Origin of the sequence: Streptomyces sp. NPDC058662 (assembly GCF_042716255.1) — a bacterium.
GTDB lineage: Bacteria > Actinomycetota > Actinomycetes > Streptomycetales > Streptomycetaceae > Streptomyces.
In genome coordinates, this window is record NZ_JBHXRU010000008.1 from 1 (window position 1) to 43,925 (window position 43,925).

Annotated in this window: 35 protein-coding genes and 2 pseudogenes; 20 read left to right on the plus strand and 17 right to left on the minus strand. The window is 72.9% G+C overall.

From position 1 onward, the window contains the following. Positions 1–49 precede the first annotated feature (49 nt). Positions 50–589 (minus strand): DUF6328 family protein, encoded by a 540-nt coding sequence (locus tag ACFWUQ_RS05390; protein WP_384533088.1) that lies wholly within the window; start codon positions 587–589, stop codon positions 50–52. Between the two features lie 166 nt (positions 590–755). On the opposite strand from ACFWUQ_RS05390, the gene ACFWUQ_RS05395 reads away from it, so the two are divergent. Continuing rightward, complete coding sequence (locus tag ACFWUQ_RS05395) at positions 756–1,325, plus strand: TetR/AcrR family transcriptional regulator (protein WP_384533091.1); 570 nt, start codon at positions 756–758, stop codon at positions 1,323–1,325. 41 nt (positions 1,326–1,366) lie between these two features. Next, a complete protein-coding gene (locus ACFWUQ_RS05400) occupies positions 1,367–2,890 on the plus strand; it encodes an MFS transporter (RefSeq protein WP_384533094.1) in 1,524 nt (507 codons plus the stop codon). On the opposite strand, the gene ACFWUQ_RS05405 is transcribed toward ACFWUQ_RS05400, so the two are convergent. Further along, a complete protein-coding gene (locus tag ACFWUQ_RS05405) occupies positions 2,853–4,223 on the minus strand; it encodes a tetratricopeptide repeat protein (protein WP_384533097.1) in 1,371 nt (456 codons plus the stop codon). The genes ACFWUQ_RS05400 and ACFWUQ_RS05405 overlap by 38 nt on opposite strands. Before the next feature lie 152 nt (positions 4,224–4,375). Here ACFWUQ_RS05405 and ACFWUQ_RS05410 point away from each other — a divergent pair, with 152 nt between their 5' ends. Next, positions 4,376–5,764 carry a M64 family metallopeptidase gene (locus tag ACFWUQ_RS05410; RefSeq protein ID WP_384533100.1) on the plus strand — a complete coding sequence of 463 codons (1,389 nt, stop codon included), beginning with the start codon at positions 4,376–4,378 and terminating at the stop codon, positions 5,762–5,764. Between the two features lie 79 nt (positions 5,765–5,843). Here the strand turns inward: ACFWUQ_RS05410 and ACFWUQ_RS05415 are convergent, their stop codons facing one another. Continuing rightward, positions 5,844–6,431, minus strand: a complete 588-nt coding sequence (locus ACFWUQ_RS05415) for a pyridoxamine 5'-phosphate oxidase family protein (protein WP_384533103.1) — start codon at positions 6,429–6,431, stop codon at positions 5,844–5,846. Between the two features lie 190 nt (positions 6,432–6,621). After that, positions 6,622–8,400, minus strand: a complete 1,779-nt coding sequence (locus ACFWUQ_RS05420; protein WP_384533106.1) for an NlpC/P60 family protein — start codon at positions 8,398–8,400, stop codon at positions 6,622–6,624. 299 nt (positions 8,401–8,699) lie between these two features. Between ACFWUQ_RS05420 and ACFWUQ_RS05425 the strand changes: the two genes are divergently transcribed. From ACFWUQ_RS05425 to ACFWUQ_RS05450, 6 genes and pseudogenes are all read left to right on the plus strand, one after another. Then, positions 8,700–9,896: a hypothetical protein gene (locus tag ACFWUQ_RS05425; RefSeq protein ID WP_384533109.1), complete on the plus strand. Its 1,197-nt coding sequence runs from the start codon at positions 8,700–8,702 to the stop codon at positions 9,894–9,896. Positions 9,897–9,984: 88 nt separating this feature from the next. Further along, positions 9,985–10,566 (plus strand): annotated as a pseudogene (locus ACFWUQ_RS05430) (hemerythrin domain-containing protein); the annotation flags it as partial. A 406-nt stretch (positions 10,567–10,972) separates the two neighbouring features. Continuing rightward, complete coding sequence (locus tag ACFWUQ_RS05435; protein WP_384533342.1) at positions 10,973–11,398, plus strand: DUF1360 domain-containing protein; 426 nt, start codon at positions 10,973–10,975, stop codon at positions 11,396–11,398. A gap of 145 nt (positions 11,399–11,543) precedes the next feature. Further along, positions 11,544–13,880 (plus strand): catalase, encoded by a 2,337-nt coding sequence (locus tag ACFWUQ_RS05440; protein WP_384533112.1) that lies wholly within the window; start codon positions 11,544–11,546, stop codon positions 13,878–13,880. A gap of 231 nt (positions 13,881–14,111) precedes the next feature. Next, complete coding sequence (locus tag ACFWUQ_RS05445; protein ID WP_384533115.1) at positions 14,112–14,684, plus strand: DUF2243 domain-containing protein; 573 nt, start codon at positions 14,112–14,114, stop codon at positions 14,682–14,684. Next, positions 14,681–15,568 (plus strand): cytochrome c oxidase assembly protein, encoded by an 888-nt coding sequence (locus tag ACFWUQ_RS05450; protein ID WP_384533118.1) that lies wholly within the window; start codon positions 14,681–14,683, stop codon positions 15,566–15,568. The genes ACFWUQ_RS05445 and ACFWUQ_RS05450 overlap by 4 nt, the downstream gene beginning before the upstream one ends. Here the strand turns inward: ACFWUQ_RS05450 and ACFWUQ_RS05455 are convergent, their stop codons facing one another. Further along, a complete protein-coding gene (locus ACFWUQ_RS05455; protein ID WP_384533121.1) occupies positions 15,569–16,147 on the minus strand; it encodes a maleylpyruvate isomerase N-terminal domain-containing protein in 579 nt (192 codons plus the stop codon). It abuts the gene before it with no gap. A gap of 202 nt (positions 16,148–16,349) precedes the next feature. Further along, positions 16,350–17,222: a haloalkane dehalogenase gene (locus ACFWUQ_RS05460; protein WP_384533124.1), complete on the minus strand. Its 873-nt coding sequence runs from the start codon at positions 17,220–17,222 to the stop codon at positions 16,350–16,352. On the opposite strand from ACFWUQ_RS05460, the gene ACFWUQ_RS05465 reads away from it, so the two are divergent. Continuing rightward, positions 17,221–17,790, plus strand: a complete 570-nt coding sequence (locus ACFWUQ_RS05465; RefSeq protein ID WP_384533127.1) for a MarR family winged helix-turn-helix transcriptional regulator — start codon at positions 17,221–17,223, stop codon at positions 17,788–17,790. The two genes, ACFWUQ_RS05460 and ACFWUQ_RS05465, sit on opposite strands and share 2 nt — an antisense overlap. Positions 17,791–17,995: 205 nt before the next feature. Here the strand turns inward: ACFWUQ_RS05465 and ACFWUQ_RS05470 are convergent, their stop codons facing one another. Next, the gene (locus ACFWUQ_RS05470) at positions 17,996–18,562 is read right to left on the minus strand and encodes a hypothetical protein (protein WP_384533130.1); all 567 of its coding nucleotides are present in this window, start codon (positions 18,560–18,562) and stop codon (positions 17,996–17,998) included. Positions 18,563–19,190: 628 nt separating this feature from the next. Continuing rightward, complete coding sequence (locus ACFWUQ_RS05475) at positions 19,191–20,549, minus strand: hypothetical protein (protein ID WP_384533133.1); 1,359 nt, start codon at positions 20,547–20,549, stop codon at positions 19,191–19,193. Between the two features lie 99 nt (positions 20,550–20,648). On the opposite strand from ACFWUQ_RS05475, the gene ACFWUQ_RS05480 reads away from it, so the two are divergent. Further along, positions 20,649–21,092 (plus strand): hypothetical protein, encoded by a 444-nt coding sequence (locus ACFWUQ_RS05480; protein ID WP_384533136.1) that lies wholly within the window; start codon positions 20,649–20,651, stop codon positions 21,090–21,092. Further along, positions 21,089–24,010, plus strand: coding sequence for a hypothetical protein (locus ACFWUQ_RS05485; RefSeq protein ID WP_384533139.1), 2,922 nt, complete (start codon positions 21,089–21,091; stop codon positions 24,008–24,010). The genes ACFWUQ_RS05480 and ACFWUQ_RS05485 overlap by 4 nt, the downstream gene beginning before the upstream one ends. Positions 24,011–24,141: 131 nt before the next feature. Here ACFWUQ_RS05485 and ACFWUQ_RS05490 read toward each other — a convergent pair whose 3' ends face one another. Continuing rightward, entirely contained in the window at positions 24,142–25,632 is a 1,491-nt protein-coding gene (locus tag ACFWUQ_RS05490; RefSeq protein ID WP_384533142.1) for a SpoIIE family protein phosphatase, read from the minus strand. A gap of 309 nt (positions 25,633–25,941) precedes the next feature. Continuing rightward, positions 25,942–26,856, minus strand: a complete 915-nt coding sequence (locus tag ACFWUQ_RS05495) for a slipin family protein (protein WP_384533145.1) — start codon at positions 26,854–26,856, stop codon at positions 25,942–25,944. Positions 26,857–27,286: 430 nt separating this feature from the next. On the opposite strand from ACFWUQ_RS05495, the gene ACFWUQ_RS05500 reads away from it, so the two are divergent. Then, the gene (locus ACFWUQ_RS05500) at positions 27,287–27,469 is read left to right on the plus strand and encodes a hypothetical protein (RefSeq protein ID WP_384533148.1); all 183 of its coding nucleotides are present in this window, start codon (positions 27,287–27,289) and stop codon (positions 27,467–27,469) included. A gap of 94 nt (positions 27,470–27,563) precedes the next feature. Here the strand turns inward: ACFWUQ_RS05500 and ACFWUQ_RS05505 are convergent, their stop codons facing one another. Continuing rightward, complete coding sequence (locus ACFWUQ_RS05505; RefSeq protein ID WP_384533151.1) at positions 27,564–28,571, minus strand: NAD(P)/FAD-dependent oxidoreductase; 1,008 nt, start codon at positions 28,569–28,571, stop codon at positions 27,564–27,566. 95 nt (positions 28,572–28,666) lie between these two features. Here ACFWUQ_RS05505 and ACFWUQ_RS05510 point away from each other — a divergent pair, with 95 nt between their 5' ends. Together ACFWUQ_RS05510 and ACFWUQ_RS05515 are read left to right on the plus strand one after the other, a co-directional pair. Then, positions 28,667–29,260 carry a helix-turn-helix domain-containing protein gene (locus ACFWUQ_RS05510; protein WP_384533154.1) on the plus strand — a complete coding sequence of 198 codons (594 nt, stop codon included), beginning with the start codon at positions 28,667–28,669 and terminating at the stop codon, positions 29,258–29,260. A 128-nt stretch (positions 29,261–29,388) separates the two neighbouring features. Continuing rightward, complete coding sequence (locus tag ACFWUQ_RS05515; RefSeq protein ID WP_384533157.1) at positions 29,389–30,297, plus strand: class I SAM-dependent methyltransferase; 909 nt, start codon at positions 29,389–29,391, stop codon at positions 30,295–30,297. Between the two features lie 135 nt (positions 30,298–30,432). Here ACFWUQ_RS05515 and ACFWUQ_RS05520 read toward each other — a convergent pair whose 3' ends face one another. Both ACFWUQ_RS05520 and ACFWUQ_RS05525 read right to left on the minus strand, forming a co-directional pair. Continuing rightward, entirely contained in the window at positions 30,433–31,269 is an 837-nt protein-coding gene (locus ACFWUQ_RS05520; RefSeq protein WP_384533160.1) for a DUF1206 domain-containing protein, read from the minus strand. 223 nt (positions 31,270–31,492) lie between these two features. Further along, on the minus strand, positions 31,493–31,684 hold the full coding sequence (locus ACFWUQ_RS05525; RefSeq protein ID WP_384533162.1) for a DUF6381 family protein: 192 nt from the start codon (positions 31,682–31,684) through the stop codon (positions 31,493–31,495). A 239-nt stretch (positions 31,685–31,923) separates the two neighbouring features. Here ACFWUQ_RS05525 and ACFWUQ_RS05530 point away from each other — a divergent pair, with 239 nt between their 5' ends. Then, positions 31,924–32,769 carry a class II glutamine amidotransferase gene (locus tag ACFWUQ_RS05530; protein ID WP_384533165.1) on the plus strand — a complete coding sequence of 282 codons (846 nt, stop codon included), beginning with the start codon at positions 31,924–31,926 and terminating at the stop codon, positions 32,767–32,769. A gap of 6 nt (positions 32,770–32,775) precedes the next feature. Here the strand turns inward: ACFWUQ_RS05530 and ACFWUQ_RS05535 are convergent, their stop codons facing one another. Together ACFWUQ_RS05535 and ACFWUQ_RS05540 are read right to left on the minus strand one after the other, a co-directional pair. Continuing rightward, positions 32,776–33,585 carry a VOC family protein gene (locus ACFWUQ_RS05535; protein WP_384533345.1) on the minus strand — a complete coding sequence of 270 codons (810 nt, stop codon included), beginning with the start codon at positions 33,583–33,585 and terminating at the stop codon, positions 32,776–32,778. 199 nt (positions 33,586–33,784) lie between these two features. After that, complete coding sequence (locus ACFWUQ_RS05540) at positions 33,785–35,068, minus strand: sulfite oxidase (RefSeq protein WP_384533168.1); 1,284 nt, start codon at positions 35,066–35,068, stop codon at positions 33,785–33,787. A gap of 152 nt (positions 35,069–35,220) precedes the next feature. On the opposite strand from ACFWUQ_RS05540, the gene ACFWUQ_RS05545 reads away from it, so the two are divergent. Further along, positions 35,221–35,754 carry a GNAT family N-acetyltransferase gene (locus tag ACFWUQ_RS05545; RefSeq protein ID WP_384533171.1) on the plus strand — a complete coding sequence of 178 codons (534 nt, stop codon included), beginning with the start codon at positions 35,221–35,223 and terminating at the stop codon, positions 35,752–35,754. A 339-nt stretch (positions 35,755–36,093) separates the two neighbouring features. Further along, a pseudogene (locus ACFWUQ_RS05550) lies at positions 36,094–36,585 on the plus strand (YncE family protein); the annotation flags it as partial. Positions 36,586–36,778: 193 nt separating this feature from the next. Here the strand turns inward: ACFWUQ_RS05550 and ACFWUQ_RS05555 are convergent. Both ACFWUQ_RS05555 and ACFWUQ_RS05560 read right to left on the minus strand, forming a co-directional pair. Then, on the minus strand, positions 36,779–37,078 hold the full coding sequence (locus tag ACFWUQ_RS05555) for a hypothetical protein (RefSeq protein WP_384533348.1): 300 nt from the start codon (positions 37,076–37,078) through the stop codon (positions 36,779–36,781). Continuing rightward, positions 37,075–37,815 (minus strand): HNH endonuclease family protein, encoded by a 741-nt coding sequence (locus tag ACFWUQ_RS05560; RefSeq protein WP_384533174.1) that lies wholly within the window; start codon positions 37,813–37,815, stop codon positions 37,075–37,077. Before ACFWUQ_RS05560 ends, ACFWUQ_RS05555 begins: the two co-directional genes overlap by 4 nt. Before the next feature lie 193 nt (positions 37,816–38,008). Here ACFWUQ_RS05560 and ACFWUQ_RS05565 point away from each other — a divergent pair, with 193 nt between their 5' ends. Then, on the plus strand, positions 38,009–38,875 hold the full coding sequence (locus ACFWUQ_RS05565; protein WP_384533177.1) for a DUF4132 domain-containing protein: 867 nt from the start codon (positions 38,009–38,011) through the stop codon (positions 38,873–38,875). Continuing rightward, positions 38,872–43,866, plus strand: a complete 4,995-nt coding sequence (locus ACFWUQ_RS05570) for a DNA-binding protein (RefSeq protein ID WP_384533180.1) — start codon at positions 38,872–38,874, stop codon at positions 43,864–43,866. Before ACFWUQ_RS05565 ends, ACFWUQ_RS05570 begins: the two co-directional genes overlap by 4 nt. Positions 43,867–43,925 lie beyond the last annotated feature (59 nt).

Sequence of the window (43,925 nt, forward strand, 5' to 3'; positions counted from 1 at the left end):
GGGTGAGGATCCTCAGTGAAGGATCCTCACCCGGTCGCCGGCTCCGCCCCTACTTCTCCTTGCCGTCCTCGGTGTCCTCGGTGGTGTAACGCGTCCGCGCCCACAGCGGGAGGATGAACCAGCACAGGAGGTACCAGGTCAGCACCCCGGCCACCAGCCAGGGGACCAGCTCGTTGTGCGTGGCCACCCGCAGGATCAGGAACAGGGCCGACGTGAGGGTGGCCAGCAGCAGGACGATGCCCACGAAGGTGAGCCGCGAGGCCCAGGCCACCGCCTGCGGCTTGATCCGGCGGCCCGACACTATGCGGTGGAAGGAGACCGGCCCTATCAGGGCCCCGGTGGCCAGGGAGCCGAGTATCACGGTCACGATGTAGAGCGTCTTGTCCGTCTGGGAGAGCCCCTGGAAATGCGGGGTGAAGACGACGGTCAGGAGGAAGCCGAAGAGGATCTGCACACCGGTCTGCGCGACACGGATCTCCTGCACCAGCTCCTGCCACTGCCTGTCCGCGCGCTCGACCTGCGTCTCGTTGCGTCCGTCCTTCGGGCCGGTCGTTCCGTCCCGCTCGTCGTTCTCGTACTCGTCCCGCATTACGCCTCCCGTGCCGGGTGTGAACTGCGCCTGGGCGTCTACCCAGACACCGCGTACCCATGCCGCGCCGAGGCGTCCGGCGGGAGCCGCACCTGGCTGCTCCCGTGAGGCTGTTTTGCTTCGAGTGAGACAAATCTGTATCGTTCGAGGCGAAGGAGGCTCACCCATGGTGCACGAACACGAACTGCTGGACGGCGCGGCCCGCGTCCTGGCCGGGGACCACAGCGCGTCGATGGTGCAGATCGCCGCCGGTGTCGGCACCAGCCGCGCCACGCTGAGCCGCCGCTACGCCACTCGCGAAGCCCTGCTCAAAGCCGTCGCCGTCCGGGCGATCCAGGTGGTCGACGGCTGCCTGGCCCCCCTGGACCTGGCGGACACCGCCGACGGGGCGGAGTTCGACTCCGCGCTGGAGGACCTGGTCGTCGCCCTCATGCCCGCCGCGCACCTCTACGGATTCACCTCGCGTGACGCCACCGTCCTCGCGGACCCCGAGTTCCGGGCCGGTGTGGACCGCCAGGACCAGCGGGCCCTGGCCTTCCTCGCCCTCGGGCAGCGGCTCGGACGCCTGCGCGCCGACCTGCCGCCGTACTGGATCTGGTACTCGCTCTGGGGCCTGCTCGACGCCGCCGCCGAAGGCGTACGGGACGGCCATCTCGCCCCCCGCCAGATCGGCGGCCTGGTCCTGACGTCCTTCCTCGGCGGCGCCCGGCCCCTCGCCACGCCGCCGGCACCCTGACCGCTCCGCCACAGCCCGTGCGCACGCCCGAACGGAACCTCATGCACACCCCCGCGCAGGACCCCCGCCGATGGATCGTCCTCGCAATCCTCTCCGGCAGCCTCCTGCTCATCTCCATGGACACCACGATCCTCAACGTGGCCTTCCCCTCCCTCGTGGGCGACCTGCGGCCCGGGGCGGTGCAGCAGCTGTGGATCATCGACATCTACGCGCTCGCCCTGTCCGGCCTGCTGGTCACCGCCGGCGCGCTCGGTGACCGCTGGGGCCGCAAACGACTCCTCATGGCGGGCTTCGGCATCTTCTCGCTGGCCTCCCTCATCGCCGTGTTCTCCACCGAGGCCTGGCATGTGATCGCGGCCCGCGCCCTCCTCGGTATCGGCGGCGCGGCGATCATGCCGTCCACCCTGTCGATCCTGCGCGGCGTCTTCACCGACGCCAAGGAACGCGCCTTCGCCCTCGCCGTCTGGGCCGCCGTCTTCGGCGGCGGCATGGCCTTCGGCCCCGTCGTCGGCGGCCTCCTCGTGCAGGACTACGGCTGGCACTCCGCCTTCCTCCTCAACCTCCCCGTCGCCGCCGTGATCGTCGCCGCGGGCCTGCGCTACCTCCCCGAATCACGCTCCCCGCACAGCACCGGCCGGTGGGACTGGTGGGGCGTCGGCCAGTCCGTCGTCGGCATGCTCGCCCTCGCCGGCGGCATCAAGCAGCTCGGCAAGAGCGGTGTCGCCGACCCGCTGCCGTGGGCCCTGCTCCTCGTCGCCGCCGTCGCGCTGACCGTCTTCGTACGCCGCCAACTGCGCGTGGAGCACCCGCTGCTCCAGGTACGGCTGTTCGCCTCGCCCGCATTCAGCGTCGCGGCCACCGCGATCTTCCTGCCCATGGTCGGCATGGGCGCGATCCTGTTCCTGGTCACCCAGTGGTTCCAGTACGGCCAGGGCTACACCCCGCTGGAGGCCGGGCTGCGCCTGCTGCCCGCCCCGCTCGCGCTGATCTGCGCCTCGATGGTCGCGCCCGCTCTGATGCAGCGGTTCGCGATCCGGCACGTGCTGGGCGCGGGACTGGTCGTACTGGCAGCCGGTATGGCCCTGCCCTGGACCTTCCAGCAGTTCACCGATCTCGGCTATCCCGCCTTCGCCGCCGCCCTCACCGTCATGGGCCTGGGCGCCGGCCTCGCGACCACCGTAGCCTCGGTCACCCTGATCTCCGCCGCGCCCGCGTCCCAGGTCTCCAGCGCCGCCGCCATCGAGGAGACCTGCTACGAACTCGGCTCGGCCATGGGCGTCGCCGTCCTCGGCTCGACCGCGGCCGTGCTCTACCGGGGCAACCTCCCCGCCCTCGGCCTCGACGGCCCGACCACCGCCTCCGTACGCGATTCCGTGGGCGAGGCGGCCCACGCCGCCGAGCGGCTGGGCGGCGCGGTCGGCCAGGCGCTGATCGACACCGCCGCACACGCCTTCACCCTGGCGATCACTCCCGCGTTCCTCATGGCCGGAGGCCTCGCGGTCACCGCCGCCGCCACCACCTGGGCCCTCATCCCGCGCGACCTGCGGCCCACCGAGAACCACTGACCCGGAGCGCGGGCGACACCGGAGCCGGACCCAGAGTCGTGGTGCCCGGGGCCGCGCGGTGGCCGAGACCGGTGCGGTAGGCGTCCAGAGCCGCCTCCGTCCGGCCCGTACGCCGCAACAGGTCGCCCAGCAACCGGCACAGATCGGCCAGATCGCCCGTCGCCCCACTGCGCTCCAGCAGCGCCAGCGCCTGTACGTAGTGCTCCTCCGCGGCCTCGGCGTCGCCGCGCTCCTCCGCCATCAGGCCGAGGAGCCGGTGCGCCCCTCCCGCGTGCACGGCCCCGTGCCGGTCACCGAGCTCCAGCAGGGCCGCCAGCAGCCCCGCCGCCTCCTCGTGACGGCCGACCCGCCGCAGTACGTCGGCCAGTTCCACCTCCACCTGCGCCGTGTACAGGGCCGCGCGGCGCGCCGACAGCATGTCCCGTGCCGTACGCAGCTCGCGCTCGGCCGAGACGAGGTCGTCGTTCTGCGCGTGCACATAGCCGCGCATCCAGTGGCAGTGCGCCAGGTCGGTCCGCAGCCGCAACTGACCGTAGATCGACTGCGCCTTGGCGAGCGAGGCGTCCGCGTCGGCGACGCGTCCGTCGGCGAGGAAGGTGCGCGCCACCTGCCGGTGCATGCCCGCGACCAGCGCCGGATCGCTGACCTGCGGTGCCAGCGCCAGCGCGAGCTCGGCGGCGTGGGCGGCGCGACCGTGGGCACCCATGTCCATGTACGGGCCGATCACCGCCGCGTACAGCATCACCAGGGCCTCGGGATCCGCCAGCCCGCTCGCGCCCAGCTCGTCGATGGCCGATTCGAGCAGGTAGCACGCGTAGCGCAGCTCCCCGGCCAGCAGGTGCGCGACGGCGCGGCCGCGGATCGGACGGACCCGGCGGGGGAGCGGCTCATCGGCCAGCAGCCGCTCGGCCGCCTCGAAGTGCGCCGTCGCGTCGGTCAGTTCACCGCATTCCAGGGCGCAGTCGCCGAGACCGAGCAGCGCCTCGGCCCGCTCGGGCAGCAGCTCCAGCCGCTCCGCGTCGGCGAGCAGGCTCCGGTAGTGGACGGCCGCCTCGTCGGCGGCGCCCGTGGCCAGGGTCCGCTGGGCATCGGTGAGCGCGAGCCGCAGTTCCGTCGCCACCCGGGCCGGGCGGCCGGTGGCGAGTTCCTCGTACGAGACGCCGAGACGGTCGGCGAGGAAGCGCAGCGCGGTCTCGGAGGGGCGGACCCGGCCCGACTCCAGGGTCGAGATGTAGGCGGGGGTGTAGGCCGGCTCGGCCAACTGCCTCTGCGTCATCCCGCGTTCGGTGCGCAGCCGTTGAACCCTGCCGCCGATCTGCACCGGTTCGTCCATGCGTTACCCCCTGGATGCTCGAACTCCCCAGTATTCAGGGGGAGCGGGCCATTGCGCACGTCCCGCGCTCCCCCTAATTTAAGCACCCGATTCACTTCACTTAACTCGCTGCTTAACTGCTCTTCCAGGGGGATGACTTCATGGACTCGGCCATGCCTTCGGCCACGGATCCGGTCGGCAGGACCGGCAGGGGCTCCGCCACCCGCACCCTTCTGCGCGCCGCCGTCGCGGCGTCCTGCGCGCTCGCCGCGGTACTGCCGGCCGGCCCGGCGGGGGCGGCGGTCCCGGCGGACGGGCCCGCGACCGCCCGGCTGGAAGTGGAGATACCGGGTCCGGAGCACGGCGCCGTCGCCGGCTCCGGCCATATCCGCGTACCGGCCGCCGCCGGGCCCGGCCGGGGCGCGGCCCGGCTCTCCGCCGCCGAACAGGCGGCCGACGGACAGGTCGCAAAAATCGTCGACAGCGGCCCCGCGGCCGACCGCCTCGACGTCGTCGTCATCGGCGACGGCTACACCGCCGCCGAGCTGACCCGGTTCCACGAGGACGCCCGGCAGAAGTGGGCCGAGGTGACCGCGGTCGAGCCGTACAGCACCTACCGCAACCTCTTCAACGTCTGGACCGTCGACGCGGTCTCGCACGACTCCGGGGTGAGCGGCGACCCCGACCCGGCCACCGTCCGCGACACGGCCCTCGGCTCGTACTTCTGGTGCGAGGGTATCGAGCGGCTGCTCTGCGTCGACCAGCCCAAGGTCGACTCGTACGTGGCGAAGGCGCCCGAGGCCGACCTCGTCGTCGTGCTGGCCAACAGCGCCAAGTACGGGGGAGCGGGCTACAACGAGCCGAGCGCCACCCTCGGCTACGAGGGCATATCGACCGCCTCGGCGGGCCACGCGAAGTCCGGGCAGGTCGCCATCCACGAAACCGGCCACTCGCTGGGCAAGCTCGCCGACGAGTACTTCTACCCGGGCCTGCCGGAGTACGAGAAGTACACCGGTCCCGAGCCCGCCGAGTCCAACAGCTCCACCCTCCCCGCGGACCGGATGGCCGCGCGGCGGGCCAAGTGGCACCGCTGGCTCGGCGAGGAGTCGCCCGACGGCGGCACCGTCGGCGCGTACGAGGGCGGCGGCTACTTCACCACCGGGCTGTACCGACCCACCGACAACTCCCTCATGCGGGTGCTCGGCAAGCCGTTCAACCTCCCGGGCGTCGAGGCGATGATCGCCGGGTTCTACCAGCACGCGAAGCCCGTGACCGCGCTCACGCCGACCGACCGCACCCTGCGGTCGCGGCAGACGGCCCGCGCCGCGGTACCGGCGCTCACCGGCGCCGACGGGCGCCGGCTTGTGGTCCGCTGGTACCTGGACGGCAGGGAGCTGAAGCGGTTCGCGGGCCGCAGCGAGGTGCGGGTCGCGGACCTGTGGCTCTTCGACCTCAGGACCCACCGGCTGTCGGTCACGGTCGAGGACCGCACACCCGCGGTACGCGACCCCGAAATCGCCCGCACCCTGCGGTCGACGGTCGATTGGACCGTGCGCCTGTAGGCGGGCCCGCCGTGCCTCCCGCCGCGTCTCCCGCTGCCCGGTCGGCCCTACCGTCCGCCCGGTCCTCGCGCCCGGTCGTTCAGAAGGTGCTGGGCGGCAGCGGGAGCGGCAGTCCGGGGAGGCCGTCGATGCTCTGCGCGATGTGGTCCTTCTTGGCGAAGTACGCGCTCAGCGAGGCGTCGTCCTCCCGCGAGAAGCGCTTGCCGTGCAGGTCGCGGTCCTCGTCGTACGACATGTAGGGCACGCCGTATCCGCAGGAGTCGCGGACGAGTTCGGCCGTCACCACGATGATCGCGCGCAGCCCGTGCAGGGCCGGGTCGATGTCGGGGAAGTGCGTGAGCAGTTCCTGGAAGCGCGGGTCGTCGCGGAAGACGGGCTCGCCCCAGCCGTGCACCCGGACGATGTTGGGCGGTCCCTGGAAGGCGCACCACATCACCGTGATCCGGCCGTTCTCCCGCAGGTGGGCGACGGTCTCGGCGGTGCTCCCGGCGAAGTCGAGGTAGGCGATCCGCTGCTCGTCGAGCACCACGAAGGAGCCCTTGAGGCCCTTGGGGGAGAGGTTGACCGTGCCGTCGCCGGCCAGCGGGGCGGTCGCGGTGAAAAACACCGGCTGCTGCTCTATGAAAGTGCGCAGCCGGCCGTCGATGCGTTCGTAAGTCTTTCCCATGTCTAAGGATTATGTGCGGAAACTCTTCGCCTGTCTAACGAATTCGTCCCTCCTGTTCCGGCCGTGGCGCCCGCATCCGCCAACAAGTCTGCCGTGCGCGGAAGTTGACCGGATAGTGCACTGAGCGGGCCCGGACCGCCCAGGCCAGTGCGCCGGCGCTGGTCCGTCCGGCGCCGGCGTACCGGTGGTCTCAGATGCGGTGGACCGTGTGGAGCTTCTTCGCATAGGTGCCCGTGCCGTCCAGGAGTGAGGCGCCCCCGAGGTCGGCCATGGTGGGACCGTGGCCGGTCTTGCGGCTGGAGAGGAAACGCCGCTTCCCGGCGGTGTCCACGCCGAGGTAGATCCCTACGTGGTCGACGGTGGCGGTCACCGTGTCGTCACCGGAGTCGGCGTTGAAGAAGAGCAGGTCGCCGGGCTGGAGCTGCTGCGCGGCGGGTGGATTGGTCCCGTCCGTGCGGTCGATCCGGGCGCCGGGGCTGTAGTCGACCATGTGCCGAGACTTGCGCGGGATCCGGGTCTTGGACGTGTCCTCGCCCGCCGCCAGGGGGATGCCCATGTGGTAGCCGTAGACCATACGCGTGTAGCCCGAGCAGTCCAGGTTGCCGACCTGCTTGCTGGACAGGCCCGTGTGGGCGCCGTCGGGGAAGGTCCAGCCCAGGTTCATGTACTCGTGGAAGTCCGCGCCCTCGTACCGGTAGCCCTGCGGGTCCAGGTAGCCGTACCCGGCCTTGCCCATGACCTGCTTTCCCGACGCCGGGGTGGCGGCGGTGGTCACGGCGGGAGCACCCGCGAGGAACGCCGCGGCGTGGGCCAGGACATCGGGGGACGGGGAACCGGCCCAGCCCCGTACGGTTTGTTCCAGCTCCGGGGTCCAGGCCCCGTCGAAGGGCGTCGCCAGGACGCGCACCCAGTTGTCGTGGGTGACGGTCGGGGGCTGCTGCCAGGTCGCGGCGTCCACCTGGAAGCGGCTCACCACCAGCTTGACGGGCAGGTTCGTACAACCCTGGTTGGCCAGTGCCCTCAGGCCCACCCGCCCTTTGGTGAAGGTGGCGTCCGTGACGTCAGCGGCCCAGCCGGCGGGCTCGGCGGCTTCGGTGCGCCATGCCTTGACCTGGATCCGGGAGCCCTCGCGGCGGACCCGGATCGTCCAGTTGGTGCCGGCCGGAACGCCGGTGGCGAGGGTGGTCGCGGCCGTCAACTGGGTGACGGTGTCCGCGACTTCCTTCTCCACCCGCAGCTCGACCGCCCCCGAGGTCAGGAAGGACAGCCGGGCCCGGTAGTTGTTGTGCGTGTCCTGGTAGCCGAAGGACAGGGCGTACGAACACGCCTGCCCCGTGGGCACCTTGTCGAACTTCGCGACCGAGCGGACGTCGACGTCGGTGATCTCGTCGTCCCGGAGGGTCGCGTGGCGGCTCGCGTAGTCGGTGGTGAGCGTGATGACGCCGCTGCCCGGTGCCACCGCGTAGTCGGTGTCGACGGGGCCGAGGGTGGACCAGCTGCCGCCGGCGGGGGAGGTGCCCCAGTACTTCCGGTCCGCCACCGGGAGCGCCGGGTCCGGGAGCGTGCGCTGGAAGTCGTCCACGAAGGACTGCTTGTTCTCGGTGAACGTGCGCGGCGGGCCGGTCAGGACGACGGTACGCGCACCCCTGGTGAGGACGGCGACGCGCTGCGAGCCGGAGGCGACCACCAGGCGCTCCGGTGTGCCGGGCAGCACGCTGGTGGTGAAGGAGGCGAGCGCGACCTGCGTGTAGTAGGCCGGGTCGAGCGGGCCGATCGTGACGGAGGACCGGGGCGAGGTGAGGGACGCGGGAGCCGCGGGCGCCGATGTGGCCGCAAGGGGTGTCGCGCGTGCGGGAGCGGCCGTCAGCGGGGATCTGGGCGAGGCCGCGGCGCTCAGGGTGCTGAGGGGAACGGAGGCCGCCGTGGTGGCGAAGAGGGCGAGGAGTGTGCGTCGAGGCGTCTGTGACATACAGCCATGATCCGCAAGGCGCAGACATCGACAAGACCCACGCCCCCGTGGTTTTGATCGGGGTCGGCGCCCTGCCGCCTGCGAGGGGGCGTTCGACTGACCTGTTGGGGTGAGTTGGCAAGAGGGCAAGGCGGATCCGCTGCCCGCGCCGTCCTCCTGCTGAGACCGTAAGGGGCCTGGCTCGCTCTGTCTGGATTTGACGGTTTCGCCCGATCGTCCGGTGGCATGCGCGGCCCAGATCTGCCGCGTGCTCCCGTCCGGGGGTCGCGGGACAACTGCGTGGGAAGTCGGTGACCGTCATGGCCTTCAATCCGCTGGAACAGCGCGGTATCCCTCTGGACCGTCAGCTGCGCAGCTGGCGTGAGCTGAACGTCTCCCCGATCGACCCTGACGCGAGCGACCCCTACACCCGGTGCCGCATCATCACGATGAACGGCATCGAAGTCGAGTCGATCCTCTTCAGCCACACCCTCGCCCGCAACACGGTCGATCCCGAGGTGAAGCGGCAGCTGGCGCGGACCCGCTACATCGAGGCGCAGCAGCAGAAGGTGGTGAACTGGCTGCTGCCGGGGGTGTCGTCGGTGCTGGAGACGACGATCGCCTACGAGCAGGTCGCGGTCGATCTGACGTCGTGGGTGGCGCGCATGGAACCGGACCCGTATCTGCAGCAGGCGTACCAGTTCGGGGTGCTGGAGGACTTCGACCACCTGTACCGGTACGCGAACCTGTACGAGATGATCGAACACCGCAAGGCGGAGTCGATTGTCGACGGCCTGACCGAGGTGATGCCGGGTCGCCCGACCCGGATGCACCACCGCAGCCCGGTCGACAACGTGCGCGACCCCTACGACAAGACGCGTACCGACCCGCTGTCGAAGCTGCACGCCCTGACGATCCTCTCGGCTGAGCAGCAGACGATGAACTTCTACATGAACACCGGCCCCACCTACATGGAGCCCATCGCCCGCCAGCTCTACCAGGAGATCGGCCTCATCGAAGAGGAGCACGTCACCCACTACGAGTCGCTCGTCGACCCCGGCGAAACGTGGTGGGAACAGCTCGTCACCCACGAGTACAACGAGTGCTACCTGTACCACTCCTTCATGGAGCAGGAGAGCCACCCCAAGGTCAAGGCCGTGTGGGAGCTGCACCTGAACATGGAGCTGGAGCACCTGCGGATCGCGTGTGACCTGATGCGCCGTCACGACGGGCGCGAGCCGGAGGAGATCCTCGCCCCGGAACTGCCGAACGTGGTCACCTTCGAACCGAACAAGGCCTATCTGCGGGAACTCCTGGCCACCCAGATCGACCTCACCACGCTCGGCGCCGGCTACGTCCGCGAGGCACACGAGCGCTTCGAGGAGATGCAGGCACAGATCCACGGCGGGGAGGCCCCGCCCAGCGACCGCGTCATCGAGCAGCACCAGGAGATGTTCGGACGGGACTACCGCGTGGAGACCGAGGGACCGCACCCCGACCCCTCCCAGCGCGCGTGACCGGCCGGGCAGGCGCAGCCGGCCGTCGGCTCTGCGTCGGCCGGCACCCTGCTCCCACCCCATTCCCCAGGAGGACGCCGTGAAGAAAGTGCAGGACGACGAGAAGCAGATCGGTGACCCTGCGGCCGGGGAGGACGTGGTAGCCCTCCTGATGCGCCAGCACGGGCAGATCCACAGCCTCTTCGACGAAGTCCGACTCAGCGAGGGCGAAGACCGCGAAGACGCCTTCCACCGCCTCGTCCGGCTCCTGGCCGTCCACGAGACAGCGGAGGAGGAAGTCGTCCACCCCCATGCCCGCGGCGCCTTCGACGGCGGTGACGACGTCGTCCAAGAACGGCTCGCGGAGGAGAACGCGGCCAAGGAGACGCTGGCCCGCCTGGAGGACCTGGACACCGGCGACCCGAAGTTCATGCCCCTGCTGCTGTCCCTGCGCGACGCGGTCCTGGTCCATGCCCGCGCCGAGGAACGCTACGAATTCGCCCAGCTGCGCCGAAACACCTCGCAGTCCCGCCTCATGGCCATGGCCAAAGCAGTCCGGGCGGCGGAGAAGATGGCGCCGACCCACCCCCACCCCGGGGTGGAGAGCGCGGCGGCCAACCTGGTGCTGGGCCCCGTAACCGCCCTGGTGGACCGAACCCGCGACGCCATCCGCGAAGTCATGGACAAGGACCAGGACCAGGACCAGGACCAGGGCAAGGGCAAGGGCAAGGGCAAGGGCACAGGCAAGAGCAAGGGCGCAGGCAAGAGCAAGGGCACGGGCCAGGGCAAGACCGCTTGAGGGATCGGTAGGCGGCCCGGCTCTCCCCTGCTCGGTTTCGCGGGGAGCGGGGTCCTCAGGCTCGGCTCCGGCCCGGCGGCCACTCGGGGCACACGTCCGATGCCGGACCGTACCGTCTGCCGGTGGGGACCCTTTCGGGGGATCGGCGCGTGTGCGGGCGGGTGGCCGGGTAGGCGCCGCACGATGTGGTGCTGACCGACGATGACCACGAGGGAACGACGGCCCGGGACGGGTGGAACGAGGCGGTTCGATGGGGACTCTGCAGGGTTTGCGCACTCACGGCGGCCCTTTGGCCGTAATGGCCGGCTTCGCCGGGTACACAGCCGGTTGGACCGCGCTGCACCGCCGGACCGGACAGCCCCGGCCTGCTTCCCCGGGGCCCTGGGACCTCGCCCTCATCGCCACCGCCACGTTCCGGCTGAGTCGGCTCGTCACCAAGGCCACGGTGACGCGGCCTGCGCGCGCCCCGTTCACACAGGTGGACGACGCCGGCGCGCCGGGGGAACTCAACGAGACCCCGCGCGAGGAGCCGGGCCGGACGACGATCGGGGAACTGATCAGCTGCCCGTTCTGCATGAGCGTGTGGATCGTGACCACGTTCACCGGTGCGCGGGCCGTCTGGCCGGAAGCCACCCGCACCGTGACCGGTGCGCTGACCGCCTTGACCCTGTCGGACGCCCTCCAATTCGGACACGCGGTCCTGGCGAAGCGGGCGGAGCACTGACGCGGGGGCTGCGGCGGGGGGCTGCGGCGGGGAGGGTGTGCTCGCTCATAGGGGTACGGCATGCGGCAGGCGGCAGCCCTCCCGTTTGAGAATGATCGCCCTGGGTCACAGCTGTATCGCCCGGCTCCTACGTGGTGGAGATGCGATGCCTGAGAAGAATCCGCTGAAGGCCGTGACCGACAAGATCACCAGCGCCGTGCAAGGCGGCGGAGGGCCGGGGCGTGAGGGCCCCGAGGAAGGGGTCCCCGGCAAGCCGGCCCCCGTCTCCCCTCCGCTCGCCGAGCCGGTCCAGCCGGTCGAACCCCTGCCGCCGAAGGCGGATCAGCGGGGCCCGGAGACGGTCAGTCCGACCGGCCAGCCCACCGGCGCCGACCAGGCCCGGATGGCGCAGAGCGGCGCCTACCTGACGACCGCGCAGGGCGTGCGCCTGCCCGACACGGATCATTCGCTCAAGGCGGGACCGCGGGGGCCGGTCCTGCTGCAGGACCACCACCTGCGCGAGAAGATCATGCACTTCGACCACGAGCGGATCCCGGAGCGCGTGGTCCACGCCCGCGGTTCCGCGGCGCACGGTATCTTCCAGTCCTACGGCACGGCGCAGGCGGTGTCGAAGGCCGCCTTCCTGGCCGCCGACGTGGAGACGCCGGTCTTCGTGCGCTTCTCCACCGTGCTCGGCTCGCGCGGCTCGGCCGACACGGTGCGCGACACCCGCGGCTTCGCGACGAAGTTCTACACCGAGGAGGGTGTTTTCGACCTGGTCGGCAACAACATCCCGGTGTTCTTCATCCAGGACGCGATCAAGTTCCCCGACATCATCCACGCGGGGAAGCCGCACCCGGACCGTGAGATCCCGCAGGCGCAGAGCGCCCACGACACGTTCTGGGACTTCGTGTCCCTGCACACCGAGGCCACCCACCACACCCTGTGGAACATGTCCGACCGGGGCATTCCGCGCTCCTACCGGATGATGGAGGGCTTCGGCGTCCACACCTTCCGCCTGGTCAACGCGCAGGGTGCGACGACGCTGGTGAAGTTCCACTGGAAGCCCAAGCTGGGCGTGCACTCCCTGGTGTGGGAGGAGGCGCAGATCCTGGCCGGAGTGGATCCCGACTTCCACCGCCGGGACCTCTTCGACGCCATCGAGGCGGGCGCTTTCCCGCAGTGGGAACTGGGTATCCAGACGTTCCCCGACACGGATGACCAGACGTTCGAGGGGATCGACCTCCTCGATGCGACGAAGATCGTCCCGGAGGAGCTGGCGCCGGTGAAGGCGGTCGGGCTGCTGACGCTGAACGCGAACCCGTCGAACTTCTTCGCCGAGGTCGAGCAGGTCGCCTTCCACACCGGTCACCTCGTGCCGGGCATCGACGCGACCGACGACCCGCTGCTGGCCGGGCGCATGTTCTCGTACCTGGACACCCAGCTCACCCGCCTCGGCGGCCCCAACTTCCCGCAGATCCCGATCAACCGCACCCACGCGCCCGTCAACGACATGCAGCGCGACGGCTTCCACCAGACGGCCGTGCACCGCGGAGTGGCCCCGTACAAGCCCAACAGCCTCGACGGCGGCTGCCCCTTCTTCGCCGGCGCCGACACCGGCGCCTTCATCGAGGTCCCCGTCGAGCTCCCCACCGGGCGCAAGGTTCGCGAGGCGCCCGCCTCCTTCGACGACCACTTCTCCCAGCCGCGGCTGTTCTGGCAGTCCATGAGCACGGTGGAACGCGAGCACATCATCGCCGCCTACACCTTCGAGCTGTCCAAGTGCTACGAGCAGGCCATCAAGGCGCGGGTCCTGCAGACGCTCGCCAACATCGACGGTGGACTGTGCGCGGAGGTCGCGGCCGGGCTGGGACTGCCCGCCCCCGCGGCCACCGAACCGCCGGCGGAGGTCCGCCCCAGCCGACGACTGTCGCAGATCGGGCAGAGCTGGCCTCTGGACGGTCGCATCGTCGGCATCGTCGCCGACGCGGCCGCCGACCTGACCGGCGTGGCCGAAGTCCGCCAGGCCGTCCTCGACGCGGGAATGGTGCCGTTGGTGATCGCCCCCACGGGCGGCCGCCTGCTCAGCGACGGCGGCGGCGATCCGGTGACGGTGCAGCGCACCTTCGCCGCCGCGCGCTCGGTCGAGTTCGACGCACTGCTGCTCGCGGGCGTGCCCGCACCGGGCGCGGACGCGTACGGCGCCCGCGATGCCAAGGCCGGCGACCCCCGGCCCGCTGCCGGCGATCCCCGGCCCGCTGCGGGCGATCCCCGGCCCGCCGCCGGCGACCCCCGCGTCCTGGCCCTGCTCGCCGAGGCGTACCGGCACGGCAAGGCGATCGGCGGCTGGAACGGCGCCGAGAGCTTCTTCGAAGCAGCGGGCATCCGCGACGGCGAAGCGGGCGTCGTCCTCGCGGGCGACGGGCCGGGCGCCCTGCGCGGGCTCACCGAGCTGATGGGGACCCACCGCGTCTGGGCGCGATTCCCTGCCCCGGCCGCCTGAGACCCACCGGCACGGCACCCGATGAGGGGGGCGGTCGGCCTCCACACGCTGCGCCGGCCCAGGGCGCGGCGTGTGGAGGCCGGCTCCCGCGGATCGCGGGCACCTGTCGGGCGCATGCGGGGCCGTGGCGACAGGCCGATCGGCGCGCGGAAGTTGTGGCCGCAGTGCTGAAACCACCGCGGTCGGGTACCCGGCCGTGTATCCGGACACCAGATCGGCGGAAGGTCCCCCATGTCGAGCAGCCTGAGCGCGGAACGTCGGCAACCGGGGGCCGGGGACCGGCCCCGCAGTCTGCGACGGCCGGGAATCATCCTCGGCGTGGGCCTGGGCGGCTTCGTGGACGGGATCGCCCTGCACCAGCTGCTCCAGTGGCACCACATGCTGACCAGCACCAACCACGACCGCATCGGAGTGAAGTACTACCCGGCCAACACCGTCTCAGGGCTGCGGATGAACACCGTGTGGGACGGGGTCTTCCATGCCGTCTGCTGGCTGGCGGTCCTCGCCGGCCTGGCCGTCCTGTACGGGCGGGTGACGCGTCACCGGCGCCGGGTGTGGACGTCGCCGGCACTGTGGGGCTGGATCCTGGTCGGCTGGGGCCTGTTCAACCTCGTCGAGGGCGTCGTGGACCACCACATCCTCGGCATCCACCACGTCTACGCCGGCGACCAGCAGCTCTGGTGGGACCTCGGCTTCCTCCTGCTGGGCGCCCTGCTCGTCGCAGCCGGCTGGATCATTCAACGCCGAGCGGCACCCTTCGACCCGGAGAGCGACGGGCCGGTGCGCGAGGCGCGTCCCTCGTGACAGGGCACCCCGCCCACCACGGCCCGGACGGCGGCCTGGCGCTCGACGTGGTGGCGCCGACGGCCTTCGTCCTGCTACTGGCCGGCGGATACGCCCTGATGGCGGCCCGCGCGCGACGCCGCAACGCGCAGGCCGGGTGGAGTTGGTGGCGCACCGGATGGTTCCTGGCCGGCTGCGGGCTCCTGGCGGCCGCCCTGCTGCCGCCGATCGCACCCTGGGCGCACGGGGACTTCCGCGGCCACATGCTCCAGCACCTGCTGATCGGCATGTACGCGCCACTCGGACTGGTGCTGGGCGCGCCGGTCACCCTGCTGCTGCGGAACCTGCCGCCCGCGCACGGCCGCCGCGTGACCGCGCTGGTGCGCAGCCGAGCGGCACACGTACTGGCCGATCCGCGCACCGCCCTGGCACTGAGCGTCGGGACACTGGCGCTGCTGTACTTCACGCCGCTGTACAACACCGTGTCGGCGAACACGGGACTGCACTGGCTGCTGCACGCGCACTTCCTGCTCGCCGGATGCCTGTTCGCGTACGTGATCGCGGGCCCCGACCCGGCCCCCACCCGGCCCAGTGTGCCGGTACGACTGGTTGTCCTGGGGGTGGCCATCGCCGCCCACGCGCTCCTCTCGCAGCTGATGTACGGCGGTTTCGGCATCAACATCCACGCGCCCGTCGACCAGGTCCAGGGCGGCGCCGAGATCATGTACTACGGCGGCGACAGCGCCGAGCTGCTCCTGGCCGCCGCCCTCGTGGCCACCTGGCGCCCCCGGAGCACCCGCTCCGTGGGCCAGCGGGCCGCGCCAGGATCCGCCCCCCTGCGGAAGCGGCGATCCTTCGCCGCACGGGGTTCGGGCTCGGTTCCCTTCCGCGCCCGGCTGCGCTGATCAGTCGGGTACTGCCGCCTGCCAGGTCCACGAGGTGCGGCGGGGACGTCCGTCAAGCTCGCCCCGACCGGTGCACCAGAGGAGGACGCGGTCCGGGTCGCCGGGCGGCGCGTCGGGGAAGAGGCGGCGGAGCACCACCGCGCAGAGCGACTCCGCGGGACGCCACGGCACCCCGAGCCCCGTGGCGATGTCATGGGTGTGCAGCAGGACCTCGGCGACGCCCATCGCCGCGAAGCCCGCCGGGTCGCACGGCCCCCAGTGCCAGGCACGCACCGCCGGGTCGGCCGCGGCCAGTGCACTACTGAGGAGTCCTCCGCCGGCCGTGACCACCTGGAGTACCTCGCGCGGGGAGGCATCGGGACGGACGGTCAGGTCGAAGGGCAGGTAGGCGCCGGCCGGGCGCGCCGCCACTTGCCCGGCGTAGGCCATCAGGTCGTGCGCGACGTGGGCGGCCGTTGCCCAGCAGCTCCATTCCAGCGACCCCGCCGGCACCGTCCAGTCATCCGCTGCGTGCGGGCTCAGCACCCGCACCATCTCGGCCACGGCCGTGTCGACATCTCGGTTGTCCGCGTAGCGCATCCCGCGATGCTAGTGCGGGGGCCGGACGAGGTCACCGGGGCGCGTCCGCCGGGGCGTGTTCGTCAGGGTGCGTTCGCCGGGTGCGTTTGCCGGGGCGCGTTCGGGCGGCCGCGTGGGTGAGCGGTCGCGTGGGTTTGCGGTTCGGTCGTCCGCAGGGGCGGTTCCTGGGGGCGGTTTCCTCGGGGCGGGCCCGCGGGCCGGCTCAGTAGGGCCGGTCGCCAGTCAGCGTGTGCCGCCGTGCCCATGCGTCGATCGCCTCGGCGATGGCGTGGGGTTGGTCCTCGGGGGCGTGGTGGCCGGCCGGTCCGCAGTGCCGGGTCTCCAGTGCGGCAATGTTCGCCGCGCACCATGCGGCCGTCTCCTCGCCGATCAGCAAGGTGGGGGAGGAGTCGAAGGTCAGGAGGAGCTTGGGTACCTCGCCGCTGCCGGCCAGCCACGTGACGTACTGCCCCACCCGGGCGGCGACATCGGCCGGACTCCCGTCCAGCGGTAGCGAGCGTGCCCACTCCAGAATCGGGCGCCTGCTCTCCCGCGTGGGGTACGGCGCCCGGTAGGCCCGCATGTCCGCCTCGCTGACCGGATTCAGCACGCCGCCGGTGAAGGCCGACTCCAGGAAGGCGTTCTGGTCCAGCACCAACGTCTCGCCCTGGGGGCCCCGCACGTTCTGGGCGCGCGTGCGCGGCCCGTCGCCCAGCTCGTTCCAGGACATGGGCCGCACCACGGTCTCGAAGAAGGCCACGCCGCGGACCCGGTCGGGGTGGCGGGTCGCCCAGTCGAAGGCGAGCGCGCCGCCCCAGTCGTGGCCGACCAGCACCACCCCGTTCAGGTTTAGCTGGTCGAACCAGTCGTCGAGGTAGCGGGCGTGGTCGGTGAACCGGTACGGCACGTCGGGCTTGCCGGAGCGGCCCATGCCGATCAGGTCGGGGGCGAGCAGGCGGGCGGGCAGGTCGATTGCGGGCAGCACCTTGCGCCACAGGTGGGATGAGCCGGGGTTGCCGTGCAGAAGGACGAAGGGAGTGCCGCGGCCGGCCTCCTCGTAGAACATCGTCGAGTCCAACACGTTGGCCACGGGCATGACCGTCTCCACTTCGTTCGTCGCACTAACAGTCTCTCGCCGGGCAGGCTATTTTGTTGGTGTGACGAACGCAAGGGATGACGCCATGGACAACTGCGGTACGGACAAGCCCCGTTCGGGTGATCGGCACGCCACTGCCGGGCGACTGCGGAATCTGCGGACCCGGCTTCTGTCGCTGGCCGCCATCCAGTCGGATCGACTGGTGAACGAGAAGCTGCTGCAGGCGGACGCCCGCAAGTGGCATTACGCGGTACTCGCGACACTCGACGAGTTCGGACCCGCGAGCCAGGCGGAACTGTGCTCCCGCACCGGGATCTACCGCAGCGACATGGTCACGGTCATCAACGAGCTGGCAGATCGCGGACTGGTGGAACGCTCTCCCAACCCCGCCGACCGCCGCCAGAATGTCATCACCCTTACCCGCCAGGGCCACGGCCACCTACTGCAACTGGACACACTGCTGACCCAGGCGGAGAACGAGGTGCTTGCCCCACTGACGCCGCCGGAGCGCGCAGAGTTGGCCCGCCTCCTCACCGTCCTGGTCCACCACCACACCCAGGACATGTGAGCCCGCCGCGCACCCCGCGGCGGGCTCGTCGGAACCGGCGCCTGCGCGCCGCACCTGCGCCCTCAAGGATCCGGCCGCTCCACACCCCCACCGGATCCGTTGCGCCGACTCGTAGGCCCCGCCCACGCGTACTCCTCGCCCCGTGACCGTGCGACATCGCCCGATCCGCGACCGAGCCGAATTGCGCGAGCGCCCTCCACACCTTTCAGATGTGGGAAGTGATGCCGGTGGCAGGGTCGTGGGAGATCAACGTCAGCATCCCCGGGTAATACTGGACGGTCTCGCCGGTCAGCAGGGCCTGTCGTTGACTGGCCGTTGCGACCTCGACCAGGAATCGCAGTACGGCGGCCACCCCCACCCCGTCGAGGACGTCCTGGGGCCAGACGGAGAACTCGATCTCCTCCTCGAACAAGGGCAAGGCGAAGAACCACATGGCGCCGAAGCGGGCCCGGAAAGCGAAAGCCGTCGCCTGGCCCTCGGGGTCGTCTGCCCAGGCGGCGAAGAGGTCGGTGAAGGCGGGATGCACAGGATCGAGCTGGGGGTAGGGGTGCTCCACCTCGGTCTCGTCGGCTACAGCACGCAGATGTTCGAGGACGGCGATCCACTCGACGCGGGTCGTATCGAGAACCCGAATGTCCCTCAGGCTGCCGTCGAGATGGAAGACATCGCACATCCACGGCTCGGGCAGGCACCGCGTGCGGGCACCGTGCTCACGGACGTGGACATCCTCGTGCGCCAACTCGACCCAACCCTTGGCACCTGTCTCGCTCATGACACGAAGGTAGTAGGTCGCCACGGTAGGGAAGGACCCGCCCGGCGGTTCAGCTGCGCCATCACAAGATCCCCCGACAGAGCCGAAGACCGTGAACGCTCACACCATGGGCACAGCCACAGCCACAGCCACAGCCACAGTCGACAGCCACGGCCACAGCCATGGCCGACGGCCGCCGTGCCTACGGCGAACTCCTGGCCGCCTGTGATCCAGAGCGAGACGCCAGGCAGCAACCCCGTACGGGCTGGAGGCGGCCCGGCTGGCCTTCGGGTTCTCTGCACGCCAAGCAACTGGTTATCGGCCGGGCCCGGACCCTGGTCCTCGGCATCAATGCGTTTACGTACCCCGGCGCCGACTTCCGCGCGGAGGTCGCTGCCCTCACCCTCGACGGCTGGATCCACCGCCGCTTCCGGTTCACCCCCTGCGACGCCTCGGTGACGTACGACAAACCCTCCCACCGCTTCGCCCTCACTTGGCCGAGCCCGGCCGCCCCCTTCGCCGACGAGCTCCCCTCACCAGACCCAGCCCGAGTTGTTGCCGACGAGTGTTCTCACGGTGTTCGACCCGGCGGTGGCCGGTCGGTACGGCCCGTGGCGAGGACTCCGGCCGGGAAGCCGCTCAGACCGGGTCAGGCGCCCGAGCGGTGTGCCAGGACGTCCCGCAGCAGCGCCAGCGCCTGCAGGTCCTGCGGATCGTGCGGGGCGGGGCCGGCGTCGTCTCGGGGGGCCGGGAGGTTGTGAGTGGTCAGGGTCGCCAGCGGGCGCAGCAGCGGGGCCTGCGGATGGTGGAAGTCGTGGACGGTCAGGGTGGGGGCGGCGACGCCGCCGTAGGCGCCCACGGCGGCGAACCGGCCGTCGGCGGAGGCGGTGACGGCGCGGACGGTCCGGGGTGTGTGGCCGGCTTCCGTCAGGGAGCGCGGCACGCCGGCCGGGTCGAGGGTGACCGGATCGAAGAAGAGGTACCGGCCCTCGCTCCCCGCGTGTCCGGCCACCACGCCCCAGGCGGGGACGGCGCAGAGACCGCCGAGGGGTGGCGCCTCGCCGACCGCCTCCAGGGTCAACGCCTCGTGCGGTTCCCTGCGCCAGCGGCTGAGTCCGCCGCCCGCCCCGCAGGCCACCAGGGTGTCGGGCCCGGTGAACACCAGCTCCCGCACTGGCCCGCGCGGCACGGGGACGACGGTGCGGGCGATCAGGTGCTCCGCCCTCGCGTCGGTCACCACGATGTCCCGTTCACCGCCGAAGGCGACGGCGAGGCCGTCCGGGGCGACGGCGAGGCGGTGTGCGGCATCGAGCCCCCACGGGGCCAGGTCCATGATTCCGGCGGCGAATTGCGGACCGGCGACGATCACGGCCGGCTGCAGCGCGCTGCCCGCCACGAAGCCGACCGCCGTACCGGCGGGCCGCATCCCGGTCAGGGCCGCCCCCTCCGCGACCGGGCTGACGCTGTCGGGCGTGTAGTGCACCAAGGTCCGGCGGTGGCCGGGCCTCCTACGGACGGCGATGACGTTCTCCTCGTCGACGCAGGCGACGGCGTCGTGCTGGAGAGGGCCGCGGTAGATGTCATGCCAGTCACCGTCGCGCAGCATGGCGATCCGGGTGGCGCCGTCCGGTTCCGCGCTGGTGAGCGTGAGCACGGGCGCGCCGACACCGAAGGACAGCCGTGCGGCGGGGCCGGTGATGACCGGATGGACACAGGCGGACGCCCGCGCGGCCCTCACGGCCGCCCGTGCGACCAGGGCCTCGTCGGCGGCGGCGAGACGGGCGAGCGGGCCCTCACCGGCGGCGGCGAGACGGGCGGGCAGCGGGGTCCCGTCGTGGCCGGCCGCGAAGAGGTCGCCGTAACGCTTCGCCAGACGTACCGCGTCCGAAAGCGGCACGGAGGTGATGAGCTCCCGGAGCACGCCGCGATGCCCGGCCCGCAGGTGCGCGGCGGCCCGCCGATCGATCCCGGGGCCGTCGTCCCACATCATGCGCCGGACCGTGTCCATGGCCAACTCCTGCCGCTGCCGTGGCCCTTCATGATGCCTCGCTGCCCGCGCCCGGGGCTACGCTGGGTCCTGGACGCGGGGGATACGGGGAGGCGTGCGATGACGGATCCGATGTCGGCACTCGCGATGGCGGGAGCGACCACCATCGTGGTGGCCATGGCCACCAGCGCGTGGGAGGGCGCCCGCGAGCGGGTGGTGGAGGTGTTCCGGCGCAGCGGTGACGACGGGGCGGCCGCGATCGAGGCGCAGTTGGACGGCGACGCGCGGCTGGTCGCCGACGAGGAGGACGCCGACGGCGCACGCCAGGACCTCCTGCGGCCCTGGGCGCGCCGGCTCGCGGCGCTGCTGCGGGAGCACCCCGAGGCCACTGAGGAACTGCGTCGGGCCGTCGAGGAGGTGGCGGCCGGACTGCCCAGGACCGCGCAGCACTGGACTCAGAACGTCACGGCGCACGGGAGCGGCACGGCGTTCGGGGCCCAGGGTCCGGGCAGCAGTGTCCACATCCACCGGGGGGGCACGTCGGAGGACGGCCCCCGGCGGTGAGCGGCCCCGAGCCGGACGACGCCGGCGCCGGGCCCTTCGTACGGCAGGTGGTGCGGGCGGAGGGCGGCTTCGCGTACGGGGTGATCGGCGCGGACATCCACGTGTTCGGCGACGGCCGGCCGGTGTACGTACTGCGGAGCTGGGCGGGACCGCCCGCGGCCGATCCCGAGTGGTTGCTGGAGCTGCCCAGCAGGATGCTCAGCGCCCGACACGAGGTCGTACCGTTCACCGGACGTGAGGGGGACGCCGCCGCGCTGCGGACGTGGCGCGACACACCACGTCGGCTCGCGGCCCGCTGGCTTCACGGCCCCGGCGGGCAGGGCAAGAGCCGTCTCGCCGCGCGGCTCGGCGCCGAGTCCCGCGCCGAGGGCTGGCTCGTGGTCGTCGCCGTGCACGGAGCCGGCACGGTGCTGCCCCCGCCCGGAAGCCAGGACCTGCGGGCGGAGGGCGCGACCGGGGTCCTGGTGATCGTCGACTACGCGGACCACTGGCCGTTGCCGGACCTGGCCTGGCTGTTCAGCAACGCGCTGCTGCACCGGCCCGGACTGCCCGCACGGCTCCTGCTGCTGGCCCGTGACGCCACCGGCTGGCCCGCGGTGCGCGCGACGCTGGCCGACGTGGAGGCCGCCACCTCGCGCCAGACGCTGCAGGCACTGGCCGACGACGGGGAGGAGGGAGGCGACCGGGCCGCCATGTTCCGTGCCGCCCGGGACGCCTTCGCCGACCGATACGGGCTCGCGGCACCGGACGCGATCGGAGCGCCGGTGGTGCTGGCGGAACCGGAGTTCGGCCTCACACTGACCGTGCACATGGCGGCGCTCGCGGCCGTGGACGCCCGCCGGACGGGCCGCCGCCCGCCCGCCGACGCGGCGGGCCTGACGACGTACCTGCTGGACCGGGAGCAGCGGCACTGGGCACGCCTGGCCGACACGCCCGGATACGTGACGCCGCCGGCCGTGATGAACCGGGCGGTCTTCGCGGCCGCGCTCACCGGCGCGGTCGAACGGCGTACGGGCACGGCGGCGGTCGATGCGCTGCGTCTGCCGCTTCCCACCGGGACCGTGCTCGCCGACCACGGGACCTGCTATCCCCCCGAGGACCCGGCACGGCCCACGGTGCTCGAACCGCTGACACCCGACCGGCTGGCCGAGGAGTTCGTCGCGCTGACCCTGCCGGGTCACCCCGCCGACTACCCGGCCCACGACTGGGCGCCGACCGCTCTGGACGCGCTCCTGCCGCGAACCGGCGACGCCCCGGCCGCGCCCTGGCTGTCCCGCGCGATGACGGTGCTGGTCAGTGCGGCCGACCGCTGGCCACACATGCGCCACCAGCACCTGTACCCCCTGCTCCGGCAGGCGCCCTGGCTGGCCGTCGCGGCCGGCGGTGCGCCGTTCGGTGCGCTGGTGGCGCTCGACGACATCGACTTCGAGCTGCTGGAGGCCATCGCGGCGTACCTGCCGCGTCGCGACGACGCCGTACTCGATCCGGCGGCGGCCGCCTTGGCCGTCCGGCTGGTGGACCACCGCATGGCGGCGACGGACGACCCGGCGGCGCACGCCGCCATACAACTCAGCCTCGGCTCGAATCTCGCCGGAGCAGCCCGCTACGACGAGAGCCTGGCCGCGGCGGAGCGCGCGGTAACGCTCTACGAGGCGGTTGCCCGCGCCGATCCCGAGCGTTACGAGTCAGACCTCGCCGCCGCCCTGAACAACCTCGCCAAGGAGCTGGACCGCGAGCGGCGCGGCGACGAGGCGCGGCACGCGATCGAGTCGGCGGTCGCCATCCGAAGGAGACGGCTGCGCCCGGGTCACGACAGCGATACCGCCGCTCTGGCGCTGTCGCTGTCGAACTACGCCATCCGTATGCGGAACGAGGGGCGGCGGGTGGAGGCCGTGCGGGCCAACGCCGAGTCCTTGACGCTGTACGCCCAGGTGGCGGCGGCCCGGCCCGGGTGGTACGACCGCGATCTGGCCGCCACCCTCGTCAACCTCGGCAGCTCCCTGGACAGCGCTCTCCGTGTCGACGCCGCAGTGGCCGCCACCCGGCGCGCGGTGGCCATCCTCCGGCCGCGGGCACGCGACGACCCGGCCGCGTACGAGGGCCTGCTGTCCCAGGCCCTCATCAATCTGGCGGGCATGCTGGTGAGCGGGGGACGGGGACACGAGGTCATTGTCGCGCGGGTGATCAACGAGGGCGGGGTGCCCAGCGACGACCTGCTGCGCCGGCGGGGATGGCGCACCGAGGCACTGGCGGCAGCCACGCAGGCCGTGGAGATCCGCCGCCGGCAGGCACGGGCGAATCCGGCGGCGCTCAACAGCGACCTGGCCGGTGGGCTCCGGTCGCTGGCCCGGGTGCAGGAGGCCGTGGGACTGCGGGACGAGGCGCGCGTGACCGCTCACGAGGCGGACGGCCTGGAAAGGAGCGTGGACCCCCGCAGGCGGCCGTGGACCGCACCGGAGCAGGTGGAGGATGGTCCGTGGCACGCCGTCGACGAGGTACTGGTCGGCCTGTACCGCTATCTCGCGGCCACCGAGGTGACAGTCCACGGGCCCACCCTGGTGTTGCTCCTGGGGATCCCACGCGACGGGAGCCGGGATCCGGAGGCCCTGGCCGAGGCCCTGGAGGTCCGCCGTCGGCTCGCCGACGCCGATCCCGTGACGTACGAGCCGGTCCTCCTGTACGAGATGAGGCAGTTCGCGTGGGAGCTGTGGTGGGCGGGACGGCGCGAGGAGGCCGTGGAGATGCTGGAAGAGGCGGTCGACCTGGCCCGTGCGCTCGCCACGGAGGCGCCCGGGACATACCGCGACCGCTTCCTCCGCTACACCGAGGACCTGGCCGCTTGGCTGCGGGCGGTCGGACGCCGCCGTGACGCGCGGGCGGTACGGCGAGCGGCACGACGGGACGCCCGCGAGGCGTGAGCGAGGCGCGACGGGGCGCCCGCGAGGCATGAGCGGCGCGACGGGACGCCCGCGAGGCGTGACCGTGGAGGCGCCGGTGCCGGGCCGTCGGGCAGCAACGGGGTCCGTCGGGGCAAGCCGGCAGGAAGAGATCAGTGCGGTGTGGCGCGGGCGATGAGCAGGGCTACGTCGTCATGGTCTCCCGGGTGGCGAAGGGTGTGCAGGAGGTGGTCGCAGGTGTCGTCCAGTGAGCGGTGGGGGTCGTCGAGGGCGTCGAGGAGGACGTGGAGGCGGGTGTCGATCGGCTCGTGGCGGGTCTCGACCAGGCCGTCGGTGTACAGGACGAGCTGGTCGCCTGCCTCCATGGCGAGGCTGGTGGTGTGGAAGGTGACGCCGCAGCCGCCCAGCGGGGCGCCGGTGGGCAGGGCGAGGAGCTCGCGGGTGCCGTCCCGGCGCAGGAGGACGGGCGGCAGGTGTCCGGCGAGGGAGAGGTGACACCGCGCCGTTCGGGGGTCGTAGACGGCATAGACGCAGGTCGCGTAGGTGTCGAGGCCTTCGGTGACGTGGTCGAGGTGGTGCAGGACCTTGGCGGGGTCGAGGTCGAGGTCGGCCAGTGTGCGCACCGCGGTGCGCAGCTGGCCCATGGTGGCCGCGGCCGCGACTCCGCTTCCCATGACGTCGCCGACGACGAGTGCGGTCTTGTCGCCGCGCAGGGGGATGACGTCGAACCAGTCGCCGCCGATCTCCATGGTGGCCTGGGCGGGGCGGTAGCGGGTGGCGACTTCCAGGCCGGGACGGCTCGGGGGTGTGCGGGGCAGCAGGCTGTGCTGGAGGGTGAGGGCCGTGTGGCGCTGCTCCTCGACGGCGCGGTGCCGCTCGGTGACATCGACGCTGGAAGTGGCCACGCCCAGCACGTCCCCATTGGGGGCTTCGAGCCGGTAGAAGGAGATCGACCAGGCGTGATCGTGATCGGGGTCCGCCGGCGTACGGCCGACGGTGTACTGGTCCACGATGGGGACGCCGGTGGCCAGGACCTCGCGCATCGCCGCTTCGAACGACGCGTCCACGGCGGGCAGCACCTCGTGGACGTGCCGGCCGATGTGCTCAGCGGCCGGTACCCCGTTGAGGCGCTCCTCGGCGGGGTTGACCGACACGTACCGCAGGTCGGTGTCCAGCACGCCCAGTCCGATCGGCGACTGGGCCACCAGCCGGGCGGACAGGGCCAGGTCCCGTTCGACCTGGCGTACCGTCGCCTGGTCGGCGGCCAGGCCGAGGGCGTAGTACTCCTCCTGGGAGTCCAGCAGCCGCATATTGCGGAACTCGACGATGCGCGTACTGCCGTCCTTGTGCCGCATGGGGAAAGTGCCGGCCCAGTCGCCCCTGCCCTCCATGACCCGAGCGAACATGCCCAGCACGACCTGCAGGTGGTCTTCGTGGACCAGCAAACGGCCCGCGAATGCGCCGAGCGCCTCATCGGCGGTGTATCCGAACAGGTCCTCGGCCTGTGGGCTCCACAGGTCGATCCTGCCCTCGGCATCGAGCAGAACGGCCGCCACGCTCAGTACGTCGAGCAGGCCGCCCGGCCGGGTGGGAACGGCGCCCGCCCCGTCGGGATCGCCCCGTGAGGGCTCGGTCGCACCCATATCCGGGGTCTCCTTCCGGCCGCAGAAGGCCGTTGCCCTGTGCCGGCTGTGATCACGTTCCGGCGCCTGTGCTCAGGATCATCCCATCGTCTCTCCTCGCCGGCCGTGCACGCACAGACACGCCAGAGTGCCGGGGGACAGCCGCTTGGTGTCCACGGCCGTGGGGCGCTTGCGTCCGCTGATCTTTTCGCACCGTGACACCCGCGCGCGTCGCGGTGGCCGACCCGGAGGCTGCGTTCGGGCAGCGCTCCGTTCAGGCTGCGCGTCGTTCAGACGACGCGTCGCTCAGGCAGCGCGCCGTCCCCGGGGCTATGCGGCTCTCCGGTCCGCCGCAGGTGCCGGCACGGTGTCAGGCAGTGCGGGAGCGGCGCCGTTCGTCGCGGGGGAGCCGGACGGCGGTTCCCCCGGGGCGGGGGCGCTGCGCGGCGTCTGACCGGCGGAAGTCCTGTCCGTGCCGGCCTGCGGCGGGGTGGCGCGTTCCAGGAAGCGCAGCAGCTCGACGGGGAACGGCAGGACGAGGGTGGAGTTCTTCTCGGCGGCGACCGCGACCACCGTCTGCAGCAGCCTCAGCTGGAGGGCGGCGGGCTGGTCGGACATCACGGCGGCGGCTTCCGCCAGCTTCTTGGACGCCTGGAGCTCGGCATCGGCGTTGATGATCCTGGCCCGGCGTTCGCGGTCGGCCTCGGCCTGCCGCGCCATGGACCGCTTCATCGTCTCCGGGAGGGAAACGTCCTTGATCTCCACCCGGTCGATGGTCACGCCCCACTCGACAGCCGGACTGTCCATCATCAGTTCCAAGCCCTGGTTCAGCTTCTCGCGGTTGCAGAGCAGCTCGTCGAGATTGCTCTTGCCGAGGATGGAGCGGAGCGAGGTCTGCGCCATCTGGGAGACGGCGAACCGGTAGTCCTCGACGCGGATGATCGCATCGACGGGGTCGACGACCTTGAAGTAGATGACGGCGTCCACCCGGACGGTGACGTTGTCGCGCGTGATGCCGTCCTGGGCGGGCACCGGCAGGGTCACGATCTGCAAGTTCACCTTGTGCATCCGGTCCACACCCGGAACGATCATGGTGAACCCGGGCCCCCGGACCTGGCCGCGCAGGCGCCCGAAACGCAGCACGACACCTCTCTCGTACTGCCGGACCACTCGGGCTCCCGCCACCAGGAACACCAGGCCGGCGACGCCCATGAGGGCCAGCATGATCAGCAGCTCTCCGGCCATGGCGAACCATCTCCCTCCAGTGCACCTCTCTTCAATATGCCCCTTTTGCCATTCTTTGACCCTCGTGTCGGACGAAGCTTTGGGATGCCCGGCGACTATCCGGCTGCCGTGGCTGAGATGTCCGTTTCACGCCGCAGGCGCTGCTCGGTCCAAGGAGCGGTTGCCGCCCCCGACGGCCTGGCCGAAGGCTCGACACGGGCAGGCCCCGGCCGTTGTCCCGTGCCTGGTCCCCCGCACAGGGCCTTGTCAGTGGCCTTGTCTGCCCGGGCCGGTAGTGCTCCAGGCGGCGGCGCTCGCCTCAGTCGCGGGGGCGTCGGACGCATCCGACGTCCCCGCCACCTGCTGGCAACCGCCCCGCCCCGCGCAGCCCGGGCCGATCGACGCGCTGTTCCGGCCCGGGACGCGTGTGAGCGACGGGTACCACTCCGAGATGACCGTCGTGGAGCCGCGCCGGATCGGAACCCTCCGGGTGCCGAGCGGGCTGCTGGCCGTATCCGGCCCGGACAGCCTGCCCGACGACGGCCCCACCGTCACGGTCAGCGTCCCGCCGGGGGAGTACGGGGTCCAACTGGCGGTCTCTCGTATCCAACTCCACGGTCAGCTGGGTACGTGAGGAGGAGCGCGGCGGCCGGGCGTTGGAGCCCGTGAAGGCGGATCGCCCATTCGTAGCAGCAGGTTCCGTGGTCGTGCGGTTTGCCGGCGCCGCGTCAGTTCGTCTTGGCCTGTACGGCGGCGAGGGCCGCGGCGGTGTCCGCGGTGGCCAGCGCGGCGTTGATGTGGGAACCGGCCAGGGCGCCGGCCGCGGCGGACGCGCCGATCTGGGCGGTGAGGTCGGTGGCGTTGCCGGCCACCCACACGCCCGCGATCTCCGTGGCTCCGGCCGTGGCGGAGGCGAAGCGCCGGCCCATGGCGTCGGGCAGGTCCTCCATCGGCAGCTTGAGCCCTTCCAGGCCCTCGGTGCGGGCTTGCAGCTGCGGGGCGACGGCCAGGACCCGGCGCTCCACGATGGTGCCGTCGGTCAGGCGCACGCCGGCGATGGCGCCGTCCTGGTCGTCGACGACTTCCCGCACCGGGGTGTCGAGTACGCGGATACCGCGGGCGGCGAACCGTGCACGGGTGTCCGCGTCCAGGCCGGCGCCACGGGTGAAGTAGACCAGGTCGCTGCTCAGTTGCCGGAACAGCAGCGCGTGGTGCACGGAGGCGGGCCCGGTGGCGAGGATGCCGATCGGCTCGTCGCGTACCTCCCAGCCGTGGCAGTAGGGGCAGTGCACCACGCCGCGGCCCCAGTGCTTTGCCAGGCCGGGCACCTCGGGCAGCACATCGCGCAGACCGGTGGCCACCAGCACGCGGCGCGCCGTCAGAGCGCGGCCGTCGGCCAGGCCGATGGCGAACCGCGGATCCCCTTGGGGCGACGGCGCGGCGGGCGCGGCGGAGGCCACCTCGCCGAAGACGATGCGGCCGCCGTACTGGCGTACCTGTTGGCGGCCCCGCTTGAGGATCTCGGAGGGCGGCGTGCCGTCCAGGACGATGAAACCGTGCATCGCCGCGGCGGGCGCGTTGCGCGGGGTGCCGCTGTCGATCACGACGACCGAGCGGCGGGAGCGGGCCAGCATCAGCGCGCCGTTCAGCCCCGCGGCCCCGCCGCCGATCACTACCGTGTCGACCGTCCGGCCGGGCAGCGTGTCACTTTCGTAGGCCTGAGTCGTCTCGGACATCGTCCTACCCCTTCCTCGTGCGCGGCCCGAGATCGTCCGGACCAGCTGCTCACGACGCTAATCCCGGCTTGCATCCCAGGCATACGATGTTGCCCATGACGCAAGAAGATGGAGAGTTGGACGGCCTCGTACGCAAACGCATCCGGGCTCTGCGGGTGGCGCAGGGGTGGTCCCTGGAGGAACTGGCCACCCGCGCGAACCTCAGCCAGTCCTCGCTCAGCCGTATCGAGAACGGCCGGCGCCGCCTCGCACTGGACCAGCTCCTCACCCTCGCCCGCGCCCTGGACACCACCCTCGACCAGCTCGTCGAGACGGCCACCGACGATGTCGTCATCAGCCCGACGATCGACGGGGTCCACGGCCGGATGCGCTGGCCGGTGAAGGGTGACCCCGGCATCAGCGTGGTGCGTCAGCGCCTGACCGAACCGCCGCCCGACAACCCGGCGCGCATGCGCGCCCACCCGGGGCGCGAATGGCTCGTCGTCCTGTCCGGCACCGCGATCCTCATGCTCGGCCACCGCCGCTTGCGCATCGAGACCAACCAGGCCGCCGAGTTCCCCACGATGATGCCGCACGCCATCGGCGCCGAAGGCGGGCCCTGCGAGATCCTGGGCATCTTCGACCGCGACGCCCGCCGCGGCCACCAGAACGAAGCCCCCGGCCGTCAGAGCCCGGCCGCCCCCGAGTGACAGGGCGGCCGCACGCAAGGCCCCGCTCGGGGCCGCCGTCTTGCGCACCAGGCAGCAAACCCGACCATTATCTTGCGCAATCAGGGAGCTGGCATGCCGCAGGCGCATAGCCGTCCTAGCGTGAGGGCATGACCCAAGCACCCCCGCACAACCCCCATTCCGACGCTCCGCACGGACACGGACACGGACACGGACACCGAAACGAACATCAACAACTCCAGCAGCAGGGAACCGGCGGCCAGGCGGAGATCCTCGACCTGGACGCCGAGGTCCTCGCCGAGCACACGGCCTCCATCACCGCATGGCTCCCGCTGACCGCCGGCCCCCGCCAGATCGTGGATCTGGGCTGCGGCACCGGGGCGGGGACCTTCGCCCTCCTCGACCGCTTCCCCGATGCGCACGTCACCGCCGTCGACACGTCGGCCGAGCACCTCCAGCGCCTGCGCGAGAAGGCGTGCGCCCGCGGCGTGGAGGAGCGCGTGCGCACCGTGCAGGCCGACCTCGACGCCGCCGAGTGGCCCGACCTCGGTTCACCGGACCTGGTGTGGGCGTCGGCCTCGATGCACCACATGGCCCGCCCTGACCGCGTACTGCGCACCGTCCACGACCTGCTCACCCCCGGCGGGCTGTTCGCCGTGGTGGAACTGGCCGGCTTCCCCCGCTTCCTGCCCCCGAGCGCCCCCAGGGACCGGCCCGGCCTGGAAGAACGCGTCCACGCCGCGAGCGACCGCACGCAGGCCGAGCACATGCCCCACCGCGGCGCCGACTGGGGCCCGATGCTCACCGACGCCGGATTCACCGTCGAGGACGAACGCACCATCACCGTGAACATCGAGGGCTCCCGCAGCGAAGTGATCGGCCGCTACGCCCTCGGCGGCCTGCAGCGCATCCGCGGCGCCGTCGCCGAGACCCTCGCCCCCGAGGACCTCACCGCGCTCGACCAGCTCCTCGACACTGACAGCCCCCACAGCATCCTGCGCCGCGACGACCTGACCATGCGCACCGAGCGCACCGTCTGGGCCGCCCGCCGCACCTGATCCCCCGCACCCCGGACCGCCAGCCCGGCGGCACCGCAATGATCGCCGTCCGGTACAGCCTGGACGCGGACGCGGCCGTGGACGCGGAGACGGGCCGGGGCGTGGCCCCGGCCCGTCGTGTCTCTCGCGTGTGCGTCACACCTGGCGCCACCGGGCGAGGCACCAGGAGAACAGCCCGAACAGGACGAGCCCCACCGCCACCACCACGAGGAGCCACGGGCCCGCCGGGGTCTGCGCGAACGCCCGCAGGGTGTCGTCGACACCCCGGGCCTTGCTCGGGTCGTAGTTCAGGGCGGCGTAGAAGAGGAAACCGCCCGCCGCCGTGAACACCGCGCCCCGGGCGACGCCGCCGGTGACGCCGAGGAAGTCCACGGCCTTGCGCCAGCCCTGCGACACCGTGCCCATGGCCAGCTTCTTACGGAACTTGCGCATGGCGGCCGATACGGCGATGACCACACCGGCGATGGCGATCGCCGCCCCGGTCAGGCCGACCAGCCACTGCCCCGCAGGCAGGTCCAGCACCTTGGATGTGACGTCGCGGGACTGCTGGTCACCCGACTGTGATCCACCGGAACCGGCCGCGAAGGACAGGACGGAGAACGCCATGACGGCGTAGAAGATCGCCCGAGCGGTCGACGCGAGCCGCTTCGTGGCCTTGTCGCCGTCGGGTCCCACGGCGCCGAACAGTGCCTCGGACAGCCGCCACAGCATCATGCACACCAGGCCCACACCCACCGCCCAGATGAGGACGGCGCCCACCGGGTGCCCCGCCATCTCCTGGAGCGCGCCCTGGCGGTCGGCTTCCTGACTGGTCTCGCCGAAGGCGACACGGACGGCCATGACTCCGACCAGTACGTACAGCACGCCGCGAGCCGCCAGCCCGCAGCGGGCCACGACCTCACGGCCCGTTCCGCCGCGGGACGCGGCCTGCGTGCCCCCGCGCACCATCCGGTTCTGTTCGGCGTGCGACATCGGAACCCTCCCGTCATGGGCGCAACGGTCCGGGGTGGCTCATCGCACCGCCCCCCGCGCGCCAGATGCTCAGACGGGCGGCTACCCGGCTTCGGCCGCTCCATGCCTCGCCCGGCACCGACGCGTACGCCTCGACCCCCGACGCGCGCACGCCGAAAGCACGGCCGGGGACGGGAGAGAGCTGACGAGGTAGTACGGGGGCGGTCGGGAGGCGCGGCCGGACCTACAGGGGGTGGTCCATGCCCCGGTCGTCCATGCGGCTCTCCTGCTCGCTCTGCGCCTGGAGGCGGCCGGCCTTCTCGCGCAGCCGGCGGCTCTCGTCCGGGTCGGTGGAGCGCTCCGCAGCCGCGTTCAGCTCCTTGGCCTTCTCGCGCATCTGCCGGGACCGGCCCTGCGACTCGCCTGCAACACTCATGATCACTCCTCGGGTCCGAAAGCCCGTACATCCGTGGGTGAGGACGGGCGGAATCAGCGAAGCAGCAGCTCCCCATGTCCGCATCTCGAACCGTTACGGAGCGTCCGCGCCAGGACACCTCCCCGATACCCTCCCGGGCGACCCGCGCGCCGCCCGTTGCGCCGTCCGGCCGACCGGGGCAGGCCCCGCCCCGGCGCGGGGTATTACGCTCGGAGCAGGCTGAGAAGGGGATGATGTCCATGTGTCGCTGGCTCGCCTACTCGGGTTCGCCCATCGTGCTCGACGCCGTGCTCTACCGACCGGAGCACTCGCTCATCAACCAGAGCCTCTACGCGCGCCTGGGCGCCGAGTCCACCAACGGCGACGGCTTCGGTGTCGGCTGGTACAGCACGGACGGCGTCGGGGACGGCACTCCGGCCGTCTTCCGCGACATCGCGCCCGCGTGGAACAACCGCAACCTGCGCGAGCTGGCCGGGCATGTGCGGTCACCGCTGTTCTTCGCCCACGTCCGCGCCTCCACGGGGTCGGCCATCCAGCAGACCAACTGCCACCCCTTCCGGCACGGGCGCTGGCTGTGGATGCACAACGGGGCGATCACGGACTTCCAGCGGCTCCAGCGGGACCTGTGCATGGCCGTGGACCCCGCCCTGTTCCCCGCGATCGAGGGTTCGACCGACTCCGAGGTGATGTTCTACCTGGCGGTCACCTTCGGCCTGGACCAGGACGTGCCGGGGGCGGTGGCGCGGATGGCCGGCTTGGTGGAGCGGCTCGGCAAGGAGCATGGCGTCGCCGACCCGCTCCAGATGACGGTGGCGGTGAGCGACGGCGAGCGGCTGTGGGCGTTCCGGTACTCCAGCCAGGGCCGGTCCCGGTCCCTCTTCCACAGCAGCCGGGCCGACACCGTCCGGCACCTCCACCCGGAGCTGGACTTCCTCAACGACGTCTCCGACGCCACGCGCCTCGTCGTCTCGGAGCCCCTGGGGAACCTGCCCGGCATGTGGAACGAGATCCCGGAGGCGAGCTACACCGTGGTCCCCGCGATCCCGGGCGTGGACTACCTCCCGTTCATCCCCGAGGTGCCGTGACCCCGTTCATCCCCGAGGTGCCGTGACCGGTGGTGGTGCCGCCAGCGACGTGGTGAGCGTGAAGAGGGCCCCGTCGGGGTCCCGGAGCGCCACCCACCGCTCCGTCGCGTTCGACGCCACGTCCGAGACCGTGCGCCCGCCGAGCGAGCCGGCCGCCTCGACTGCCGGCTCCAGCGCCGGGACCCGGAAGTGGACGTGCCACCGCGGCCGGGTGTGCGGGTCGTAGCCCGCCATCTCGACGGGCCCGCTGTCGAGCCGGGCGACGGGCTCCCCGCCCTGCCGCAGTACGACCTGGTCCTCCTCGTACGAGACCTCGCAGCACCCGGGTCGGCCGGTGGCCCACTCCAGGACCGCGCCGTAGAACAGCGCCGCGTCGAAGGCGTTGCGCGTACGCAGCTCCAGCCAGGCCGGGGCCCGGCCCGTACCCACCCGCCAGCCGGCAGCGACCGGGCCCTCCCAGATCCCGAAGACGGCCCCGTCCGGGTCCGCGGCCAGGGCGCCGCGGCCGCCGGAGGCGAAGGAGACCGGGCCGACCGCGATGGTGCCGGTGCGCTCACGGATCCGGTCGACCGCGACGTCGGCGTCGTCGACGGCGAAGTACGGGGTCCACGCCACCGCGACCGCGAGGTCACCGGCGAGAGCGCCGACTCCCCCCACCGGCACCCCCTCCAGCTCGGCGACCGAGAAACCGGCGCCCAGACGCGTACGGCGGAACCGCCAGCCGACGACCGCGCCGTAGAAGCGCTGCGCCGCGGCGAGGTCGCGGGTCATCAGGCTCACCCAGCACGGGGCGCCGAAGACCTCCTTCGTCGACATCTCCACCGCTCTCTCCGTCCCTCGTGGCCGATCCGGGAACCCCGACCCGCCCAACCCACCATTCTCGTCCTTTCCGCGCCGGTCTTCCCGTCCGGACCCTCACGGGCTGCCGCACGGCCCCTCCCCGGCAGGCGCCCCTCGCGACCAGCACCCCGGTCCGCGGGGAGTCCGCCCCCGTCAGGCCACGGTCAGACCCCCGTCAGACGACGGTCACCGGATGGCGTACGACCGCGTCGAAGAGGTAGCCCTCCGTATTGGGGACCGCCGTGGTGGGCTGGGTGCGCCCGGTGGCGTCGGTGGCCCGCGCCAGGAGCGCGGTCGGGCCGGCCGCGCGCGGGGTCCACGGGAGCGACCAGCGCACCCAGCTGCCTCGGCGCGGGGTGTCGTGCAGGCGGGCCGGCTGCCAGCGGAGTCCGCCGTCGGTGCTGACCTCCACCCCGAGCACGGGCGCCGCACCCGACCAGGAGCGCCCCGTCAGCAGCCGCGTGCGGTGCGCGACGAACGTGGCCCCCAGTTCCAGTTCGAAGGCGCTCTTCAGGGTCTGGCGGGTCAGCGGGGCGCCGCCCCCGGCGGGGTGGTCCGGGCCGAACATCCGGTACAGGTCGGTGTTCCACGGCGTGTACAGGGGCTGCCCGCTGACCTCGATGTCCCCGACCCACTTGATCGAGGAGATCCCGATCCAGTCGGGTACGACCATACGGACCGGACCGCCGTGGTCGGGAGGCAGCGGCTCGCCGTTCATCTCGTACGCCAGGATCACGTCGTCCAAGGCCTTCGCGACGGGCAGCGGGCGCCGCACCCGGCCCAGATTCACCCCGCTCGCGACCACCTCCTCGTCCAGCCCCCGGGGGAGGACGTCCACGGCGGTGCGGGCGACGCCCGCCCGCCGCAGGACGTCCGACAGCCGCGCCCCCCGCCAGCGGGCGACGCCGATCGCGCCGAGGGTCCACGGCGTGCCGGCGACCGGCTGACCCTGCTGGGTGGTGTAGAAATTCCGCGCGTTGCCCGCGCACTCGATGAACAGGGTCCGCTCGACGGCCGGCAGCGCCCGCAGCCGGTCGTAGGAGAACTCCACCGGCCCGTCCGACAGGCCGTCGCCCCACACCCGCAGCCGCCATTCGCGCGCGTCGATGCGCGGGGTGGAGGTGTGGTTGCGGACGAAGAACCGGTCGACGGGTGTGAGGTGACCCGTGCCGCGCAGGGCCGCGAAGTTCGTCTCGGCATTGGTACCCCGCAGGGTGAACAGCTCCGGCGGCACCGGCTTGACGATCCCCGGCGCGGCCACGGCGCCGGTTCCGGCGGCGGTGGTGCCCGCCGCGGCCGGGCCGGCGGCGGCCAGGCCCAGGGGACCGGCGGCGGCACCCGCCGCGAACAGCTTGAGCAGGTCACGGCGGTCCACCCCGGCAGTGCGGGCGCGCCCGCGCGCCCACTGCCGTAACCGCGCGCGGTCGTACCGGCTCTCACCGGACAGGTCGAAAGGCATGGCGGAACACTCCTCGATCGTGGTTTCCCGTGGACCGTAGAGCCATGCCCCACCCGCACCCGGCCACGCCCCGCGCGGGCCCGACCGCCCGGGAACGACCGAAACCAGGCCCCGATTACCCCTGTGCGGCGGTGTTCGGCAGGATGGGCCGCATGACCGAGATCCTTACCCCCCGCCTCCTCCTGCGCCGCTGGGACGACGACGACCTCGTCCCCCTGTCCGAGATCAACGCGGACCCGGAGGTGATGCGGTGGATCGGCGACGGTTCGGTCCGTGACCTGGAACAGACCGCCGAGGACCTCGAACGCTGGGAGGAGGACTGGGACGAGGAGGGTTTCGGCCTCTTCGCCGTCGAGCTCCTCGGCTCCGGCGAGCTGATCGGCCTCACCGGCCTGTCGGTCCCCGAGTACCTGCCCGAGGTCCTCCCGGCGGTGGAGATCACCTGGCGGCTCGGCCGGCAGTACTGGGGCCAGGGCTACGCCTCCGAGGCCGCCCACGCCACCTTGGAGTTCGCCCTCCAGGACCGCGGCCTGGACCGGGTCGTCGCGATCAACCGGGCCGGCAACGACGAGTCCGAGAACGTGATCCGCAAGCTCGGCATGGTGCTGGAGCGCGACACCACCCACCCCGAGTACGGCCACCTCCTCCAGATCCACGGCATCGACCTCACGGAGTACGAGGCCTGAGCGGATCCTCGGGCGGACCTCCCGGCGCCGCGCATCGGCCGATCGGCGGACCCCGGCATCCCCCGGACCGCCCGGGGTCCGAAGCCGCCGGGCCGACCGGACGCGGCCCGGGGCGGGGCCACCATGGAACGGCGAGAGCGGAAGGACAGGGCCGCTGCTCCCTCCCCGCCCGGAGCCGAGAGGGACACCATGACCCCGCACCACCGACCGCCCTCTCGACCGCCCCGCGGACCGCTCCCTCGACCGCACCACCGACCGCCCCACGGCAGTGCCGGGCGCGGTGCCCGGCGCGGCCGCCGCGCCGCCGTGAGCGCCGCGCTCGCCGCCGCCGCGGCCCTGCTGCTCAGCGCCTGCACCCCGAAGGAGCCGCCCCGGCCGCGCACCGAGGCAACGCCGCGCACCGAGGCAACGCCGCGGCCCTCGGCGTCCGCGCTCGCGGACACCGCGGCGACCCCCGAGGGCACCCTGCTCGTGGCGGACTTCGGCGCCGACACCGTCACCTTCGCCGACCCGCGGCGCGGCACGCTCGCCTCCGTCCCCGTCGGGCGGGCCCCGTACGGACTGGCCGTCGGCGCCGACGGCCTCGCCTGGGTGGCCACCGCCGACGGTGTCGCCGTCGTCGTCACCCGCACCCGTGAGCGGGTGGCCCGCGTACCCCTGCGCACCGCCACCGGCCCCGCCACGGACGGCGAGTACCGGGGCGGCGGCATGGGCATCGCGCTGTCCCCCGACGGGACGCGCGCGTACGTCGGGGTGAACGTCCCCGGCGCGACGGGCGTACTGGAGGTCATCGACACGGCGGGGCGCGAGGTCACCGCGGCCGTGCCGGTCTGGACACCGGCGCCACGCGCCGGCTCGCGGCGGGGGACCGGCCGCTGGGCGTAGCCGTGTTGTGAGGCCGCGGACTACGGCCCCGGGAGGGCGGCCCCCGGGCGAGGCGGGCCGCGAACGGCGTCGGCCCGCGCACGGCGGCCCCCGCGCCGGGCGGCCCGCGAAGGGCGTGAGCGACCGGCCCGCCGTCCCCTCAGGCGGAGTCCGCCCCCGGGGCCCGCGCCGCGTGCCCGGCGCGGATCGCGGCGAGGGCGGCGCCGTGCAGGCCCGCCGGATCGCCGTGGTGGGGGAGCGGGCTGCCGGAGAGGGTGTACCACTCGTCCGCGTCGGTGTACTGGACGTCGAAGGAGACCAGGTCCCCGGCCACCGCCGTGGTGCGCAGGGTCAACGGGCCCGTGATGACGCCGACCTCGTCGGTCATCGCCCCGCCCGGGCCCGCCGGCACCTGGTCCACCCACTGCCGCCGCGACCCGTCGGCGCTCCGGTCGGTCATGACGCGCACGTGTCCAGCATCGTGGTGAGCATCTTCTTCTCCGGTTCGGTGACGGTCAGCCCGTAGGCGGATTTGACGGCGGTCCAGGCCCGGCCGTACTGGCACCAGCTGGAGCGCTCCGGCGGCTGCCACTGGTCCGGGCTCTGGTCGCCCTTCGAACGGTTCGAGGAGGCCGTGACCGCCAGCAGCTGGGGCCGGCTCAGGTCGTTGGCGAACTCCTTGCGCCGGGCCGCGTCCCAGCCGGCCGCGCCGGAACGCCACCCCTCGGCCAGGGGCACCATGTGGTCGATGTCCATCTTCGCCGCGTCGGTGGCTACCACCCCGTCGTAGAGGCTCGTCCAGGTGCCGGAGACGGCCTTGCACTCCGCGTCGCGCACGACGCCGACGCCGTCGCGCCGCAGCACCGTCTCCCGCGTGTCGCACTTGTCGCCCTGCTCGGCCCAGTGCGTGAACCTGGCGCGGCTGTACCCCGCCATCGTGCCCACCGGCGCCACCCGCAGGGCGGCCAACTGCGTCCTGGCCACAGCCGTGGTGACCATACCGGGCAGCGCGTCCCCGCCCGCCGGGCTGCCACCACCCGCCGGGGGGGCGCCGGTCGGCGGCGTGGACCGCGCGGCGCTCCCCGGAGCCGACGGCTTCCCGTCGGCCCCGCCCCCGGCCGGATCCGCGCAACCTGTCGCGCCCAGCAGCAGCGAAGCCACCAGGACCGCACCGGCCCCCACTGTCCGACGTCCCATGTCCCCACCCCGAACGTTGTGCGTACTGTCAGCCGGAGCCTACCCAGATCCGGACATACAACCGACCGGGCACCCTCCCAAGGGTGTTGTCAGTGGCGCTCGCTAGTCTCCCGGCATACCGCGGCTCAGGGGGTTCGGCTCCCCCCTGTCAGGGCTGCGCGGATTCGGACGGGACAGGCGGGGGCACGGGCACATGGCATGGCTTGCGGCGGGCGAGGGGTACGAGATCGCCCTGGTTCAGGGGCGGGTGGCGGCGCGGTCCGCCGGCGGCCGTTCGGCGGGACGGCAGTTGAAGACGCTGCCCAAGGCTTTGAAGGACCACCCCGAGGTGGACCGGCTGCGCCGGCTCGGCGAATGGCTCGACCGGCACGAGGCCGCCTGCGTCGCCCAGGTCGACACCTGGATGGTGTCCTCCCTGCCGGTGCCGACCGAACTGCTCGCCCGGGTCTGGCCCGACGAGGCCTGGCAGCACGCCCTGCGCGACCTCGCCGTCGTCGGCGACGACCCGGACGAGGTGGGCTTCCTGCGGGACGCCACCTCCGCCGGCGAGTTGAAGGTGGTCAACCTGGACGGCGAGACGGTGCGCCTCTCCCCGCTCACGGTGACCCTGCCGCACCCGGTGCTGCTCCCCGACCTGGACGACGTACGGGACTTCGCGGCCGAACTCGGCATCGAGCAGCGGGTCGAGCAGATCCACCGGGCCACGTGGAGCAAGCCGACCGGACTCGCCGGCCCCGCCACCGAGGTCCGCGACTACGCGGGCGGGGTGTTCGCCAACCGCTACGGCCTGGCCGCCCGGGCGACCGGCCTCGGCTACCGCGTCTCCGGCGGCTACGCCACCTGCAAGGTGCGGGACGCGGGCCGCGGCCTGGAGGCGACCGTGTGGATCGGCGAGCCCTACTACGAGGACGAGACGAGTACCGGCGCCCTGAGCTGGCACGACGACGAAGGCCGGGCGGTCCCGCTGACGGAGGTCGGCCCGGTCGCCTGGTCCGAGGGCATGCGGATGGCCGCGGCGCTGTACGCCGGGCGCAAGATCGAGGAAGGCCGGGACGCGTGAGCACCACCATCGACACCACCATCAACACCATCATCGCTACGAACGACAGCACCGACACAACCACGGGGAAGGACGGCGGGTCCGTGAGCGAGGCCGAACTGCTGCTCAAGGCCGGGGCGGTCCTTCCGCACGGCACACCGGGAGCCGGCCCCTCCGCCGTCGACCTGACCGCGCGCTCCTACCACCACCCCGCCCTCGCGGACGGCCGTGTCGTCGTCCGGCTCGCCGCCGCCGAACTCGGCGCGGCCGAGGACCTCGCCGCCGGGTTCCTCGGACTCGTACCCGCCGAGGGCCCGCCTCCCGTCGTCGGCCTCCGGCGCCGCCAGGAACTCGGCTTCCCCGAATGGGTCCTGGTGCACCACCCCGACGACGGCCACCACGCGCTCGCCGTCGTACCGGAACTGGACCGCCTCGCCCGGCAGGCCAAGACCAAGCCCAAGGCCGCCCTCGACGCCTGCCACGAACTGGCGGGCCGGCTCGCCGCCGCCGTCCCCCACTTCCTGCCGGTCTTCTACGAGCAGGCCGCCCGCACCTTCCTCGCCGTCGAGAACACCACCTACGCCGCCCAGCTGTTCGGCCGGGCCCGTACCGCCGAGGCCCAGCACGGCCTGGCCGTCGACGAGGACCGCCTCGACGCCGTCTTCCTCGAATTCGCCCTCGCCGGCGCTCTCCCGGTCAAGGTCCTCACCGGGTACGGGAAGGAACTCGCCGTCCGCGTCAGCCCGGCCGAGGCCTACGAGCGGTTCCGCCGCCTGTGCGTACGCCGCACGGCGGGCGGACTGCCGCCCTCCGCCCAGGCCGCCGTCGAGCTGCGCCGACTCGCCCGCGCCGCGGGCCTCACCGGCACCGAAGCGGAACAGGACTACCTCGCCGAGCTGCTGCCGCTGCCCGCCACCCTGCGCGCCGCGACCGGCTGGTGGAAGGCCCACCGGAGCGCGCTCGTGGCCCTCGGCCGCCGCGTCCCGGCCGTCCGCGGCACGCTCCTCGGGCTGACACCGCCCGGCGGCGGCGACAGCGTCGCGCTCACCACCCTGTGGCTGGACATCCTGGAGGAGTCCGGAGCCACCGCCGGGCTGGTCCACGAGGAGCTCCCCGCCGAGGAGCGGTGCGCCGACGGCGCCGCCGGCTGGCTGGAGCGCTTCCACGCCGCCCGCCACGCCGGCTGGGGCCTGCGCCCCACACCCCCCGCCCTGCTCGGTCTCGTGGACCGCTGCGCGGAGCGCCTGCGCACCGAACTCGCCCGGCCCGGCCGCGAAGCCGGCCTGCGCGTGGGCGTCGAGGACGCCGACCTCCTCGACCTGCTGCTCACCCTCGACGTGCCCGTCGCCGACCCGGCCCCCGAGGACAAGCGGCGCCACCACGCGGCACTGAACCTGCGCGACTGGGCGCGCGCCGACCAACGCCGCGACCTGCTCGCCCTCGCCGCCGACGAGCGTTTCCACCCCGCCTTCCGGCGGGCCCTGGACGGCCTCGGCGACGCCAACTCCGGCACCGACGTCATCCAGCGCGTCGCCGCCTCGGCCGGCGGCCGCCCCCTGCTGACACGGTGGATGGGCGAGGTCGCCCGCGCCTCCACCGCCGCCGGGCTGCCCGGCGTCCCCGACGCCATCCAGCGACTGACCTGGCTGCCCGCGGAAGCCCTCGAACTCGCCCCCGACGACGTCGCGGCCGCGGCCGCCGCCGACCTGGGCGAAACCCTCGCGCGCACCCTGCGCGGCGGACTCTTCGAGGAGCTCACCTGGCCCGCCTGGGAGAGCGCGACCGAGGAACTGGCACCCGCCAAGGGCCGCCGCGGCCTGACGGTGACGGAGGCCTGGCCCTACCTCATCGTCTCCAACGAGACCCAGGTCAGGATCATCGACGCCGACTCCACCGTCCTCACGCACGACCTGCGGATCCCCACGGGCTCCTCCTACCGCCACGGATTCCACTACGTGGACGGCGAACTCCTCGTCTTCTGGTCCTCCTGGGGCAGCGACGCCCAGGCCTACTGGCACTCCTCGCCCGGCACCGTCTTCCGGCTGGACACCCGCCGCGACTACTGGTCGCCGCGCTCCGACCACCTCAGCCTCCCCCTCCCGGGCGGCGGCCGCACCACCGGCGGCGGCGTCCTGCACCGCGGCGACACCGAGCTGCCGGACGAGCGGCCGGTGGTGTCCGACGGCACCTCGTACTGGGTGTGGCAGCGCGACGAGCAGCAGAGCGACGGCGGCTGGCAGGAGTACGACCCCGCCGGCGCGGCCTACGGACGCCGCTCCCTGCCCGCCTTCTTCGCCGACTTCGCCGCCCGGGCACGGACCGGCCGCCCCGAGGACACCGTCACCCCCGGTCGCGGGAGCTGGCTGCGGCCCACCCCCGCCGTGCCCGGCTCGGCGCTCGGCGCCCCCCTGGACGGCCTGCACGGCTGGACCACCGTACGGATCGCCGGCGACGGCTGGCGCGGAGCCCACCCCAACGGCCTCGCCGTCACGGTTCCCGAGGGGCACGACGCGCCCGTCGCCGCCCTCCTCCTCCCCGGCGACGACCGGCCCCGCGCGCTGTCGCACCACTGGCGCGAGCTGGGCCTCACCGACCCCGACGGCGTCCTCACCACCCGCTCGCGCGGCGACGACGACCGCTTCGCCACCGGAAGCGTGGACCTCCCCCCGCTCTCCCACTGGTACGCCATGCGCCCGCGCGACCCCGAGGGCTCGCTCGCCCTGCGCGGCGCCGACCGGGAGACCGTCGGCGCGCTGCTCAAGGCGGCCGCCGCGGCCGAGCGCCTCACCGACCTCCCCGGCCTCGTCGCCGCCGCCCTGCCCCAGGTCACCGCGCCCCAGCTGATCGGCGGAATCGTCGAGGTCCTGCGCTTCACCCTCACCCAGCAGAAGGCCCTCGACGCGGTCGCCGCCCGGCTCCGCGCGGACACCGGCCCCGGTCGGGAACACGAGGAGGGACCCGCCGACCGCCTGCTCGGCGACGCACTGAGCGGACTTATCGGCTCCGGCTACTACCGCTGGGGCAGCGACAGCGACGCCGCCCACCGCCTGCTGCGCGAACTGGGCGCCGCCCGCGCGCGGACGGACGCCGCGCCGGTTCCCGGCCGGCTGCACTTCGACGTCCCCTGCCTGCCGTACAGCGGCCTGCCCTGGACGAAGTTCCTCGACCACCCCGCCGCCGCGGCCTACCGCGCCGTCACCGGGACCGTCAGCGACGAGCAGCGCACGGCCCTCGTCAGCGTGCTCGACGCGGTCGCCGGGCTCGGCCTCGACTCGTCCGAGGGCTCCGCCGGCCACTGGCGCCGTGTCCTGCTCCACCTCGAACAGCGCCACCTGGCCGCCGGCCCCGGCGCCGAACGCAACGTCCACCACCGCAGCGTGCTCCCCCTCGGGGGCGGCGCCGCCCTGGCCCTGACGGAGCACAGCCAGGCCGTTCCCGACGGCCACGAGTACGGCGCCCTCTACTACGACCCCACCGGGCGGTTCCTCGCCCCCGGCCCCTACACCGTGCGCGGCGACGCGCCGCTCGGCGACCGGGAACGCGGCGCGGGCTGGCTGGCCGCCCTCCTCGCGGAGGCCGCCGAGCGCGGCCCCGCCCCCTTCCGGCCGGAAGCCGCCGACGAGTTCGCCCGGCTCACCGGAGTCTCCACCACGCTCGCCCGGCTGGTGGTCGCCGGAATGCCGCACATCGACAACTACGGCCACCACTTCCTGCCCGCCGAACTGCGCACCGCCCTCGACGTCAAGGCCACCGACGCCGCCTGCGCCCGCGACGAGCTCAAGAGCCTCGACTCCGGCACACGGTGCGCCGTCGTCGCCGCGCTGCTCCCCGCCGAACCGGCCCGGCTGTGGAGCGAGGGCCCCGACGCCGCGGCGGCGGCGGAGGTGTGGAACCGGCGGATCGGCCGCCGCACCCCCGTCCCCGACTGGCTGGCCACGGAGGCGGCCCGCGCCGTACGCACCTCCTGGCCCGCGCACACGGCCCTGCGCGCCCTGCTCGACCCCGCGGCGTCCCCCGAGCTCTCCACGGACGCGGCATGGACCATCCGCGGCGACCACGCGGAACTCCTCGAACCCACCGACCGGCCCTTCGACACCGCGGTCCTGACCGGGTCCCTCGGGATGGCGGCCTGGCTGGCCCACCGGCTCCCGGCCGGAGACCCGGTCCGGGCATCGTTGCCACCGGTGCTGACAGCCGTGCGCCAGCGGCTGGCCGCGCCCGGACTCCTGCTCGGCACCTGGGGCTACACCGGCCTCGCCGACTTCCGCGCGGCGGCCGGCACGCCGACGGAGACCGGCGAGGGGTACGAGCGCTACGGCGCCGTCCTGATGGCCACCCATGACGACCGGCCCAAGCCCGCGCTGCGCCCGGCACTCCTCGACTCCACCGGGGGTGACCCGTACCTGCCGCTGCTGCGCGGCGACGACCAGCAGCCCACCTGGGTCGAGACGGCACTGCGGACCGTCCACGACCCGCGGTTCGCCGCCCTGCTCGCCGACCCGGGAGCCCCCGCCGCCGGTGCGGCCGACGGGGACGGCACCTGGTGGCCGCAGGACCCGAGCCGCTCCGTGCCCGAGCTGGTGGCCGAGGCCGCCGGGGAGTACGGGCTGGGCGCCGACGCGGCGGCGCTCTACCTCGCACTGCTCGCCATGCCCGACCCCACGGACCGCAACACCGCGCGCTGGACAGGCTGGAAGCCGGCCCGCCTCAAGGCCGCGCGCGCCGAACTCGCCGACACGCACCTGGTGGTGTCGGCCGGCCGCGGCCGGGCCGGGCGCTCCCTGTTCCTGCCGGGAGGGTGGGCCGAGATGGACTCCCCGACCCTTCCCGTGGAGCGGTGGAAGCTCCCCATGTACGCGCCCGTCGCGGGCGGCCGGCCCGCGTTGGGCGTGCTCGTACCGCTGGAACCGGCCGCGGAGCTGTACCGGCGCGCGTGGCAGCGGGTCCGGGAGGGCGACGTACCGCGCTTCGAGGAACTGAAGGTGAAGCGCACCCGCGGCCGCCGCCGCTGACCCGGCGTCCCGCCCGAGGAGGCGCGGGCCGCCCGGGGGCGGGGCGGCCAGCGCGCCGG

What these genes read in the sequence shown, in the direction of transcription:
- ACFWUQ_RS05505 (WP_384533151.1), bottom strand. Translation starts at nt 28,571, where the DNA reads ATGTCCGAGACGACTCAGGCCTACGAAAGTGACACGCTGCCCGGCCGG.
- ACFWUQ_RS05490 (WP_384533142.1), bottom strand. Translation starts at nt 25,632, where the DNA reads ATGGGTGCGACCGAGCCCTCACGGGGCGATCCCGACGGGGCGGGCGCC.
- ACFWUQ_RS05410 (WP_384533100.1), top strand. Translation starts at nt 4,376, where the DNA reads ATGCCTTCGGCCACGGATCCGGTCGGCAGGACCGGCAGGGGCTCCGCC.
- ACFWUQ_RS05560 (WP_384533174.1), bottom strand. Translation starts at nt 37,815, where the DNA reads ATGGGACGTCGGACAGTGGGGGCCGGTGCGGTCCTGGTGGCTTCGCTG.
- ACFWUQ_RS05390 (WP_384533088.1), bottom strand. Translation starts at nt 589, where the DNA reads ATGCGGGACGAGTACGAGAACGACGAGCGGGACGGAACGACCGGCCCG.
- ACFWUQ_RS05455 (WP_384533121.1), bottom strand. Translation starts at nt 16,147, where the DNA reads ATGCGCTACGCGGACAACCGAGATGTCGACACGGCCGTGGCCGAGATG.
- ACFWUQ_RS05520 (WP_384533160.1), bottom strand. Translation starts at nt 31,269, where the DNA reads ATGTCGCACGCCGAACAGAACCGGATGGTGCGCGGGGGCACGCAGGCC.
- ACFWUQ_RS05510 (WP_384533154.1), top strand. Translation starts at nt 28,667, where the DNA reads ATGACGCAAGAAGATGGAGAGTTGGACGGCCTCGTACGCAAACGCATC.
- ACFWUQ_RS05435 (WP_384533342.1), top strand. Translation starts at nt 10,973, where the DNA reads ATGGCCGGCTTCGCCGGGTACACAGCCGGTTGGACCGCGCTGCACCGC.
- ACFWUQ_RS05565 (WP_384533177.1), top strand. Translation starts at nt 38,009, where the DNA reads ATGGCATGGCTTGCGGCGGGCGAGGGGTACGAGATCGCCCTGGTTCAG.
- ACFWUQ_RS05465 (WP_384533127.1), top strand. Translation starts at nt 17,221, where the DNA reads ATGACCGTCTCCACTTCGTTCGTCGCACTAACAGTCTCTCGCCGGGCA.
- ACFWUQ_RS05545 (WP_384533171.1), top strand. Translation starts at nt 35,221, where the DNA reads ATGACCGAGATCCTTACCCCCCGCCTCCTCCTGCGCCGCTGGGACGAC.
- ACFWUQ_RS05500 (WP_384533148.1), top strand. Translation starts at nt 27,287, where the DNA reads ATGACCGTCGTGGAGCCGCGCCGGATCGGAACCCTCCGGGTGCCGAGC.
- ACFWUQ_RS05475 (WP_384533133.1), bottom strand. Translation starts at nt 20,549, where the DNA reads ATGGACACGGTCCGGCGCATGATGTGGGACGACGGCCCCGGGATCGAT.
- ACFWUQ_RS05405 (WP_384533097.1), bottom strand. Translation starts at nt 4,223, where the DNA reads ATGGACGAACCGGTGCAGATCGGCGGCAGGGTTCAACGGCTGCGCACC.
- ACFWUQ_RS05480 (WP_384533136.1), top strand. Translation starts at nt 20,649, where the DNA reads ATGACGGATCCGATGTCGGCACTCGCGATGGCGGGAGCGACCACCATC.
- ACFWUQ_RS05495 (WP_384533145.1), bottom strand. Translation starts at nt 26,856, where the DNA reads ATGGCCGGAGAGCTGCTGATCATGCTGGCCCTCATGGGCGTCGCCGGC.
- ACFWUQ_RS05470 (WP_384533130.1), bottom strand. Translation starts at nt 18,562, where the DNA reads ATGAGCGAGACAGGTGCCAAGGGTTGGGTCGAGTTGGCGCACGAGGAT.
- ACFWUQ_RS05525 (WP_384533162.1), bottom strand. Translation starts at nt 31,684, where the DNA reads ATGAGTGTTGCAGGCGAGTCGCAGGGCCGGTCCCGGCAGATGCGCGAG.
- ACFWUQ_RS05555 (WP_384533348.1), bottom strand. Translation starts at nt 37,078, where the DNA reads ATGACCGACCGGAGCGCCGACGGGTCGCGGCGGCAGTGGGTGGACCAG.
- ACFWUQ_RS05395 (WP_384533091.1), top strand. Translation starts at nt 756, where the DNA reads ATGGTGCACGAACACGAACTGCTGGACGGCGCGGCCCGCGTCCTGGCC.
- ACFWUQ_RS05540 (WP_384533168.1), bottom strand. Translation starts at nt 35,068, where the DNA reads ATGCCTTTCGACCTGTCCGGTGAGAGCCGGTACGACCGCGCGCGGTTA.
- ACFWUQ_RS05530 (WP_384533165.1), top strand. Translation starts at nt 31,924, where the DNA reads ATGTGTCGCTGGCTCGCCTACTCGGGTTCGCCCATCGTGCTCGACGCC.
- ACFWUQ_RS05400 (WP_384533094.1), top strand. Translation starts at nt 1,367, where the DNA reads ATGCACACCCCCGCGCAGGACCCCCGCCGATGGATCGTCCTCGCAATC.
- ACFWUQ_RS05515 (WP_384533157.1), top strand. Translation starts at nt 29,389, where the DNA reads ATGACCCAAGCACCCCCGCACAACCCCCATTCCGACGCTCCGCACGGA.
- ACFWUQ_RS05420 (WP_384533106.1), bottom strand. Translation starts at nt 8,400, where the DNA reads ATGTCACAGACGCCTCGACGCACACTCCTCGCCCTCTTCGCCACCACG.
- ACFWUQ_RS05415 (WP_384533103.1), bottom strand. Translation starts at nt 6,431, where the DNA reads ATGGGAAAGACTTACGAACGCATCGACGGCCGGCTGCGCACTTTCATA.
- ACFWUQ_RS05460 (WP_384533124.1), bottom strand. Translation starts at nt 17,222, where the DNA reads ATGCCCGTGGCCAACGTGTTGGACTCGACGATGTTCTACGAGGAGGCC.
- ACFWUQ_RS05535 (WP_384533345.1), bottom strand. Translation starts at nt 33,585, where the DNA reads ATGTCGACGAAGGAGGTCTTCGGCGCCCCGTGCTGGGTGAGCCTGATG.
- ACFWUQ_RS05440 (WP_384533112.1), top strand. Translation starts at nt 11,544, where the DNA reads ATGCCTGAGAAGAATCCGCTGAAGGCCGTGACCGACAAGATCACCAGC.
- ACFWUQ_RS05425 (WP_384533109.1), top strand. Translation starts at nt 8,700, where the DNA reads ATGGCCTTCAATCCGCTGGAACAGCGCGGTATCCCTCTGGACCGTCAG.
- ACFWUQ_RS05445 (WP_384533115.1), top strand. Translation starts at nt 14,112, where the DNA reads ATGTCGAGCAGCCTGAGCGCGGAACGTCGGCAACCGGGGGCCGGGGAC.